General features: G+C 35.0%; 49 protein-coding genes (1 of these 49 only partly in view). 29 read left to right on the forward strand and 20 right to left on the reverse strand.

The features are described 5' to 3' along the window. Positions 1-1,182, reverse strand: partial view of an NAD(P)/FAD-dependent oxidoreductase gene (locus tag QXK50_01415; protein ID MEM2007823.1) — the 5' portion only. Its footprint begins 858 nt before the window's first position; the window shows 1,182 of its 2,040 coding nt (coding positions 1-1,182); it begins with the start codon at positions 1,180-1,182; its stop codon lies beyond the left edge, outside the window. Between the two features lie 24 nt (positions 1,183-1,206). Further along, the gene (locus QXK50_01420; GenBank protein MEM2007824.1) at positions 1,207-1,578 is read right to left on the reverse strand and encodes a hypothetical protein; all 372 of its coding nucleotides are present in this window, start codon (positions 1,576-1,578) and stop codon (positions 1,207-1,209) included. A 518-nt stretch (positions 1,579-2,096) separates the two neighbouring features. On the opposite strand from QXK50_01420, the gene QXK50_01425 reads away from it, so the two are divergent. From QXK50_01425 to QXK50_01445, 5 genes are all read left to right on the forward strand, one after another. Then, positions 2,097-2,615 carry a small multi-drug export protein gene (locus QXK50_01425; GenBank protein ID MEM2007825.1) on the forward strand — a complete coding sequence of 173 codons (519 nt, stop codon included), beginning with the start codon at positions 2,097-2,099 and terminating at the stop codon, positions 2,613-2,615. Between the two features lie 342 nt (positions 2,616-2,957). Beyond that, positions 2,958-5,096: a ferrous iron transport protein B gene (feoB, locus tag QXK50_01430; GenBank protein ID MEM2007826.1), complete on the forward strand. Its 2,139-nt coding sequence runs from the start codon at positions 2,958-2,960 to the stop codon at positions 5,094-5,096. A gap of 562 nt (positions 5,097-5,658) precedes the next feature. Beyond that, positions 5,659-5,835, forward strand: coding sequence for a hypothetical protein (locus QXK50_01435; GenBank protein ID MEM2007827.1), 177 nt, complete (start codon positions 5,659-5,661; stop codon positions 5,833-5,835). A 71-nt stretch (positions 5,836-5,906) separates the two neighbouring features. Beyond that, the gene (locus QXK50_01440) at positions 5,907-6,041 is read left to right on the forward strand and encodes a hypothetical protein (GenBank protein MEM2007828.1); all 135 of its coding nucleotides are present in this window, start codon (positions 5,907-5,909) and stop codon (positions 6,039-6,041) included. A 437-nt stretch (positions 6,042-6,478) separates the two neighbouring features. After that, positions 6,479-7,255: an alpha/beta hydrolase gene (locus QXK50_01445; GenBank protein MEM2007829.1), complete on the forward strand. Its 777-nt coding sequence runs from the start codon at positions 6,479-6,481 to the stop codon at positions 7,253-7,255. 393 nt (positions 7,256-7,648) lie between these two features. Here QXK50_01445 and QXK50_01450 read toward each other — a convergent pair whose 3' ends face one another. Beyond that, positions 7,649-7,885 (reverse strand): hypothetical protein, encoded by a 237-nt coding sequence (locus tag QXK50_01450; protein MEM2007830.1) that lies wholly within the window; start codon positions 7,883-7,885, stop codon positions 7,649-7,651. 415 nt (positions 7,886-8,300) lie between these two features. Here QXK50_01450 and QXK50_01455 point away from each other — a divergent pair, with 415 nt between their 5' ends. Further along, positions 8,301-8,759 (forward strand): hypothetical protein, encoded by a 459-nt coding sequence (locus QXK50_01455; protein MEM2007831.1) that lies wholly within the window; start codon positions 8,301-8,303, stop codon positions 8,757-8,759. 26 nt (positions 8,760-8,785) lie between these two features. Continuing rightward, positions 8,786-9,007, forward strand: coding sequence for a hypothetical protein (locus tag QXK50_01460; GenBank protein MEM2007832.1), 222 nt, complete (start codon positions 8,786-8,788; stop codon positions 9,005-9,007). 64 nt (positions 9,008-9,071) lie between these two features. On the opposite strand, the gene QXK50_01465 is transcribed toward QXK50_01460, so the two are convergent. After that, entirely contained in the window at positions 9,072-10,544 is a 1,473-nt protein-coding gene (locus QXK50_01465) for a hypothetical protein (protein ID MEM2007833.1), read from the reverse strand. A gap of 209 nt (positions 10,545-10,753) precedes the next feature. Here QXK50_01465 and QXK50_01470 point away from each other — a divergent pair, with 209 nt between their 5' ends. Beyond that, positions 10,754-11,248 carry a hypothetical protein gene (locus QXK50_01470; protein ID MEM2007834.1) on the forward strand — a complete coding sequence of 165 codons (495 nt, stop codon included), beginning with the start codon at positions 10,754-10,756 and terminating at the stop codon, positions 11,246-11,248. A gap of 574 nt (positions 11,249-11,822) precedes the next feature. Here QXK50_01470 and QXK50_01475 read toward each other — a convergent pair. Then, entirely contained in the window at positions 11,823-11,972 is a 150-nt protein-coding gene (locus QXK50_01475; GenBank protein MEM2007835.1) for a hypothetical protein, read from the reverse strand. A 140-nt stretch (positions 11,973-12,112) separates the two neighbouring features. Beyond that, positions 12,113-14,041 carry a molybdopterin-dependent oxidoreductase gene (locus tag QXK50_01480; GenBank protein ID MEM2007836.1) on the reverse strand — a complete coding sequence of 643 codons (1,929 nt, stop codon included), beginning with the start codon at positions 14,039-14,041 and terminating at the stop codon, positions 12,113-12,115. A gap of 308 nt (positions 14,042-14,349) precedes the next feature. Here QXK50_01480 and QXK50_01485 point away from each other — a divergent pair, with 308 nt between their 5' ends. Then, on the forward strand, positions 14,350-15,546 hold the full coding sequence (locus QXK50_01485) for a radical SAM protein (protein ID MEM2007837.1): 1,197 nt from the start codon (positions 14,350-14,352) through the stop codon (positions 15,544-15,546). Between the two features lie 54 nt (positions 15,547-15,600). Here QXK50_01485 and QXK50_01490 read toward each other — a convergent pair whose 3' ends face one another. Continuing rightward, positions 15,601-16,782 (reverse strand): hypothetical protein, encoded by a 1,182-nt coding sequence (locus QXK50_01490; protein MEM2007838.1) that lies wholly within the window; start codon positions 16,780-16,782, stop codon positions 15,601-15,603. Between the two features lie 716 nt (positions 16,783-17,498). Here QXK50_01490 and alaXM point away from each other — a divergent pair. The 6 genes from alaXM to QXK50_01520 all read left to right on the forward strand — a co-directional run bounded on the left by alaXM (position 17,499) and on the right by QXK50_01520 (position 22,435). Beyond that, the gene (gene alaXM / locus QXK50_01495; protein ID MEM2007839.1) at positions 17,499-18,221 is read left to right on the forward strand and encodes an alanyl-tRNA editing protein AlaXM; all 723 of its coding nucleotides are present in this window, start codon (positions 17,499-17,501) and stop codon (positions 18,219-18,221) included. Between the two features lie 366 nt (positions 18,222-18,587). Continuing rightward, positions 18,588-19,748: a M20 family metallo-hydrolase gene (locus QXK50_01500; GenBank protein MEM2007840.1), complete on the forward strand. Its 1,161-nt coding sequence runs from the start codon at positions 18,588-18,590 to the stop codon at positions 19,746-19,748. A gap of 279 nt (positions 19,749-20,027) precedes the next feature. Continuing rightward, the gene (locus tag QXK50_01505; protein MEM2007841.1) at positions 20,028-21,053 is read left to right on the forward strand and encodes a hypothetical protein; all 1,026 of its coding nucleotides are present in this window, start codon (positions 20,028-20,030) and stop codon (positions 21,051-21,053) included. A 302-nt stretch (positions 21,054-21,355) separates the two neighbouring features. After that, positions 21,356-21,649: a hypothetical protein gene (locus QXK50_01510; protein ID MEM2007842.1), complete on the forward strand. Its 294-nt coding sequence runs from the start codon at positions 21,356-21,358 to the stop codon at positions 21,647-21,649. 16 nt (positions 21,650-21,665) lie between these two features. Beyond that, entirely contained in the window at positions 21,666-22,028 is a 363-nt protein-coding gene (locus QXK50_01515) for a hypothetical protein (protein MEM2007843.1), read from the forward strand. Beyond that, complete coding sequence (locus tag QXK50_01520; protein MEM2007844.1) at positions 22,028-22,435, forward strand: hypothetical protein; 408 nt, start codon at positions 22,028-22,030, stop codon at positions 22,433-22,435. Before QXK50_01515 ends, QXK50_01520 begins: the two co-directional genes overlap by 1 nt. Positions 22,436-22,516: 81 nt before the next feature. On the opposite strand, the gene QXK50_01525 is transcribed toward QXK50_01520, so the two are convergent. Beyond that, positions 22,517-23,797, reverse strand: a complete 1,281-nt coding sequence (locus QXK50_01525) for an SLC13 family permease (protein MEM2007845.1) — start codon at positions 23,795-23,797, stop codon at positions 22,517-22,519. 327 nt (positions 23,798-24,124) lie between these two features. Between QXK50_01525 and QXK50_01530 the strand changes: the two genes are divergently transcribed. Both QXK50_01530 and QXK50_01535 read left to right on the forward strand, forming a co-directional pair. Then, positions 24,125-26,107 carry a glycoside hydrolase family 42 gene (locus QXK50_01530; protein MEM2007846.1) on the forward strand — a complete coding sequence of 661 codons (1,983 nt, stop codon included), beginning with the start codon at positions 24,125-24,127 and terminating at the stop codon, positions 26,105-26,107. Positions 26,108-26,622: 515 nt separating this feature from the next. Further along, positions 26,623-27,183 carry a DUF429 domain-containing protein gene (locus tag QXK50_01535; GenBank protein ID MEM2007847.1) on the forward strand — a complete coding sequence of 187 codons (561 nt, stop codon included), beginning with the start codon at positions 26,623-26,625 and terminating at the stop codon, positions 27,181-27,183. A 78-nt stretch (positions 27,184-27,261) separates the two neighbouring features. Here the strand turns inward: QXK50_01535 and QXK50_01540 are convergent, their stop codons facing one another. From QXK50_01540 to QXK50_01550, 3 genes are all read right to left on the reverse strand, one after another. Continuing rightward, positions 27,262-28,206: a cation diffusion facilitator family transporter gene (locus QXK50_01540; GenBank protein MEM2007848.1), complete on the reverse strand. Its 945-nt coding sequence runs from the start codon at positions 28,204-28,206 to the stop codon at positions 27,262-27,264. 34 nt (positions 28,207-28,240) lie between these two features. Continuing rightward, positions 28,241-29,662 carry an ATP-binding protein gene (locus tag QXK50_01545; protein ID MEM2007849.1) on the reverse strand — a complete coding sequence of 474 codons (1,422 nt, stop codon included), beginning with the start codon at positions 29,660-29,662 and terminating at the stop codon, positions 28,241-28,243. Between the two features lie 1,007 nt (positions 29,663-30,669). Further along, positions 30,670-31,299: a metal-dependent hydrolase gene (locus QXK50_01550; GenBank protein MEM2007850.1), complete on the reverse strand. Its 630-nt coding sequence runs from the start codon at positions 31,297-31,299 to the stop codon at positions 30,670-30,672. 510 nt (positions 31,300-31,809) lie between these two features. Here QXK50_01550 and QXK50_01555 point away from each other — a divergent pair. Continuing rightward, positions 31,810-32,451: a hypothetical protein gene (locus tag QXK50_01555; protein ID MEM2007851.1), complete on the forward strand. Its 642-nt coding sequence runs from the start codon at positions 31,810-31,812 to the stop codon at positions 32,449-32,451. On the opposite strand, the gene QXK50_01560 is transcribed toward QXK50_01555, so the two are convergent. From QXK50_01560 to QXK50_01580, 5 genes are all read right to left on the reverse strand, one after another. Further along, entirely contained in the window at positions 32,412-32,576 is a 165-nt protein-coding gene (locus tag QXK50_01560) for a hypothetical protein (protein MEM2007852.1), read from the reverse strand. The two genes, QXK50_01555 and QXK50_01560, sit on opposite strands and share 40 nt — an antisense overlap. A gap of 142 nt (positions 32,577-32,718) precedes the next feature. After that, complete coding sequence (locus QXK50_01565; GenBank protein ID MEM2007853.1) at positions 32,719-33,516, reverse strand: ABC transporter substrate-binding protein; 798 nt, start codon at positions 33,514-33,516, stop codon at positions 32,719-32,721. A 263-nt stretch (positions 33,517-33,779) separates the two neighbouring features. Beyond that, positions 33,780-35,180: a hypothetical protein gene (locus tag QXK50_01570; protein MEM2007854.1), complete on the reverse strand. Its 1,401-nt coding sequence runs from the start codon at positions 35,178-35,180 to the stop codon at positions 33,780-33,782. 104 nt (positions 35,181-35,284) lie between these two features. Beyond that, positions 35,285-35,890 (reverse strand): class II aldolase/adducin family protein, encoded by a 606-nt coding sequence (locus QXK50_01575; protein MEM2007855.1) that lies wholly within the window; start codon positions 35,888-35,890, stop codon positions 35,285-35,287. 127 nt (positions 35,891-36,017) lie between these two features. Beyond that, positions 36,018-36,821: a hypothetical protein gene (locus tag QXK50_01580; GenBank protein ID MEM2007856.1), complete on the reverse strand. Its 804-nt coding sequence runs from the start codon at positions 36,819-36,821 to the stop codon at positions 36,018-36,020. Positions 36,822-36,977: 156 nt separating this feature from the next. Here QXK50_01580 and QXK50_01585 point away from each other — a divergent pair, with 156 nt between their 5' ends. Beyond that, entirely contained in the window at positions 36,978-37,415 is a 438-nt protein-coding gene (locus tag QXK50_01585; GenBank protein MEM2007857.1) for a hypothetical protein, read from the forward strand. A 483-nt stretch (positions 37,416-37,898) separates the two neighbouring features. Here the strand turns inward: QXK50_01585 and QXK50_01590 are convergent, their stop codons facing one another. Together QXK50_01590 and QXK50_01595 are read right to left on the reverse strand one after the other, a co-directional pair. Then, a complete protein-coding gene (locus QXK50_01590; protein MEM2007858.1) occupies positions 37,899-38,216 on the reverse strand; it encodes a hypothetical protein in 318 nt (105 codons plus the stop codon). Positions 38,217-38,354: 138 nt separating this feature from the next. Further along, on the reverse strand, positions 38,355-39,374 hold the full coding sequence (locus tag QXK50_01595; GenBank protein ID MEM2007859.1) for a hypothetical protein: 1,020 nt from the start codon (positions 39,372-39,374) through the stop codon (positions 38,355-38,357). 311 nt (positions 39,375-39,685) lie between these two features. Between QXK50_01595 and QXK50_01600 the strand changes: the two genes are divergently transcribed. The 8 genes from QXK50_01600 to QXK50_01635 all read left to right on the forward strand — a co-directional run bounded on the left by QXK50_01600 (position 39,686) and on the right by QXK50_01635 (position 45,930). After that, complete coding sequence (locus QXK50_01600) at positions 39,686-40,546, forward strand: TatD family hydrolase (GenBank protein ID MEM2007860.1); 861 nt, start codon at positions 39,686-39,688, stop codon at positions 40,544-40,546. 173 nt (positions 40,547-40,719) lie between these two features. After that, positions 40,720-41,055: a rubredoxin gene (locus tag QXK50_01605; protein MEM2007861.1), complete on the forward strand. Its 336-nt coding sequence runs from the start codon at positions 40,720-40,722 to the stop codon at positions 41,053-41,055. A 2-nt stretch (positions 41,056-41,057) separates the two neighbouring features. Beyond that, positions 41,058-41,609 carry a ferritin-like domain-containing protein gene (locus QXK50_01610; protein ID MEM2007862.1) on the forward strand — a complete coding sequence of 184 codons (552 nt, stop codon included), beginning with the start codon at positions 41,058-41,060 and terminating at the stop codon, positions 41,607-41,609. Between the two features lie 252 nt (positions 41,610-41,861). Then, complete coding sequence (locus QXK50_01615; protein ID MEM2007863.1) at positions 41,862-42,116, forward strand: ferredoxin; 255 nt, start codon at positions 41,862-41,864, stop codon at positions 42,114-42,116. After that, positions 42,117-42,434, forward strand: coding sequence for a hypothetical protein (locus QXK50_01620; GenBank protein ID MEM2007864.1), 318 nt, complete (start codon positions 42,117-42,119; stop codon positions 42,432-42,434). A 10-nt stretch (positions 42,435-42,444) separates the two neighbouring features. Further along, on the forward strand, positions 42,445-44,355 hold the full coding sequence (locus QXK50_01625) for a 2-oxoacid:ferredoxin oxidoreductase subunit alpha (protein ID MEM2007865.1): 1,911 nt from the start codon (positions 42,445-42,447) through the stop codon (positions 44,353-44,355). Next, the gene (locus QXK50_01630) at positions 44,345-45,295 is read left to right on the forward strand and encodes a 2-oxoacid:ferredoxin oxidoreductase subunit beta (protein MEM2007866.1); all 951 of its coding nucleotides are present in this window, start codon (positions 44,345-44,347) and stop codon (positions 45,293-45,295) included. Before QXK50_01625 ends, QXK50_01630 begins: the two co-directional genes overlap by 11 nt. Continuing rightward, entirely contained in the window at positions 45,292-45,930 is a 639-nt protein-coding gene (locus QXK50_01635) for a DUF1122 family protein (protein MEM2007867.1), read from the forward strand. Before QXK50_01630 ends, QXK50_01635 begins: the two co-directional genes overlap by 4 nt. Before the next feature lie 82 nt (positions 45,931-46,012). Here QXK50_01635 and QXK50_01640 read toward each other — a convergent pair whose 3' ends face one another. Together QXK50_01640 and QXK50_01645 are read right to left on the reverse strand one after the other, a co-directional pair. Further along, entirely contained in the window at positions 46,013-46,771 is a 759-nt protein-coding gene (locus tag QXK50_01640) for a metallophosphoesterase family protein (protein ID MEM2007868.1), read from the reverse strand. Between the two features lie 234 nt (positions 46,772-47,005). Then, complete coding sequence (locus tag QXK50_01645; protein ID MEM2007869.1) at positions 47,006-47,176, reverse strand: hypothetical protein; 171 nt, start codon at positions 47,174-47,176, stop codon at positions 47,006-47,008. A gap of 1 nt (position 47,177) precedes the next feature. On the opposite strand from QXK50_01645, the gene QXK50_01650 reads away from it, so the two are divergent. Beyond that, a complete protein-coding gene (locus tag QXK50_01650) occupies positions 47,178-47,489 on the forward strand; it encodes a hypothetical protein (GenBank protein ID MEM2007870.1) in 312 nt (103 codons plus the stop codon). A 346-nt stretch (positions 47,490-47,835) separates the two neighbouring features. Beyond that, the coding region (locus QXK50_01655; protein MEM2007871.1) for a hypothetical protein at positions 47,836-48,072 on the forward strand (237 nt) is incomplete at its 3' end.

Genomic DNA, 48,072 nt, shown 5'->3' on the forward strand with positions numbered 1-48,072 from the left:
TACTAACGAGTTTATCAATGTCTTCAGATCCTCATCTCTGAAATACTCGTCAAGTATCTCTTTAAATGTCTTATTCATCCAGTCATAGAAATGTGGATGATCTTTAGGATAATCTACAAGCTTCTTAACACCGAACACTCTCGCTATAAGTTGTGGTGGTAGTGGTGCTCCATAGATATGTGTATCGCTGTAGCACTCCATATAGGCTTTCTCAGCATCTTCAAAAAATCTCTCTATATTTTTCTTCTCTTCTGGAAAAATCTCTACAAGTTTTCTAGGGAATTGATCTAGAGCTTCAACATCTATCGACATACTTTTGTAGATGTATCTCACACTGTTCTTTACAAACAGTTCATCTTTATCTAAACCAAGTCTATCGAGAAGAATTTTGGTTGGACCTCTATTCCAAAGCCCACTAATATCAGCAACACCTGTATTGAACACAAATTCTCTTCTCTTAAAAGAGGAGCAGTAGCCACCAATCTGGTGATGTTGTTCCAATACAAGAACTCTATAGCCTTTTCTAGCTAGTAGAGCTCCACATGCTAGTCCACCAACACCAGCACCAACAACTATAACATCATACTCATCTTTCCTATTGGGCTCAACCCTCCATTCAAATGATTTATATGGATCAACATATCTCTTCCTAACAATATGTTCAGGTAGTTTGATTGGGAGAACAATAGATACTGCTATCCCTAAACTAATCAATATGTTTGATGAAATAGTGTTGTAAGGATGCTTAAACACGAGGTATAGAGCTGAACTACGCGCAAAAATTAATGTCCATATAAACGTCAATACATTATTAACATATACAAAAACTTTTTCTTTCCAGTAACTCTCTGGCCAATCTACTTTAGATACCTTGAACGTATAGGGAGAGCCTATAGCTATAGAGACTATAGTCATTACAGCTAGAGCTAGATATCCTATAAAACCACTATAGCTAATAAAGAGATCCATACCAAGTGCATATGTAGCTATAGAAGCTGCACCAAAATACATTACTGTGAATACATCCGAGAAATGGATAGTTCTTCTCTGAATCAAGGCACAGACGATAGAGATAATGAAAGAGACGGCAATACTGTAGCTGTACCCTAATCCACTTAAACTCCAGTAGATTATCCATGGTATGAAGAACACCATTATATCGAGATAACCTGAATAACCCAAGATCCTACACCTTATTGTCTGAATCTAGTTTTTGAACTTTAGTAACTTATCTCTAATCCTCATGTACTCAATAAGCTTATCGTCAATGGATAGAGCTCTAAGTAGTTCAGGATCTTCATTTAACGATACAAGATAATCTTCTACACCACTAGCATGAGATAGCGAGCTTCTTAACCTCTTCTCTAACTTGATCAATCCAGTCTTCTCTAACTCTTTAGCAGCATTAACTACGTCATCATAACTAGGTACCTCATTCTTTAACGTAGTATTCATACCCTCTATCTCCATACATATCTCTATCAACCATAGACGTCTATAGAGATAGAGTACCCTGAGAATGTCGCCCATAATCTTTTCTACTCCTTTTTCTGAATCCAAAATAGCAGTTATATCCAATGATATCTACCTCATACACTATACTTACTTAACACAATTATTATTTGTTCATCATGTGCATGTCCTCATTATGAGCTACACACTTTATGTAAGACTTTTTTTGTATAGGTCTTTGCCATAATTCAGTATCCATGGAGAGTAGCTAGAGAACACTAATTAGTGAGCCATGATCAAAACACGTTATGATGAATTCTTTGAACATTAATCAAGATTAGAGAGTATTGTCGTGAAGGTTCTTCTACATTGTATTGGTTAATTAATTTCTAGAGAATTAAATCGAGGCTATGCTAATGTTAAAACCAGAGAATGATGTAGCTCTAATTGTGTAGAGATGACTTATTTATATATGATGTTCAGTTATTTGTGGTACTGTGTAGCTTGTTCGTGTGGAGATGATCTAGCTCTAATTATCTCCAGCTAGTTAGGATTAGTTTATGTCGATTCAATAGGTTTATAAGTGTGTGCTTAACATAGGGCTCTAGATGAATGTGCTACATTTGTTAGGATTGGCGAAGCTTATGGTGTCTATAGATTCATCTACATTAATTCACTACAGCTTGGTATTTATAACATCATTTTTACCTATAGCTGAAGTTAGAGGAGGTATTCCGTTAGCATTATATTACTTTTATAACGATTCCTCTAGATTAGTAGGGGGTATAGCTGTAGCTATTGTAGCTAATCTTCTTATAGCGCCCTTCGTTCTCTATATACTCAGATACATAGATTCATTCATTAGACATTCACGTATTGTTCCAGAAACAGTTAGAAAGATCTATCTATGGATACTCAAGCATTCTGAGAATAGAGGTAGAAAGATTAAGAGATATGATATACCTGCACTTGCAACTTTTGTTGCTATACCTTTTCCAGTTACAGGTGCTTGGACTGGCTCATTGATAGCTTTCCTCATAGGTATGGATAGAAAACGTGCATTAATAGCTATAGAGGTAGGAGTATTAATAGCATCGTTAATAGTGTTATCGATATGTCTGCTAGGTCTAGAGGTACTGAAAAGAATATTCTTTATATCATAGAGACTATGGCATAAAAATACTTCTCTATTGAGTTGTAGAAAGCTAGATACCTATAATCTAAGACAAGTATATCTTAGACTTTGTAGGAACTTTTGAATCTCTATTCAACGGAATAACACATGTACTATAGTTCATACTGAAGGTGTAGAGATTGTTTAAATATGGTTATAGATAGAAAAGCTACATATGGTGATGAGTATTCAGGGTGGTAGTAGTATTTAAGGTTTTGAGTCTAGACTGATTACAGTATTCTTCTCTATATCTTAGGTTTAGATGCATCTAAATTTATTAACTAGTGTTGATTTGGGTTAACAGTGACGCTACAGGATTTGGTGATATTGAGTGTTAAAGCATTGTGGAAAATGTTGTGGAAGAGAGATGTTTGATAGTGAATGCGATATAGTTGTGGCAGTTGTTGGTCAACCTAATGTGGGAAAATCTACGTTATTTAATGTTTTGACAGGAGGTATGGAGAGAGTTGGGAATTTTCCTGGTACAACTGTTGAGATGAATGTAGGTAGAAAGAGGTATAGAGGTAAATCTATATGTTTTGTTGATTTGCCAGGGATATACAGTTTGAAAGCTGTGTCTATTGATGAGAAGATTGCTAGAGACTTTATAGTCTTTGGTTATTGGGATGTGGTTCTAGTTCTAGTTGATTTGACGAGTGGTGTAGAGGGGCTGTATCTAGCTATACAAATTCTCCAGTTAACTAATAGAGCTGTTATTGCTTTAACTAAATGGGATATAGTTGAAAAACATATGTCTATCGATATAGAGAAGATAGGTAGACTTCTTCAAGTGCCTGTAGTACCTATATCAGCATTAAAGAAGATAGGTATTAAGGAACTTCTTGACAGTATAGTGAATGTTGTAGAGCATGGAAAAGAGATGTTGCAGGGATTGCGTATAGATTATGGTTTGTTTGAACAATACCTAAATAGTATAACTGTAAGCATTGCATCTGTTCTTAAGGATGCTAGGATCAATTCTAGAGGTTTAGCTATATTGATAGCTATGGGTAATACAGATATTTGTGATAAGCTTGGCTTAAGCTCTTTATGTTCTACTCTAACAGATGTAGAGAGATCTATTAGCTTAAGTGCTGTAGAATATTTTGCTAATAGAATCTATGAGTATATCAGAGAGAATTTCTCAGACACTATTAACATCACGAGCATTAGATCTCTTGAAGAAGGTACTATCTACAGAGCTATCTATAGAGTCTTTCAGAATCCTTTCCTAGGTTTTGTATCAACATTCATGATACTCTTTTCAGCAATACTTCTAGCCTTTTCTATAAACACAGGCTTCCCTATAACACTGGTTTTCGAGTCAATAGGTATGGAGAATATAGCTGAAATATTAGAGACATACACTATCTCTGGAATAATAGCACAGATTTTTGAGTATCTAAAGAACACAGTATATGTGAATATATCTCCATTTAATCCAGCTATAGCTAATCTGCTTGCTTATGGTGTTATCGAAGGTGTTGGTGTTGTAGTATCGTTTATACCATTGATATTGATAACATTAGTGATTCTGTCTATTATAGAGGATTCTGGGCTAGGGCCACTAATGGCGCTATCTATACATAGTTTCTTCGCTAGATTCGGTTTAAGTGGTAGAGCTATATATCCTCTATTCATTTCACTTGGATGCAATGTACCCGGCGTTATATCGTCTAGAGCAGCACTAGATAACATTGAAAGACTAGAGATCATTGCATCATCATCTTTTATACCATGTCAAGCAAGATTAGTGGTTATGATAGCTATAGTTGGTTATCTCTTTCCAGGAAACCCAGTTCTTCAATCACTAACAGTTATCGGTATATATCTCGGTGGAATCTTTCTATATCTATTCACAGCAAAAGTGTTTAGAAGAGGATTATTTAAGTCATCAACACCTCCAGAACTAGTTCTAGAGATACCTAGAATAATACGTAAACCGAATGCTAAAGTTGTTTGGTGGAATAGTTGGGTACTAACAAAACACTTTATCGTTAGAGCTGGAACAGTTCTTATACTGGTCATCACAATTGTATGGTTCTCAATAAATTACGGTCCTAGAGGATATGTAGAAGATCCAATACATAGTTATGCATTCCATATAGGTAGGTACATAGGGAACGCTATAGCACCTCTCTACAATTTAAACGAAGATGCGAGTTGGAAGATAGGATTCACCATATTGACAGGTTTTATAGCTAAAGAAAACCTACTAGCAACACTAGTTGTTTTAACAGAAGCTGAAGAACATTATATAGCTCTTCAATCACTCAATCTATCGATTCCACAAGGTATAGCATTACTCGTTTTATTCATGTACTATATACCATGTGTAGCAACAGTTAGTGCGATATATAGCGAAAGTAAGAGTCTAAAATTCACTGTACTTGTCACAACATATATCGTCATCACAGCACTAATGTTATCCCTAATAGTATACATGATTGCCAACATCATATTACATTAGCTCTATTATATCATATACATTATATCGCTTTAGAGAAATCATTGGAGGAACTGTTATGGAGAACGTGTATACAACTACACTATACAATTATGAAGCGTTTCCAAGACCAAGGTATCTTGAAATACCTCAGTTATTAATAGAGATTAAACAGTTATGTTGAAGATAAGGATATACTTGCTCCAGCAGTAGCATTGATTTTTGCCAATAGCTTTGCATTAAAAGAACTTACTCTAGATAGAGTGTTCAACTTGAGACATAGACAGTTGTAGAGCATGATTTTATATAGATAGTACTTGAGATAAATAATCTGAAACTCTACTATAGATCAGTTAATAGTGTTGTAAGAGCATTAGAAGAAACTAGCGTTAATCTAGGCGAGAGTAAATCGATAGCACTACCCAAAGAAGAGTGGTTACGGTAAAACAAAATTAGCTAGAACTATAATAAAGCTCGTACTGATAACTGATGGTAAAATGATTTTCGAAGGTGTTGATATATCTAAGCTGAAGAGAGAAGCAATTAATGATACTGTATCTAAGGTATGTAGGGGTTGTTCATCTCTATGGAGCAATACTGCTTCACGATTATTAGATCAATTCTTGAAGAACCTATGAAGATACATAAAGTTGCATCAGATGATAGAAGGAGAATAATAGAGGTAGCGAGAGAGGTAGGATTAACACCTCCAGAAGATTTTCTTAACAAATATCCACATATGTTGAGTTATGGTCAGCTATAAAGAATGACAATTGCTAGAGATCTTGATCTACATCTAATCTAAAGCTTATAGTTGCCGATGGACATGCATCAATGCCTGGTGTTTTGATTAGGATAGAGATTCTAACACTATTCGTAATCTACAAAAAGGATGGATATGTTGTAGCAAGTATTGTCACAATATACATAACCCATGACTTTGCTATAACAAAAATATTTACCAGATAGTATAGCCATAATATCTGCTAATCAAATTGATGAGCTAGATAATTCGAGAGACATCATCACCAATCCACTACATCCATTATACTCACCCCAATAGATGAGTAATCCGACTACGATCATCAAAACAGATTCATATTCAAAAGATGTTGCCCAGGAAGCTCCAATCTACTTAGTCAGCCCATTAGCTGGTTGCAGACCAAGCTATACACATACTCTAGATATATGTAGAATTTATACATGGTCTCTCTACATGTATCCCTTAAGAAGATGAAAAGGTCTAGAACATTATCAGATACTGTTTGATCTATTCCAGAGAGTCTACATATCGATTGTTATTTACTATCTGTCTTTCTCAGTATTTATTTAGTTTGAATTGAGTTTTATGAAAGCTTTTATTTTCAAGTGCTTGCAGTAGCTTTTGAACTATTTAGGTGATATATTTGATTAGGGTAGAGGATGTTGTTATTGATGGTAGAGAGTCTAAGATTCCTCTCAGAATATATATACCTATTGAGAGAAAAACCAAAGGTATTGTTGTATACTATCACTGGGGAGGTTTTGTTTCTGGAGGAATTGGGGAATCAGATGCTGAATGCAGGTTTATCAGTAGTCTCTGTGAATGTACTGTTGTTTCTGTTGGTTACAGACTTGCACCAAGATATAGATTTCCAGCAGCTGTTGTAGATTGTTTTGATGCACTTAAATGGGTTTATGAACATGCTGAAGAACTTGGTGGAGATAGAGACTCTATATGTGTCATGGGTGTTAGTGCTGGGGGCAATCTAGCTGCTATCGTAAGTATACTGGCTAGAGATAGCGGTATAAAGCTGAAGTGTCAAGCTCTAGTACTACCGGTTATAGGCTTCGACATCTATTCAGAATCAGCTAGAATCTATGGAGAGAAGGGGAATCCACTAGATATGGACTCTATAATAGACTTTACAACAAAATATCTAGGAGATCTAAAAGAAGCCTTCAATCCCCTCTTCACACCAATACTATCGAATTTAAGCAATCTACCACCAGCGCTAGTAATAACAGCTGAAAAAGATGCTTTACGAGATCAAGGAGAGATGTATGCAAAACGATTAAGAGACTTCAAGGTACCAGTAATATCGATAAGGCTCAACGGCATTGGGCATATGCTTGATGAAAGATATGGAAAATTTGTGAACATAATAGTTGCAGCATATCTAAAAGAAATGCTCTCTCAGTAGCCAATGTGTAGCACATTGATTATCTGTAGATGTATCTATGTTGTTTAATCAATATGTTCGACCTAATTAACTCAATAGATCTAAGCATCGTTAAACATATTACGTCTCTCCTAATGTATCTTCATTTACGTTAAGTACCTCTATAGCGAACAATGTCTCATTAACATGATCACTATTTCAAAATAATTACCTATTATGCTATAGACCTATCTATATAATCATGGTTATGAAGACCACAGATCTATAGCTAAGAAAAGTATTACATAAAACATGTGAAGAATTGATGAAGCAATTCTACTGAATAGTAAGAATAGTAGGTAGAGAAATACCTAACTTAACGAGAATAGAGGAAATGATACAGTAATTATTCAAAACATACACCAAACTTTATATCTATTGCCATGAATGGTAGGGCCTTATTCTAGATTTTTTTAAGGAGGCTATATAGGGTATTAACGGCGCTATCGCTATTGCTATAGTAAGTAATGCTATACCTAGAACTAATCTCCACAACGAATGGTTATAAGAAACTCTACTCTCTCTGGATCTCTGTGTCTGGACATCAAGATTAGGTGTATACTTTCTAGTTGAAGCATTATTTTCTGAATATGTCTCCTTATCTAGACTCATTCATATCGCCTTAAAAGTTCTTGGAGAATTATTTAAACAGTATTATTATTTAAGTACTGTTTCTTGTCTTGATTACCGCATAATATTTATGGAACCCAGGCTATGGGTATTGCGTATTCATCTACTGAACATGGTGTTACGGATTGAATGTTTATTTCTTCGAGTCGGTAATGTTTCGAAACCGTAGCGATTTACTTCATCAGTTCTTGACAAGTAACCATAGAAGCTGTATGTGATGTCTACCTTCCTCGATATAAAGAATCTGTTATAGTAGGACACCTCAAGCATATCGAAGATAGAGAAAAAATCAAGATTTGAGATTCATCACGTAGAGCAAGTAGCTCTAATTAAGAATGGCACCGAATCACTCGTACGTCAAGAAGAGAATGAATGTAGACGCTACAGAGATGTAACCATGAAGAGCTTGATGATTCTGTTCAGAAAACTTATTGAAAGAGATATAGAAATAAGTGAAAGAGTGTTAGAGCAAAGACCTACACAAATAATTGGAGTTCATGTAATAGACCTTATATATCGTTCCCTGAAGTACTGGTACAGCAACTATATACCGTTAGCTGACAAGGTTAAGCTATCAATTATACGTGGCAAAACTATGCATAGAGATATAGCCAGAATATTGAATGAGATGAACAGATGTACAGATTCAGATGAAAGCAAGTCTATAGAGAGAATAGATATAGAGAAGAAGTTGATGAAACCTTACTTAGTGAACCGAACTGTGTTTATAGTGTTTATAGTTGAAGGGAGAGCTAATGCTATTGTAAGGTATAAAGACTATAGAAAAGAGTCTACTTCTTCACATAAACATCATGAAGATCAGTTGAATGTACTTAAGCATATCTGGTTAAGATAATGTTAGTAGAGAAATAGTTTATGTATATGAAGGAAAAGATAGGAATGCAATTTGACTCAGTACACATAGACCAACGTTTTACTGATGACGAGATAGTGGCTGAACTCAAGAAGCTTCTAGATGTAGCTAAAGGTGAGATAGATCCAAACACAAAATGTTATGCACAATATGATTGGGAGTGTAAATACTGCTACTTTAGATACTTATGTCCCTCTAGTTGTCAAGAACATAAATCACGGAAGCCTTGAACTAGATAATCATATCGTAATCAATATATTTTGTATGGATCAAGCTATACTACGTTAATCATTTTTACTTTTTTCTATAGCGAACTAGAAGTAGTATAGATATCGAAGCTACGAATATCAGTATAGCTGTATATAGAAGGATAGTTTCTTTCGGGATTTCTGTAACTATTTCTGTTCTTGTTATAGATTCTACATATGTGTGGATCTTTGTCTCTGCTATGGTTTCTGTAACTTTTTGTATATGTATTGAAACTGTTGTGAATATTTTCTCAATTGTTTGTGTATGTATCTGTTCCAAGGTTTTGGTAACAGTTGTTGTTGATGTAGATTCGATTGTTACTGTGGTAGTCTTTGTTATTGTTTCTCTTTCTATCTCTTTAACGGTATATGTATAGATGGTTATCCTTGGTTTAACAACTTTCTCAATATCTATAGAGTATATAATCCATCTCTCGTTATCATGAGGACCACAGTAGCCAGCTACATATATGTGTTTACCGTCTGTAGACATTCTACCTATAGGGAACCTAGCTTCTACATGTATTTCTCCACTTAAAATAATCTTGTTCACAGTCTCTAGCTCTTCATCTAGTACATACAGTACATGTCTAGTGAATCCATACGCATATTCGTTACAAACAATATATAGATACCCATTATCAAATAGAGCTTTTCTACATATACCGTAGTATGCTTCCTTAACTCTGTAGCCATATCTATCGAGTTTTACTACACCATAATCTCCAATGACATAGATATAACCAGTATCATCAAAAGCTATACTAAAAACACTACCAGCTATAGGAAGATCTACAACTCTTACAATATTGAGGTCTCTATCTAAGATCTCTACTCTCCACCACATCATATAGTAGCGTTGAACAAAACCACCAACCCATACATAACTTGTGTTTGGGTCTACGGTAATTGCGAAAGGTGTGGCCATACCCTCTAGAGATTGTGATACATACGTGGTTACAACCTCTAGATTCTCTATATCTCTTTTCTCTACATACCATCTATAGCCACCATCTATGAACCCAGCTATGTAGAGATAAGCTCCATCAGAATCTATCGATATAGCCCAATCATTATGTCCAGTAATGTTTTGAGCTATATAGTGAATCAGAGATAGATTTGTATCAAGAACCACTAGAACCCATCTATAGCTATATCCTTCAAGAGCTCTATCGAATCCAACAGCATACAAGTATCTGTCAACAACTATACAATCCATAAGCCAGTCATCTCCAGTAGAGGGATTGAAGCTCCATACATCTACTAAAGAGCCATTGACTCTAAACCTTTTTTCAATCCTAAACCTAGAATCCCCCTCTACAGAATCGTAACCAACAACATATATATAATCACCACTTATACAAACAGCAAACGAAGCATCGTTACCTGAACTAGGATCACTCTCTACAACCCATCTAGTACCCACATAACTAGAATCAGCTACACTAACGCGATATAAAGCTACGTTAAATATGAGAATCAGTATCAAGAACAATACCACTATATATAATCTAGACATAACATATCTACCAGATCTAGAGATTTACGTACCACAAGCTTCACAAAGCTAAAAACTCTATTCGCTACATTGGTCGCTATTGAGTAATTCTCTAGATTTATTTAGTTTATGTAGATGAGGTCTATGAGACATCTCGATGAAGAGGTATAGGTTATTTGGTGCTAGGTATTTATACTGCTACGTTCCTTAGATCAGAGTAGGTAGGAATAATGATGTATACTCCGGTTATAAACATACTTGCAATAGCTATGGGGATTACCTTATGTTTCTGGGGACTTCAACTCACTAGAATAGTTTCATCTATAGCTTTTGCAGTGTTTTTAGGCTATATAGCGTATATCTATGCACATAGCGTTCTACATAATCCTGTACTCTCTTCCGTATTAACGGTATCTGCTGTACTAATTGGTTTTGGGTTAGGTTTCATAATGTTCAGATTCGCTATATCATTGATGTTTAGCTACACAATAGCATCAATAGTTACAAGTAATGTTTACCTGGTTATGGCTTTAACGATTATTCTCACAGCTATAGTATATATATTGAGTAGATACCTACTCTCGCTAATAATCTCTTCAACAGGTTCTATAATCATATACAAGAGCTTGATAGCATTGGGTCTAAGCCAAATACCGGCAATAGTTTTAGCAATTGTCATCGGTATAATAGGTTTAGTGAATCAGCTGAAGAGAGAAAGAATATAAAGTCATATAATTGTAGCTGAAATCAATGCACATCGAACTCTATACATATCATCATCTAGTCTTTATAGTGAGTGAACCTCGAGAAAGAGTCTATGAAACTAACTGAACACTAGATCCAAACATGTATCATATCCTTGTTCTATGCCTATCGATAGAGAAGAGGTATTTCAATGAACTATGATCAAGATCTTTATCAAACTATCAATCATTGATTGGGATACAGATATTTATATGAGGTTCTATGAAATACTGTATGGTGATCTACAATACCAACAGTACTTGTTATCTACTATTCGAGAACAGGTAACACAAAGAAACTTGTTGAAAGTTTTGTTGAAGGTGTTAGAAAAGTTCATGGTGTAGACGTTATAGTAAAGAATGTTGATGAAGCGAAAACAAGTGATTTACTGAGTGCTGATGCCATAGTTTTTGCCAGTCCTTCATACTTTAGGCTTCCTGCATGGCCTATCAAGAAGTATATAGATGAATCTATAGATGTCTATGGAAAACTTGGAGGAAAGATTGGTGGAGCTCTTTGTACAGCAGGTTCAGAGATAGGTGCTGTAAAGTGTGTTCAAGCTTTAAGAGATGCTATAGAAGAGCATGGAATTACCTTTATCGGTGATGGTGTTTGGTGTATAGAGTCTCCAAGCAGAAAAGATATGCAGAAAGCAGCTGAATATGGTGAAGAAATAGCCAAGAAACTAAAGTAGGGTCTAAACAATTACATACATCTCTATAACCTTTAGCCCTAGTCAATACTAATCAACGTAGTATCGATGTCTTCAGCTATAACACTCAATGGCTAATGTATACAGCTACTAAATTTCGATATTATGTTAACTATAATGAACACTATGTAGCTCATACAGCTAGCTTCCTTATTTTAATACATGTTGAATTAAGAGTAGCTCCACCATATCTATCTACACCATCGTCGAGGACAACGTTTATCCTCTTACCATCTATTGTGTATATCTGTCTAGAAGTCCATACAATTCCTCTACTTATTCCCATATCTATATGTATCCTAACTACTGCAGATCCTCTATCATTATAGATTTCAACTAGATCTCCTTCTGATAACCCTAGTTTTTCTGCATCTTCTCGACTGATGTATAGAGGATTCTGGTTGACACCATAAACTTCCTCAAATTGTGTATGTATATAGAGTGGATGTGCAGAAGTTATTAGCACAAATTCTTCTTCACCACATTTATCTCCTTCTGGTGGTGTTGGTAGAGGTGGTAACCCTAGTTTTTCAGCTACTGTGCTATACAGCTCTATCCTTTTTGTCGGTGTCTGATACTCTTCTCTAGGTTTGATCTCTAGTTCTATATAGCCTTTAGCTAGTAGCTTCTCTAGGTTCTTTCTCCCTATAGCTATCTCGAATACTCTGTATGGATCTAGACATACTTCTTGATACTTATCAGGTACAACATGTTTCGCTATTTCACACATAAGCTGGTATTCAGCTATAGATTCTCCTAGAGGCTCTATTGCAGGCTGATTGATATAGACATTATTATGTAGATAGCTGAATACTAGATCAAGTTTCTCATAGAATGTTGGTGCTGGAAGAACTAGATCAGCTATTTTTGCTGTATCACTCCAATGGGTCTCGTGAACAACAACAAAAACATCATCTCTAGAAAGTCCCTCAACAACCTTGGATGCATTGGGTAGTGTAGCTACTGGATTGTGTAGATGTATATACACGAACTTGTATACCCCTCTAGCAAGTTCTTCACCTATCTTCTCCATACTCACGGTATCTACAAACCTATGTCTGATCCCTTCAACAGCATCAATATTAATAGACATTCCTTCAGTATTACTGTAGTAGAATCCTCTATGTATACCTAGTAAAGCTGGTAGAATAGATATGGCTCGAACTATTTCTCCACCCCCATATCTCCTCTGAATACCGTATCCAATAAATATACCAAAAGGTTTATTGTTAACCATGATCTCAGCAATTTCAATTATCTTTTGCTTCGATACACCAGTAACACTTTCTACAACATCTAGACTATATTTCTCTAAATGCATCACAAATTCTTGGTATCCATATGTGTAACTATCGATGAATTCTTTATCTACATACCCTTGATCAATAAGATATTTAGCTAATCCAAGAGCCAGATAACCATCGCTTCCCGGTTTTACCTTCACAAAATAATTACTCTGTCTAGCTGTTTCTGTAGATCTCACATCTAGTGTTACCACGTACCCGCTTCTCTCCATAATCTTGAGGATTTTTCTCCATAGATGAATAGCGCTTATAGCTGGATTAAAACCCCAAACAATAGCCATATTTAGTCTATCTATCTCATCAGGAAACAATCCATATGTTGAACCATATACTAATTTGAGAGCTTTAGAGCCGCTGTAGTTACATATACTGCGATCGGTTTGTGTAACGCCTAGGTAATTCCATAGTCTTCTACTTGCATATCTAGTTAGAATACCTCTATTACCAGCATACTCTAGAAAAAGAACATGTTTAGGACCATACATTTCTAACACATCCATCAATCTAGATACTAGAACATCTATAGCGTCATCCCAATCAATTCTCTTGAAAACCCCTCCATCTATAGAAACAGAGGGATAGAGAACTCTTAATGATGAATAAACTCTCTCAACATCTTTTGCTGCTCTAGGGCATAGAATCCCCTGTGTATATCTATCGTCATCAGCAGCAATCTTAGTGATTCTACCATTCTCGACATATACCTTAAGCCTACATGTATCATAGCAATCCCTAGGGCATGCTACATTAACAACCATATCTTTTTCACCATAAGTTGAAGATATCCATGGTTAAACTATTTATCCTTTCCACAAGCTTTATCTCATAATACACAGAATGGCTATATCAATAGTTCACAACTGATGTATCGCTACATTACAGAAACTACTGTATGAAAAACCAAGAGACAGAATGTAGCTACAGTAAGAAGTTAATACTTTATCGATAGATATGTATGAAACTGAATTACATTAGGAAAGCCATATATAGTCTTCATCTCTCTAACTATCTTTGGTATATATGTTGTGCAAGAACATCATTATAGACCACAGTAGATGTAAAAGATGTGGTTTCTGTACTACAGTTAATGTCTGTTATTAATGTCTGTTATTCTCCTGATAATTGTATTGGATGTCTCTCGTGTCTCTATTCATGTCCATATCAAGCTAGAAGAATCTTCTACAAACATACTGATACAGATTTTGTTAAGATATATGTGGATGGTGTTGAGTACAAGGTTCCAAGGAGTATTACTGTAGCTGAAGCTCTAGAGAGCTACTGTGGATTTAGGTTTGAAAATGCTGGCTCTAGGAAACCTTCAATAAGTTGTAGAACTGGTGGATGTTGGAGTTGTGCTCTAGTTATTGATGGAAATCTCGAGAGAACATGTATAACTCCTGTTAGAAATGGTATGAACATTGAAACCTCTATAGATGGTCTAGAACCTCTCAGAATAGTTCATGGACCTTCTCCACATACTGTTGGAGGCAAAGCTACACCTTGGTGGGAAGTAGATTACGTTAACTATGTTGAAGCTGCTATATGGGTTGCTGGATGTAACCTTAGATGTCCTCAGTGTCAGAACTACTCTACAACATACGATAATGTTTCTCAACCTATGACACCAAAAGAAGCTGCTGTAGCTGTTATTTATTGTCACAAGATCTACAACACTAAAGGTATTGCTATAAGTGGTGGTGAACCGATTATAAATAGGAGATGGCTTGTAGAGTTCTTCAGAGAGGTTAGCAGAAGAGTTGATCCAAAGGTTAGAAGACATCTCGATAGCAATGGAACTGTACTTGTTCCAGACTACATAGATGAACTTGTTGAAGCTGGATGCAATAACATAGGTATTGAGCCGAAGTGTGCAAGAGTTGAAACCTATATGAAGATAACCGGACTTGATGATAGAGATTTAGCTAAAAAGTATTTCGAGACAGTATGGAGAGCTATCGAATATATCTATGAGAGATATAGCGATAAGGTATATCTTGGTGTAGGATTGGTGTATAACAAGGATCTGGTGTCTCTAGATGAAGTTGCTGAAGCTGGAAGAAAGATAGCTTCTATAGATAAGAAGATACAGGTTACGGTACTAGATTATTTTCCGACATTTAGAAGAAGAGATATAAGGAGACCAAGTGTTACCGAAATGCTGAATGTTAAAAAGATTCTAGAGGAACAAGCACTTGAAACAGTTATTGTACAAACTAATGTAGGTCATATAGGACCTAAAGACCATAGGAGAATAGAGCTCTAACCACATTACATGTATTCTATGTAGTGTGTTTTGCTATAAGAATAACAGATATTGTTATTTCTCTTCATATGATTTTATAAGCGGTAGTGTTAAGAAAGCTAGAACAGATAACTTAAAGACTAGTTCAGGTGCATCAAGAGTATCCGCAATAACTCCACCGATATTTACAGCTATAGCTGGTGCAATACTTTGAATTAAGAATATGGTTGAACTATGTTGAATCCTTTGACTTGCATCAACATCGCGTATTATGTGACTGAATAGAGACATCCATATACCTATGCCTCCTGCACTTGCAATAAATGTTCTTATGATCTGAAGTTCTAGAGTTTTTAGATATGGAAAAACTATATTTGATATAGCTGAAATCGCTATACTTATTCTAGCTAATGTGAGTGAGGGTATTTTCTTTAGCGTCTCGCTCCACACAATAGGCATAACAAGACTCGCTATAAATCCTGTTCCATTAATTATAGTTATCCACATCTCATCTCCATTGAGTTTGTAGATAATATATGGTGCTACTAGTGATGTAGAGAAGTTTATCGATATATAGAGTATAACTATAGCTATATAGAGGATAAGTGGAGATTTCCTCTCAAAAAATCTTCTTTGCAACCTTATTTGATTGTGTATGGTAAGTTCTTTTAACATTAGTATCAATGGAATATCGGCTAAAAATAACATAGATATTATGAGAAATAGTTTCCCATACATTAAAACATCTACATTCTCTAGAAATAGCATTCCAGCAATTAACGTACCTATCAAGGAACCTACAGTACTTAATGAAGTGTCTAGAGCTATATACCTGGGCTTCCAACTATCATGAATATTATCAGCTACGTAATCAGTCCACGCGATACCTGCTAAACAACTAATTGCGTAACCTATTGATAATAGTATAGAGAACAGGTATAGAAGCTCTAAACCACTAAAAATATTTACATATATTATTAGAGAGGATAGTACGTAGAGTACTCGAGACAAGAGAATAGATATTTTGAAGAACTTAACTCTACATCTTCTAATAAAATCTTGCCTCGCTATGGCAATTACATAGGTAATCGATGATAATGCTAAAGGCATAGCAAAAGATATAGATACATGGATATAACTCTCTGTTAATCTAGAAGCAAAAGCTGATCTATAGCTCCATAAACCACCAAACCATATACCCCACAGAATGGCATCTGTCAGCAGAATGGCTATAACAAATGGTTGTGTAATCTCCATACACATCATCCAATCAATTATATGTATTTATAATTCTTCTAGGTTCATTAACAATAGCTATAGAATTAGTAACACCTGAGGTTAAAATCTAGCATGAACCAGATTACATATGTTAATCATATGTCGATAGCCTTAATCATTTACTTGATGAAGGAAGATAAGATCTCTACTCATTAGTATTGCTACATAGGTTATTTCATCAATCTATTGAATTGAACCACACAACTAGAGATTCCAGAGCAAAGCTTTTGAATTTTGTTAATTAAAAGAGTTTACCATTTTATATTGTAGTCAAAAATATATCTTCATAATCTAAGGTGATGAAACTATCAATAAAGATTATGGACATGATATCGATTATGATGAGACTTCAAGATACATAGTGTTTAGACAATCTTTAGCAACTCTAGCTCCCTATATAAGCTATTATAGCATTTTATCCCACCTTCTGGTGTAATGCAAGAACATTTCTGGATAACTATATATCGTCAATAGCTATCATCACATAGATTCCGTAGATCGATACCTAAGCAACATATATTCTTGAACATCTCTAGAGTGTGTATACAAATCTGAGATAGCTGATTAGTATCTATAGATGAATTAATCTACAGAATAGATAGAGAACATGATTACAGAGATATATTTATTCTACAGTTTATATTGTAGCTATGCATTACATAGCTCTGAGGCATCGAGATACCTTAGGTGATGTTATGGTTACCGAACTACTTTACCAAAAAGATAGCTACATAAAAGAATTTACAGCAATAGTGCAGAAAGTTGTAGATAATGCTTTAGTTCTTGATAGAACTGCATTTAATCCTCGTAGTGGTGGTCTTGAACATGATACAGGGATTCTGATTAAGAATGGTACTACATATAGAGTAGTTAAGGTGTTGATAGATAAAGAGAGTGGAGATGTTCTTCACTATCTAGAGACTCCAAGCCACGGCATAGAGGTGGGAGATAGAGTTACAGGTGTAATAGATTGGGAGAGAAGATATAAGATAATGAGGATGCATACAGCTGCACATATCCTCTCTGCAATAATGTATAGAGACTATGGTGCATTAATAACTGGAGGAAATATAGATCCTGAAAAAGCATACGATGACTATAGTCTTGAAGAATTCAAACCAGAGATATTCCGTGAAGCCATAGATAAAGCTAATCAGATAGCTAGGAATGGACTTGAGGTTAAGATCTACTGGCTGAAGAGAGAAGAAGCTCTAAAAATACCTGGTATAGTTAAACTTGCCTCAAGAATGCCTCCAGATGTAGAGATACTGAGAATAGTTGAGATACCTGGTGTAGATATACAAGCAGATGGAGGACCTCATGTAAGGAACACAAACGAGATAGGAGAGATAATATTCCTAAGGGCTGAAAATAAGGGTAGAAACAAGAAGAGATTATACTATACAGTAAAGCCATAGATAGTACAAGATTATTGAGCTAAACTACATGAAGTTACAATGACTTTTAATTTCTCATGAATAGAGAATCTATACATCCATAACGAATGAATATTTTGTATGAGATCTATAGCTTGAAGAAATAAGTGTGGTAGCTTGTTGTTCACTTAGTTAAGGTTATTTTGATACTTTGTTTGTTACAAAATCTAATTGAAGTGTTGATGATGTTAAGGCTTTTACTTATAGATATAAAGGATTATAGTTGTGGGTAGGGGTAATAAGATGAATATAAATGAGTGATATATTTATCAAGATCTCTAGACATAGGATTTAAACTAAGAAAGCCTATATAATGTTGAGATCTTGTGGTGTTTAGTGGGTGATGGATTGTACGAACATATTTTCAATAGAATTGAGGAATTAAGAGATTATGCTGTAAGGATGCTTATGGATGTAATAGAGAGACAAGGTGTGAATCCTGAATATGGTGGTGAAGGTGAGTATGATAAAGCGATGTATATACTTGAAACAGTAAGGAGCTGGGGTCTTAATGATGTGAAGATAATCTATTCTCAGGATCCTAGAGCCAAGAATGGTGTTAGACCAAACGTACTTGTGTTTATAAGAGGTGAATCTGATGAAAAGTTCTGGATTGTTTCACACCTAGATGTTGTTCCCCCAGGTGATGTTTCTGCATGGACTGTAACTAAGCCTTTTGAGCCTAGGGTTGTTGAGGGAAAGGTGTATGGGAGAGGTGCTGAAGATAATGGACAGGCAATAGTTTCTTCACTTATAGCCGCTAAATCGCTACTAGATTGTGGAATCAAACCTAGAAGAACAATTGTTTTAGCTTTTGTAAGTGATGAAGAAGCTGGATCTAGACACGGTATGGAGCTACTTGTGAATAATTATCCAGAGCTTTTCAGTAGAAAAGATGTTGCATTAGTACCAGATTTCGGTAAAAGCGATGGGGGGTTCATAGAGATTGCTGAAAAGAGTATCCTCTGGCTTAAGGTGAGGTTTATAGGTGTTCAAGTTCATGCTAGTATCCCTAACAAGGGTTTTAATCCTCATAGAATTGCGATAGAGTATCTACATATGGTGAACATTATGGTAAACACCAGGTTCAGCAGTATGGATAGTCTCTTTGATCCTCCTCATACAACATGTGAACCAACTATGGTTAGAAACACAGCAGGTTCACCAAATATTGTCCCCAGAGAACACGAAGTTGTGATAGACTGTAGAATTCTACCTGAATACAGCGTTGATATGGTTTTGAATAGCTTTATAGAGATTGCGGAATACATGAAGAAGATATTCTACAGGGAAATAGAGGGTAAACATTATCCAGAGATAGAAATAGAGGTAGTGAATAGATTAGATGCCCCTCCACCAACACCTAGAGACTCACCTATAGTAACAACACTTATACACGCATTAAGGAGACTAAGGAATATATCCTGTTATAGGTGGTATAGGTGGAGGAACACTTGCAGCATACTTCAGGAGATTAGGCATACCTGCTGTTGTTTGGGCAACACATGACAATACTGCGCATATGCCTAATGAGTATAGCAGAATACACAATATAGTTGAGGATGCAAAGATCATGGCATACCTAATGATGAGCCTATAGATAGGTTCCTAAACCACAATAACATCTAAATCATTTAGGAAGATCTATTTCTTAGACTTCATTATATGAGCTGATACAACTTTATTTACAATCAGTATTATCTAACAGTTGCTTCAGTTGTTAAGCAATATGCTTATAAGGTATGATTAAAGACAACAATAGATTACCATAGTATTCAGAGGAAGTAATTGGGTGAGATTAAAACGGATATACTTAATAAAAGCAAGCTTGTATCTGATCTAGCTACACTATTATCTTTCGTGAAAAACGGTCTTTTTTCAACTGTTAAAGGGTTTAAATTAGCATTAGTGGTAATGGTGCTTGTTTTTGCTATACGTGCTATTGTTGGCGGAAATCTAATACCTAACGCTATAGCTAATATAGTTAATGCTGTAAAGAATAATGATTATAGTGCGTGGAGCAAGCTTTGGATAGGTATAGAGATATTTGTTATTGCAGGTATTCTCTATATAGCTACGGAGTTTATGTTGTATAGGTATTTTCTTAAGCTTGCTGAAGGTATTGTTGAGCTTAAGAAGATAGTGTTGGAGCGTATAATCTATAGAAAATATGGAGATAATCCAGAGGATCTTGTGGGTAAGATTAGTAGTGATATAGATTTTGTTGTATGGAATGTTAATGCAGTATTAACAACATTTATACCGAATCTTTTCACAGGAATTTCTTCAGCATTTACAGTACTCAACTTCGATAAATCTATAGGTATTGTAGCTATAATCACTCTTCTACCGTATATAGCTTTAGCAGAATACTATAGCAGAAAAGTCGAGCCCATTCGATTAGAAGAAAGAAGAAGCTATAGCTTGAGCATTACAGCAATAAGAGATGCTGTTTATGGGATTCAGAATGGAAACAGAATAACCAATATATTATCGTCTTGGAGAAAAGCCATGGGAAGCGTTATGTGGTACGATAGACTGTTCTGGGGATTAGGATTAATAGTGCAGCCTCTCTCAATATCTCTAATAGCTTATCTATCTGTAGCAAGTATTTTTCGAGAAGCTATAGATGCTGGAACAATAGCAGGAATATTATCAGCATCTCTAGGAGCTCATAGCGCTATGATAAATGCTGTATGGGCGTTATGTATAGAAAGTCAAACAGTTGCAGCAATCAAAAGAATATCAAGCTATCTTATAGATATAGATGACAAGAAGCATACAACTCTGATAATAACTCGATACAGAACCTAAGATATGTTTATGATCGATATAGATGTTATTTAAACGTTATGAATCTCTCTATACAAAACATATCTTGTTGATGAACATTTTTAGTATAGAGCTAAGATGTTTTAATTCGTGATAGAGATACTTGATAACATCTTGTTTTTATACTGTTCTCTATAAGTATCGATAAAAGTATGGAACTTGCCATCTATTTAGTATACAATATGCTCTTAGATGTTCATATAGTGATTGTTTGTTTATTGGATATTGATAGCACGAGATGTAGATATATAAACTTCTGGAAACATAGATAAGGTGGTGGTATTTTGAATCCCCGTATAGTACCTCTTGTACTTATAGCTGTTGGTGTTACTATTGTTGTGATTGGTGTTGTATATGCATTTATAGCATACAATAGCTATAGCAATATTTTGCCGCGTGCCTCTACCTTAGAGCAATCCATTACTTATACAGTCTATGAGCTACTCAATTTGGTTATAAAGCTATCTTTTCTAGGTTTAGGTATCTGGGGAGGTAGTATAGTTCTTAAACATGGTGTGCAAAGCTTTATTCAGCTTGCAAGAAGAGAGGAAGACGGTAAGAAGGGAGAAGAGAAATAGGTGTCTAATTATTTTCGTGATAAAGCTAGCTATAGGTATTTCGATAACGATGCTTATTCTAGCTCTAGTAGAACCTCTAGTGATATTTTTCGTAGAATCCTTAGGTAATCTTGAATTGCTTAAGATAAGTCTGAGGGAGGTCTCTATGATCAATTCAACTCATTCATCTGCTACCATCGTCATACAGTATAGTGGAAAAATCATGTTGAAAAACTTTAGGATATCTATTGCTGGAGAAGAACTTGAAATTGATGAAGTTGTTTCTGGAGAATATAGAAAAGAGGTTATACTACCTACAACAATTCTTGAAAAATCTAGATGTTGCGATATAGAGTTCATGATAGCGGGAATATATAGAATGAAGCAGGTGGTTAGGTAGTGAGTATAAAGAGGATTGTGAAAGATACTGCTTTAGGAGTAGTGAAAGGAGCTATAATGGTTATAATCTTTGTTTATATTGTGCCCTACATTATTAGTGTAGCAGTAGGTCTACCTATAGAAACACCGTCACCAATAATTTATACTGTGTTTCTGGCTCTCTTCATGGGTATAGGGATAGCTGAACGTTATGTTATTTACCCAATTAAACTACCGATAAGATTCCTGAATATGATGCTGGGTATAGCAATCCTATTCTCGATATTAGGTTCTGGATACGTTGTCCAAGCTATACCATTGGATAGCATGTCTATAACCGTAGAAATAGATTTCAGTATACTTCTATACACAATTACTGTAGGTCTGGTATTGATATCAATTGTTTTGATACCTAGAGATGAAGATTAGATGTATAAATCATTTACGTAATCTAGACATCGAAATATTGTTTAAAATATTTACTTCAACATTTAGGGAATGCTTCTACAATTAGTTGATTAAGAATATGAAGGGTAAATATATACATGTATTCATTAGTGTTATTAGTGTTCCTATCTTCATGAACTCTGTAAATGTTATTGATTTTCCTTTCCTTTCTTCTACAACTTCTAACATAATTATGTTTGATGCTGCTCCAAGTATTGTTAGATTACCCGCTATTGTTGTGGCCATAGCTAACGTTATCCAGACATCTGTATCTGTACCTGTGTATCCAAGACTCTTCATGTATGATATAAATAGTTTTGTGAATGGTACATTGCTTAAGAATTGACTAAATAGTAGTGAGGCTATGGTTATCCTGAGTATTCCGCTAAGTCCCTCTATTTTTGTTGGTAAGATAAATGCTAGAACTGGATTCAGTATTCCGCTTCTCCATATACCTTCCATAGTTATGAACATAGCTATAAAGAACACTATAGTACCCCAACTAACTTTCTGAAGTATTTTCCTAGGATGTTTGGAAAACATATACGCTATACTAGCGATTATGAATGGTATAAACCCTCTTCTCGATATATGTGGAAATCCATATGTCTCGAGAACATCGTTTAATATGAAGAGAGCTATAGTCATTACAAAACATGTTGTACCTAGGATAGCCTCCTTCTTATCTTTTATTAATTCTCCCGGTACAAACCCTAAACCTGTTTTCTTGTTCTTGATCTTATAGATTTTGATCAAGACTATGGGTGTTACGATAAGATTGATTAACGTTGGTATTGTAAGCTTTTTTAGAAACCATATGAATGGTGAAGGCATACCTGATAAAGAGGATATCAACATATTTTGGGGATTTCCTACAGGCGTCATAACGGAGCCTATAGTTATAGAGAAAGCTGTAAGTAGCAATATGATCTTTATATCTATGCCAATAGCTCTAGAAATAGATATAGCTATAGGTACACCCATCAGAGTTAGAGCATCGTTAACTGTATATGCTGAAAGAACTCCATAGATAAAGCTTAAAGCAAGAAGAATACTGTATCGAGTTCCGAATCTCACTATAAACCATGCAGCAATAGAGTCTAGAACACCAGAATAATCTAGAATAGCAACAATACTAAACATACCGATCAAGAAAAGAATAACATCGATACTAATCATAGAGCCCATATCATCAACAGGAACAAGACCTGTAGCCAGAACCATAAACATAGAAAAAGCCATTATGCTCCATACAGGTAATCTGGGCTTTCTACTCCTAATTACCAACATACCAACTAGATATACTATCACTAATAAACCTACAAAACTCTTGAAATCCAACATAATGATATGCCCAGTACTTTATCAAGGGCTTCAAGAATCAACCTAAATAGTTATGTAAGGTGGTCTACATAAAAACTAAGATAGTTGGATGTTATCATTCCGTATTTATAACCACAATAACGTACCCGAATATTTTAAAGATGATGTTCTGTAAATTTGTGATAACTAATCTCAATTGATCCATATTTTTAGGAACAAGTTCTATAGCTCAGTAGATTTAATGATGTTGCTATCCAGTAATGTTCTCTATAATTTTCGAACCATCATTCAAACCATCAATATATATATGTGTAGCTTGTCTCTAAGTCTATGGATTAGGTGAAGATTTTGAGAACATATAGATGTGGTTCATACATATGTACAGATAATGGGTTTAGATTTCTGCTAGGAGTTAATTACTGGCCTAGGAAACTCAATATAAGGATGTGGAGAGATTGGGATGAAGATGCTGTAAAAGAAGATGTAAATATTATGAAGAGACTTGGTGTAAGAGTTGTTAGAATATTCCTAAAAGATGAAGATTTTGCTGATGAAGATGGCAATCTTGTTGGTTCTTCTCTCGAGAAACTCAATAGATTTCTCGATATACTTGAGGAAAACGGTATTCAAGCATTTGTAACATTTATTGTTGGTCATATGAGTGGTAAGAATTGGAGAATTCCGTGGACATCTTTCGAGGATCTCTATACATCTAGATCCATTGAGAAGACAATAAGGTTTATAGAAGCTGTTGTGATGAAGATTAGAGATCATAAAGCTGTAGCTGGATGGATACTGAGTAACGAGCTTAGTCTTGTCAATAAGGCTAGGAATAGAGAAGAAGCATTAGCAACACTTAGAGCTTTTTCATACACCATAAAGAATATAGATAAAGATCATGTACTATCTTCAGGAGATGTTCCTGATAGCTATATGCAGGAAACACACAATGTGAAGAAACTGGTGGACTATGTTGGTCCTCATCTCTATCTCTACGATAATGACCCTATTAGGCATAGCCATCTCTATGCAGCATTAATAGAGCTTTTCTCGAATGGTTCAACACATCCAGTAATACTTGAAGAATTTGGTTTTAGCACCCATCAGTTTTCAGAAGATACACAGGCTAAATTCATATACGAGATACTCTATACATCGCTTATCCATGGAGCTTCTGGAGCATTTGTATGGTGCTTCTCGGATTTCGTTAACGAGACAGATCCTCCATATGAATGGAGACCTCTTGAACTTGGTTTTGGGCTTGTAAAAAGTGATGGATCTGAAAAGAAAGCTGCTGAAATGTTTAAGAGATTTGCAGAAGAGGTTGAGAAACTCGAGTCTCTTGGTATTAATTCGGTATTTAGGAGGACTGTAGATGTGTATCTAGTAGCTCCCTTCTACCTATGGAGAGACTACGAGTTTATATGGTATAGAGATGCTCTTGGGTTCTTCAACATAGTTAAACCACTTGTTTCAGCCTACGTAATGCTTACAGCTTCAGGATTATCTACGAGTGTTGTATATGAACTTGATGTAGATATTGTTCTAGAGAAGGCGAAACTACTACTATTACCATCAACTATAGCAGCACTTGCATCCACATGGAGGAAACTGTATAGCTATGTCGAGAGAGGTGGACATCTATATGCATCATTTGTGAGAGGCTTGAGCTACATTATGGCTCTACACGACTCTCCTACACATTTATGGCAAGAGTTATTTGGTGTTGAGAATATGCTTGAAGCAGGATCTATTGGGAGAAAGATACATAATATGCTGGTTCTAGAGTTTGTGAAAGACTTTGGATCTATAAAGAAAGGAGATAAGCTGTCTCTAGAGGTATCTACACCTATATATGTATTCAAGGCTAGACCTATAGATGCAGAAGTTGTAGCTTATGATCATTATGGAGAACCTATAGTATTTGAGGCTAGGAGAGGCAGAGGAAGAACATATCTATCGCTTATACCCATAGAGGCTCTACTAGCCAATACCGAGGAAATCAACTGGGCTTCAAATATACACAAATTCTATGAATCTCTAGGTCTTGAAGCTAACATATCTAGACTGTATATAGCTAGAGACCCAAGAATAGAGATACAAATATTTAGTACTAGCTTAATAGATGTCGATAAAGATATCCTCGTAGCTATAAACCATAGCTATAGAGATATCGAAACATCAATACTATCTACATATGGATTAAAACATGTTGAAAAAATAGGTGGAAATGCATCTCTAAAGAACTTTAATGATAAAGAAATAGAAGTTCTATTCTATGGCAAATCTGTTTTAACACTACTTACCACAAGAAATAAATCCAGACAGTAATACAGATAAAGTATCAGCATCCTTAGAGAGGGATTTGGGTTTGATGTGGTTTGATATCAACCCTTGGCTTCATCAACCTTGGGGCATCTTTCATCAGTGCTTATGTCATTGGTCTCCACCCGTTCAAGGTAACCCCTACCTACAGCTCACCTTCATCTAGTTCATTGCTGTGAGGAAACCATCACATCTTGGCTTTGAATGCTCCACCCACTTGAGTCTTTACCGTGCACCTGCATCGTGGATAAGTTCAACCCACAGTAAAACAACCATCATCAATCATTATAAACCTATATAAAACCCGAAACAATTGCGTAAGACAGGTATTCTAGACATAATCTATAATAATCTTGTCAAAATCTTTATCCATACTACTACATTCTACTGTATTTTATAGGTTATATATCTACTCCTTAACTCTAACTAAAGCAATGTAGCTAGAGTTGTCTCAAGATTGTTTAAAACCTATATCAAAGTTATTGTATTAGAAGAGATTTTATTTTGATTAGGTACAGATTATGGTTGTAGGAGGACTTGATCTAGCTGCTTATGAATATAGATGTAGTGGTTTTGCTGTTATAGATGAAGATAGCAATAGTGTTGAAGAGCTAGTCTGTATCTATAGAGATAGCGAAATTATTGAAAATATCGATAGATTCTCTATAGATGTTCTAGCTATTGATGCACCCATAGCCAAGGTTCCTAGGTTTAGAGAAGTTGATAGAGAGGCTATTAGGAGAGGGTTTAGGGTTATGCCACCTACGTTTAGACACATGAAGATACTGACTGTTAGAGCTTGGAGACTCTATCAATTCTTAAGCAGTATTGGTGTAACAGTTATAGAAACACATCCTAGAAGTGCTTTAAAGAATTCTGGTCTCAGTACTGTTGATGAAGTGTGTAGAAAACTTAATGTATCTATGGATAGATATATTGATAGATTGAAGCACAAAGATCTAAGAGATGCACTTATATCAGCACTAGTGGCTTTGTGCTATAGGAAGAAGTTCTGTATAGAGATGATAGAAGCTGTAGATGGAGTGATATACGTTATTTCATCTCTACAAACAACTCTATAGGTATTCTACATATTGTGTATTTTGCATCCAATAGCTTTGGCAATCTTTCTTCTACTGATGCTTTATCGATTGATTTATTTATGTAGATATGGGTTCTACGTGTACTGTTGCCTCCCAGCCTAGTTCATCTCTAATAGATTTCTCTATTTCGCTAGCAATCTCATGTGCTTTCTTTAGAGGTGTTTCTGGATTTAGCTTTATGTGTAGCGTTACTTCTACATGATTTCCGTATCTGTGGATATGTATATGATGAACATCTTTTATTTCATTCGATAATCTGTAAACAATGTTCTTAATGATTTCTTCTTCATGTTTTGTAACTCCTTTTCCTAAAAGCTCGCTACTGTTCTCTAAAACAAGTTTTGTAGATACATAGATGAGTAGAGCTGACACAGCTAGACCTAGAGCTCCATCAAGCCACCAAAAATCTTTTCCAAAGGTTATAGCTATAGCTAGAATAGCTGTAGCTATAGCATCGCTTCTATGATGCCATGCATCAGCAACTAGTGTAGTTGAGTTATATCTTGATCCTAGGCTCTCAGACCATCTAGCTAGAACTTCTTTAATTAATGTCGAGATAGCAAGTACTAGTACTAGGACCCAGTTGAATAAGAATCCTTCTCTCGATAGGATCTTGTTTATGCTTTTCTGGAGAAACTCTATCCCAACCATAACAAGCATAACGCTTATAACTATTGTTGCTACTGTTTCAGCTCTTCCATGACCAAATGGATGTTCTTCATCAGCTGGTCTATAGCTTATCCAGAAACCTAGAATAACTATTACAGATGTTAATGAATCTGATAGTGTGTGAAAAGCATCAGCTACAACAGCTATAGAATTGTATAGTGTTCCATAGATATACTTGATCACGAACAAAACTGTGTTTACAGCTATAGATACACTACCTTCTATATATCCAATCCTTCTTCTAGTGATAGTATTAATCAAGCAGAGCATTATTATCTCGTATCTAGTATTTTCTAGAGGATCTTTAACTATCCAAGAATTTAGATGCTTCAAAACTATAACTAGAGAAACATTTACAACTGCAGGTCTATACTCTGTTTTGTTGTGTGTTAATGTATGTATTGAGTTTCAGTAACTTCTTCTTGATGGTGTGTAGCATGTTCAGCATATCTATAGCTATATAGTGATGTTCTCTACACATAGGTCTGCATTTCTCTATCTCTCTAGCTATAACTATGTATATGTTTCTTGGTTTCTGTAGTCCTGTTAAACTAGCTTTTGCTTCAAGATCTCTAGCTATAGATAGGGCTTCTCTAAAATCTATTCTACTCCACTTAATCTCTATAAATACCGATGTATCTCTCCCTCTAGCAACAGTATCTATTTCTTCGCTTTTGTACCACCATCTACCTACTTCACCTACATCTATATCTAGTTCTTTAAGGAATATATAGACTATCTCCCTCCTAAACACACTTTCGATTATTTTAGATACATATATATCGTATGTATTCTTTACATCTTCAAGAACCTCATCTACATAGCCTAACTCTAGTCTAGTTATATTTGGTCTAACATATCTGAACCAAAAGCTGAAGTATGGATCCACTATCTCTATATGTACTTCTCCACCTCTTCTACCTAAAGGCTTTATTCTTTCAACTATATCTAGATGCTCTAAAACATCTAGATATCTAGAGATAGATTTTGATGTAACACCAGCTAAACTAGCTATTTCACCAGGTTTTGTGTATCCATTAGCTATAGCAGAAAGTATGGCTATATATGTTGAAGGTTCTCTAACTTCTTGTCTAAAGAAGTTTAGAGCTTCATCAAATAAATATGAACCTCTATAGAGGATTTTTTCAGAAATATTGCTAAAAGCATCTCTAGATTCATCAATTAGAGCTAGATAGGCAGGTGTACCACCGAAAGCGCTATATATATAGATTGATTCTAGAGGGTTATAGTTTGGATAGAAGTTCCATGCATCTATAAAACCCATGGGCTTGAGCTTTAGAGAAACAGTTCTTCTACCAAAGAGAGGAGAGCTATAGCCAAGTAATTTCTTTTCAAAAAACGATACAGAAGATCCGCACAAAACTATAGCTATATCTAGATCCTTATTATTGTCACAGAATCTCTGTAGTCTTGAAATAGATTCAGGATCAGAATCAACTATGTACTGAAATTCGTCGAAAACTATAATAAATCCTTTACCAACTTCTTTTACCATGAAGTCAAGGAAATCATCTATATTATCGAAAACACCAACTGGTTTACCGATCCATATAGATAGAGCTTTAGCTAGCTCTCTATAGAGAATATGTTTAGATGCTTCAATAGCAACAAAATAGAAACAATTCCTACTATTACAGAAATATCTAAGGAGATGTGTTTTACCAATCCTCCTCCTACCGTATACAGCTATAAGTTTAAGACCATCGCCAGAAACAGCCCTCTCAATAATCTGAAGCTCATGTAATCTATCCACAAATACATGCCTCATCTAGAGACACCGCCTCTAGATACGGACAACTAGAAGCGGTACACAAATATAAACATTAGTGTCTAAAAAGATTAATCTTTATATGCTCTAGAAATCTTGAACACCATAGGTATTCTTTATATGCTTCTAGACCATTGCTAGAAGTAGACATCAATCTTATAGCTACTTACGATGTATTATCAAAGAAGTATCTAACATAATTCTATGCTATCAATATTTTTAACTATGGTCTTACAAAATGCTTTTACTTTAAGTAATACTGTTTATATCATAGCCTAGCACTATTTTTTGGATTTTATGTAGGTTTGTATTGTTTGATGTTATTCCTCTACTATGATTAGTGTGTAGACTTGTTTTCTGTATAGCTGTTCTATTTTTCTTTGTTTCTCGCTAATGTGTAGAGAGCATAGTCTTCTCTCCTATTTATAACGCTACATCTAATTATCTCGATTCTAGCCATATACATCCATCTATATAGATACTGGTAGAGAGTTTGTTGAGACTCTTAAGATGAAGGTTCTTCTCGAGAGTATTAATGACCATGTACTTTGGTTAAGTTTCTGAAGCTTTATCGTGATGCTCTTCAACTAGAAACAAGTTGTGAATCTTAAACAAAATATCATTAATATTCTATACCAGATGCTCTGCTCAGAACTTAATTCAGAGCACACAATATTAATAAGTATATATCTATGCTAAAGCTATCGTTAGAACTAGTAAACAGAATAGTGGAAAGAAATCAGTTCTAAAGAGATTAACACCTAGAATAGATACAATTATAAGCTTGATCTAGAGAATAGAACACTTACCTTGAAGTTACATAATGGTAAAGTGGTTATATTAAAACTATTAACATCTATTGATAGGATAGAGAAGTTTAGGGGTTGGAGTAACTACGAGATAGCTGTAAAGATTATCTAGAATAAAGTCTATATATCAGTAGGAAAATAGTTAAATCAATAAGTTTGTGGAGAGCTTAATAGTAATAGCTGTATTTAGTGCTCCTACTATGTTCGTTGATCTTGATATATCTGGAGTACCTTCTCACGATTTGAGTTGTTTGTATTATTTGAATCAGAGATTTTGCTATATTTGAATCCTCTAGATCTATTTTTAATCACCTTAGCCATAAAATCTGATAGCTCTAGAGTTAGTGTAGCTAGAGCTAGGATTATGCCTAGATCTGTTGCTAGAGGACCTTCAACTCTGTCTCTAGGCACGAAATCGGATGGCGATATGCTTATCTTTGTTATTGTGTAGATAGCAATAGCTTCATCTCTAGCTATAGAACCTTGTACCAATATCTTTAGATGATAGGATTCAGAAACCAAAGGCCATAGAACTGATGTGGGAGCTGTAAACAAATCTATAGCTATGTGTAGTAAATAAACTAGTGCAGCAGCACCTAGGTGCAGAATGTACTTACGGTATCTCTTAGACAAGACAAGCAAAAGAGTTAAACAAGATACCGCTATACCAAGCACTACAATACTATGTGTAAACCATCTATGGATCCTGAAAACAATATCTATATCTGGTAACAAAGCTACTAAAGCTATCAACAGAGAAGTCTTTAGATTGAATATTCTTCTAAGAAGCAGAAAACTCGCAACATAATGTGTCAAAACGTCAGCCATAGATCTATAACCTTCAAATCACTATTACATAGCTATATTCAAATACTGCTAAACTAAATAAATCACCTTTAGCTAATTAGAAACATTTAAAAGAGTATATAGCCGATTATATCAAAAGAATAGCGAAAAGAAAACATCTATAGATTTCCAAACAAGTTCATTAACAAATAGAGAGAACAACTATATTGCGATTCTAGTAAATAGCATGGATGGTCTCTATGGCTAGAACAATTATATGGTATAGGCATCGATTTACAGAAATATTTAGTGATTATATGTAGTTCTAGAAAAGGCTCTAGATCTAAGGCAGAGGTATTGATAGAGAGGTAAAACACATTTATTATTTGGTCTATTGTTTTAATCAATTCTAGTTGATATGAGATTATAGTCGTTGATATGATCACGTAGCTGTAAATAGATATCTCTAGTTGACTATATCTATCGTTATACATAATATGTCCTGTAGATGTTGTATATGTAGCTTAATTAGAAAGTTGTATGGTGTAAGTTGTGGATAAGGTCTTAGTCTCAAGGATTATGGTATTCGTTTTAGTGTCCTATACTGCTGCATATGCTCTAGATTATTTAGCTATAAGGTTTAGCATCCCTATCTCTTTGTGGGTATTTATTAGGATGTGGAGCATAGCCTTATCATCGTTATTATGCCTCTGTGTATTCGAGATGAATATTGTTGAGAGTCTCAAACACTATCTATCGTTTTCTAAGAATGTAGTCAAATACTATCTTCTAGCACCACTTATAATCTATGGAGCTCTTCTACTGTATATAGCTACCGCCTTACCTCTGGGATTATTCAATTTCGATGAATATGTAGCTTCTATAGCTAATCAGATCCATAGTGTAGCTCCATCTCTAGTTGAAGAACAGGTTACTATGCTAGCTCTACTTAATGCTTATCTCAGCATAATTGTTGCATACCCTATAGCCATAACTGTGAATATGCTGGTTGCTTTAGGTGAAGAAATCAGTTGGAGAGGATACCTCTATACTCTACTAGGATCTAGACCTAATCTAGTGAACACTATAGTCATAGGCACCCCATGGAGATTACGGCATGCATCAGTAACAATTCTCTTAGGCTGGAACTATTACTACAATAGGTATCTAGGTATCATCTTATTCACAATATGAACAATAGCTCTAACCCATCCACTTCTAGTAATCGCCTCTAAAACCAATAGCGTTATACCTACTTCAGCTATGCATGGAGCTGTAAATGCTTTATGGCCAATAGTAACTTCAAATATCCTCGACATGATAGAAAGCTCTTGCTCAGTTTAGGGATTCTAGGTATCTTGGTATAGATTTTGGTGAGACTAGTGATACACAGCATAGCAACAGTTAAATAAAGAGTAGAGCTTCAGAATCAAAATAGATCTAGACACCGATATAAACCCTCTATATATCTATACTAGATCTATAGAATGATATTATTTGTAATATCTTTGGAATAGTATTGATTATAAATGAGGGACCTGGATGAGCAAGATTATGATCTAGAGATTCGATAACGAGAAATATACTGCTTGTTTTAAATGCTGAAGTATTTTTTAAAGGTTTTCTAATACTTATATACTTATCAAGGTTCATATCCATGAATTCAGGCTCTATATTTACTAGAACTATTTGTGGATCTAGAGAAACAATTTCTTCATCTCTTGGATGAAAGAATTTGGCTACCTTGTTAAAGAATATATTAATACCTCCAGCAACTCTTACACCATCATCAATATATGTAAGACATCCAGATGTAGTAAAAGTTTTATCTGGCCATAGGAACTCTACATACACTCTAGGTCTCTCGTCAATACTCCTTTTCCTGATACTCATTACCATCTCTACTAGTTTATCTGCAAGTTCTTTTCCTTCCCAATACCTATTGGTTAGACTCGCAATAAACTCTACATTAGAGATAATGTCTAAGAGATTTGTTGGTAGAGGTAGTAGATGTGCATTGATGTTTCTGTTTCTCAGCTTATGGAATATCTCATCATGTACATGTGATTGAAGGAACACTATATCGGGATTAATCTTCTTAAGCAACTCTATATCTACATCAAGATATGTTCCTACGATAGGCTTGTTCTTGTCTTCGAGATACATTCTACACCAAGGCGTGATACCCACGATATTATCCTCTAGCCCAAGAATTGAAAGTGTTTCAGATACCGCTGGTGAAAGACTTACTATCCTCATGGAATAACACCTCTATATTGACTTGTGAGTATTATGTATTAAAGTGTGTAATAGATTTTTAAGATAGAGAAACACTGTCTATATCTTGTTACATATATTTGTCCTAGATATAGCTAGAGATCTCCATCATAGTTCTACAGAACAAATAACTTGTGATCATAATTTAGAGTATATCAAAGGATACAAAGAATTTGAAGAATCTAGACTAGGACATAGAATTTGTGGTATAAAAAATTATGGTGCTTTGAACAAAATCCTTACATTCATACTACAATAGTCTTTATACCTAGGATTTTTGCTGCCTTTACTATAGGATCAACATAATCTCCATATATCATGCTGGCATGATGTACAAATCCTTCTTCTACTAAGGATCTATAGATTTTATCTAGATCTGCTACCTCTATCCATATCCAGCTACCTCTGAATTCTGTTTCTTCTTCAATTGTTTTCCCTGATGTTACAAAGAGTTTGAATTCTCCATCATATTCAACGAGTCTCGATATTGTTACAGTACCTGGTTTAAGTCTACCTTCTAGTGTTCCGTAAGCTCTCTCTATACCTACATCTCTATACATTATACTATGATACATTAGCTTACCAGTAGCACAGAATAATGCTGGTGGCGCGTTTCCGCAGTGCCATGCAAGAAATACATTGGGTTTAGTTGGATGTCTGATTGTCCAGTCTATGAAGAACGGTGGTGATGTTCCTAGAGAAGCTGCATACTGTATAATCATGCTCAGTACCCCGTATATATCGACTTCACATGCAGACATTACACCACTTTGTGTAAGTCTTCCAAGGATATTACATGGAGATACTCCATAGTATTTCTGTATCTCTGTCCAACATCTGAAGCCTAAACCAGACAACTTCTTTTCTTTAACTATTCTACGTAATACTGCCTCAAGTTTAGCCATCTTCAGAACAACTTCTCTAGATATCTGAGAAACCTCAACTTGTTTCTCTATCTCATTAGCTATCTCGATAACAACAGGATCTTCGTCACCTAATTTACGAGCTTCTTCAACAATCTCTAGTAGCGTTACATGAACTACTCTCTGTTTGAATTTTTCAGCCATCTTAGATTCAGTAAATGTAACAGTCTCAAATCTCTCTGGTCTAGGCCCTATAAGCCCTACTTTTGCTCCAATAAAAGATCTATAGATAGCTACAACACGTATAAAGGAGTCAAATTCTCTAGCAAATTCATTATCCTCAGGAAACACTATACCTCCAAATAAGAACGGTATCTTTCTCCTATATAGTGCTGAAGCTAGAGAAAGTGTTCCACAGAAAGAATCAGATCTTCTAAATCCTCCCGGTAGTGTTGATGGTTCTTTTGTAGCGAATATCAGTATAGGATACCCCCTGAATTCTTCTGCTACCCTGGCACCTGCAAGTTCATCACCAAAAGTTAGTGTCACCATCACAAGTCCATCAACATCTCTCTCCTTAAACAACTTTATAACTGCTTCAGCATCATCGTCATCTGTGACTAGACCCATTTTACTGTGTTTTTCTGTAGGATAAATCAACTCTATATAGCTACCAAATCTTTCCTCGATAACCTTTATGAATCTGTTCTTAAGCTCTTGAGCCCATACCTCATCGAAAGGATACCTATGTAGAGGAACAAGGCCCAACCTAATCTTCTTCATCACATCACCCAATACATAAACCATATACCAGGATTCGGTATAAAAATCGTAGAGTCTAGATTTGAAGATATTAAAGAAATGATGGTTAAACTCTCTACATCAATCTATCTAGCTATATCTAGTAACCGTTTCACTATAGTTCTAGCTGCAATAACTTCTGCTAATTCGGCAAGCTCTAGAGCTATACCTAGATTTTCTGAAACAGTTACAACACCATGTCCCTGGAGATAAATTATCTCACAACCATTCTTTACACTATCTGTCACAGCTTTAGCTAATTCTTCTGATCTAGGCACATATTCATCTACAAAACATATCTTTGGTTTAAGGATATGCTTAATCTCTGTATCAAGAAACAGTCTATCTCTATCCTTCGATGTAAGTAGTGGAGCGTATACACCATGTATATGGACAATAGCTCCACACTTTTCACAAGATCTATATATCTCTAAATGCATCATTATCTCTGTTGTAGGTCTACCTCCTCTAACTATATTTCCAAACAAATCTACTTCAACCAGGTCTTCAGGATTCAACTCATACTTTAACCTAACCCTTGGAACAAAAGACGAAGGAGTTGTAAGTATAGTGTCCTCAATTCTTACACTAATGTTGCCTGTCAATGGTGTTATCAAACCCTTTAGATACATAAACTTTAGTGCTTCACAAATCTGTCTAGCTAAAGTATATCTCACTTCATCATACTCCATACAAATTCACCTCAATACCACCTTCGGTCTAGAGGAAAACCCGAATTAAAGTAGTTTATGTAGGTTCAAAGCATATCCAATTAGCAATGTCTAGATACATCTATAGGTACAACAAATAAAGATGTGTCTAGTAGCTACGTTTATCTAAACTAATGAACCTTATATTGAGAGACTTATTTCTGCAACTAGCTATAGCTATAGAGCTTTCTCTAGGTGCGTAATACCTCTTTATCCAGCAACCTAAGCCAATGGCTCTGTAGCTCCTATCTAGATAAGATACATGGCTATGGCCTACGACAATCCACGATCTATTGTCTAGATCAAGTATTTTGCGACCGATAACACCTGTGAAAAGCTTCTTAAACATTTTTCTACCGACTTTATCGAGTAGATACGACAAAACGCCATTTCTTGAGATATAGTCTCCATGTGTTACGTATATAGATTCGCTACATTCCTCAAAATCTATTCTGAGCATATGGACTGTATAGATGAACTCTACATTTCTATCAAGAAATCTAAATCTAATACCACCTTTCTTCTGGCTATAGAGGGCAAGATCGTGAGCAGAATTCGAAGGGACATAAAGAACAACAGTATTTCTCAAATCCATTATATTTGTTACAACTCTAGCGAATTTCTCTAAATAATTAATATCTATGTACAGTCTTTTATTAACTAGGTCACCTACAACAATTAGGAAATCTATACTCAGTTTCTCCACAGTTTTCCCTATAATCCTAATCCAATCAATATCAAGACTATCTGCACCTATATGAACATCAGATACAAGAGCAATCTTGCTACCCTTCTTAACAACAAATTTCTCGATGTCTGGAGACCAGTACCTAGATATCCAGGGAAAGTTATATAGTATAAAACAGAATAGAACTGATGTTAACATTACTAAGGTTATATGTATCAATACCAAGTTTTACCTCAACCTCTTTAGTCTTCGCATATGTATAGGCTTAGGATAAGCTAATAAAGTTACAGCAAATATTCTTGTTATCTAGAACTAAAAGAGATTAAATCTATGTTGTAGGATTGTATTTAATACAATATAATATGGCTATGGTGGATAGCGTTGTGTGAATATACTAAGATGTTCAACTACTTTAAATATGGTTTAAAACACATACCTCTATTGCTATCGTTATCTGTATTCTATATATATGGATTTATGTGGACGATTAAAACTAGAGAAATGAAAAGTATGGAAGATTTACTCAAACTATTCTATTACGATTTTCTGAGACTCAAGAAAGAAGATGTGGAAATAGTCAAGTTAACAGATAGAGAACTTGTAACTATATCAAGAAACCCATGCCCTATACTGAAGTTAGCACAAATACTTAACATAGATACTAGATATACATGCAAACTTGTATCTGAAACCGTATGTAAATACGTTCTTAAGAAGATAAATCCAGACCTAGTGTTTGAAAGAGACTATAACTATATAAGACCATACAAAGATGGGTGCCTAGAAAGAATATACATAAATCAAACCCATAGTATCTAATTAATATAAAGTTTAATATTCTACTAACTACATAATCTAGTACTATCGTGTAAAGTAAAGTAATGATATTGATCTCTAGAACAATCTCTAGTTGAAGTAATTTCAAAGCACTATATCTATACATAAGAAAATTAGCATGTTCTCAACATCATGCACTATCATAGTAATCTAGAAACGTTACAAAGATCACTAATCACTAACTATGTGCTTTATACTGATGTCTCTATAAGATCTCACCAACTTCGGTTATAACCACTATGGAAAATCACTATATCTAGAATTGAGGTGTTGGAGATCTTAAATCTGGTTCTTGAATCATAGAGATAACATTTATAGCTGAATCAGAAAGAACTGGAGTTGATGATTAATAGATTAAAGTAAAGAATATAATATGATTAAATTTTCTATGAAAATACTAATTTCTGTTGTGATGACATCGTCAAAATGAGATTTATTTTAACAAACTTCTTTGTTATAAATCTATTACTTCTTTAGAAATTTCTTTAGTATTCTAATTACGTTTATTGTTTCGATCCAGTAGGGTATTATTAAAACTATTAGTAATATTATAAGGTGTAGAGGCGGTTTAGTCAGTACTGTGAATACTATTGATATTGTTGTTGCATATATTGCATAAATGAATATCCTTGGAACTATATAACCTTTAAAAACTATGTACATCCCTAATTGTGGTGGTAGATCTTTAGCTACATATTCATTAGAAAATGTTCTCTCAACTAAACCAATCCTCTCTAACCTACTTAATACCCTTTGGGCTTTTCCAGGACTACTATAGTTCATTAACCGCTGGAATCCTCTAACAGTTAGAGGTTTACCATAACCTCTAATCTTTAGATAGGCTTCAAGATCTTCTCTAGATATTATCTTCTACCACCTTTCAAAATCTATCATCAAGATGTATATTTAGGTAAAAAATGTTTAAGTTTTGGATAGATACCCCCAAGAGATGTATATAGCTAAAGCTACTATAATCCCTATGGATATCGCTATCCCTACTGCTACTCCATCTAGCTGCTGAACTTGAGTTATCTGAGTTTCTGTTTGTTTAGTTACTGAAGGTGTTACCTGAGTTATAGAGATAGATGTTATAGATGGAGGTGGCTGTGGAGATGATGTAGTTATAGAGATAGATGTTATAGATGGAGGTGGCTGTGGAGTAATTACTGAAGGTGTTATCTCAGTTATAGTTTCTGTTTGTTTTTCTATAATTAATGTTGGTTCTAATGCTTTTATTTCATCGATAACTTCTCTTGGTAATTTATAAGAACAACTATATCCCTTCAATAACACACCTTTTACAAGTCCTCTATTAACAAGCTCTGCATAAGGTAGCCATTTATCTAGTTCTTCGTTATATAACAATCTATTGTTCCATCCGGCAGTAAAATAGTTGCTTGTTATGCCATCCATTATAGCGTATATATCTTTGATATCTAGACCCATTAGGATGCCTTCATCAGTTAACCTTTTGATTAATTCTAGAAATGCTAGATTTATGATAGACTTTACTGGACATTCTCCTACATTAGTTGTGGAGTTCAATAAACATTGCTCTAGAGATTCCAATCTTATTGCAATAACATCTCTTACTGGTTCTTCCTCATTGTACCCTTCTATGCATGGTGCATTTCTACATAGCTTCTCTAGATAAACAGTAACACCAAATTCTAGATCTCTATCTATAGATGTTCTATATATGTATTTGAATACATAGATCCTACCTTCATCAACAACGATAGGTTTGTATTTCTCTATCAACATAGTTAGATTATAATCTATGCCATTTTTATTAAATATGACTTCTATAGCATTAACATCTGCTGGATTGAAACATGCGTTAAGAGATATAGTTAGAGTCACAACAATAACTATAGCAATACCTACCAACGTTTTTGCTATAATTTCTATAACCTTGTCACCGATATTATTCATCAACATATTTCACACCTGACACATAATTCGCTTACAGGATACTTAGTACCTACCTAGAATGACGTGACTGTCATACAGATTATGACACTATAACTCTGATATACAACTTCTATCACATATAGAGATAATCTGTATAAATCTTCTAACATAAAATTCTATAGAAACATAGCTAGTACTATATAGTAAAGAATTATAGCAAATATTTTCTAAAAGATATTGTTATCGCTAAATAGACTTAGATATCTATGTTTTTATTTTCTGCTATAGCTTAATACTCTCTACTCGTTAAAGACAGTTAGTATATGAAGGTGATCAATGTGGGTAAACTGGTTTTCGCTGATGGTCATATGCATAGCAATCCTGTTAAAGGTTTAGGTATAGCTGGTATTGGTAGAAAGTTTTTAGATAACGGTGGCTGGTTTATTGTATTGGTGTCTCTACCGCCTCATCATCTTGATCTCGAAAACAGTTTCGATGGATATGTAAAGTCTTTTGATGTTTTTATTAGTGAATGTAGGAAAGCTAGAGAACTTAAGTTGAAGACCGTATGTTTATTGGGTATACATCCAGCAGCAATAGAGGATGAAGTATCTAGAGATCCTAAACGTAGTGTTAAGGTTCTAGACAAGGCGATAATGGTTGTGAACTATATTGCTAAACTTGTGAAAGAGGGTTTGGTGAATGGTTTTGGTGAAATAGGTAGACCTCACTATAGAGCTATACCAGAGGCGTTTATTGTAAACAATATGGTTACTAGATATACATTTGAATTAGCTAGAGATCTAGATGCTATTGTTCATCTACATCTTGAACAAGGTGGAGAATTGACAGCTCTAGATATAGAGAATCTTGTGAAAAGCATTGGAATAGATAGAGCCAAGATTGTTCTTCACCATCTAGATGTAGCAACAGCAAAAGCTTCACAAAAAAGAGATCTCGTTTTTACTGTACCAGGCAAATACCCTGTACTTAGAGAAGTTTTTACTTCAATAAAACCCTTCTATATGGTTGAAAGTGATTTCATAGACGATCCCAAGAGGCCAGGAGTATCGTCATATCCATGGGATATTGTAGAGAACCAGAAGAAGCTATTAACTGAAGGTGTGATTGATGAAGAGTACCTCTATAAATTGAATATAGATACTGTTGTAAAAATCTATAGAGTTGAACCACCCTAGACCTAGAACCTCTATGACTCTCTGGATTAAAGTTAAAGGTCTCTGAAGCTCTATCGATAACAGTCACACGGAAAGATGTATTCTGGATCAGGTTAGAACTATCACATTATTCATATAGGCAACCTTTATATAACAAAAAGCCAGATCTACTAGAGCTAGGTGGGGTATTAGTTATGCCGTTTTGGAAATGTCAGGTATGTAATTTCATATTTGAAGGACCTCAACCACCAGATAAATGTCCAAAGTGTGGAGCTCCTAAAGAACAGTTTAAACAGCTGAGTGAAAATGAGGCTGAACTAGTTGTCAGATCTAGAAGATCTAATTACTTACACATGAAGGCTATTACACTATTGAGAGAGCTTCTATCAGTAGCTGAAGAGATTATTCAAGATAATCTAGATCCACCATGTGTTAAGATAGCTAATGAAGAGAAAGAATTTGCACTAACAACTATCCAGAAGATTATGGCTGAACTCGAGACCCATATGAAGAAAGGTAAATGGGGATAGATATGAGTGAGCCAAAGAAATATAGATATCTACCCGAAAAGTTTCCAACTAGAGAAGAGGTTAAGGGAATAGATTTAGACAAACTCGTTAACATGTTACTTTCAGCATTTGCTGACGAAATACTGGCTTGGTATCAGTACTACGTAAGTGGATATGCTGTCAGAGGCCATATTTCTACAGAAATAGAGGATGTATTCAAGAAAATAGCAGATGATGAGTTAAATGATCACGCAAAACTATTAGCAGATAGACTACAGGATTTTGATGTAGATCCACCAGACTTTAGAGATCTTTGGCATCTATCGAAATGTAGACAAACAGAACTTCCTGAAGATCCACATGATACAGATGGATTCATAATTGCCAGCATATTGGCTGAAAGATGTGCTCTAGCTCACTATAGAGAGATATTCAACTATGTGTTTGGAAAAGATCCAGTAACAGAAGAAATCATAGAAGATATAATAAAGGATGAAGCTGAGCATGAAACAATATTCAGGAACCTGTTATCGAAAGAAGGACTAAAAAGACTTGAGGAATTAGATAAGAAGTGAAATATATTTTAACTCTATTTCTATCCTAATACATTTTCTACATCAATTTTTCTAAATACAGCAAGAACAGTATATAGAGTTAGTTTTCCCTATGTTTCTAACTGGATACTCTAAAAACTTCCAGTAGTAATAGTCAATGTATCTTAATCAAAATATTGCAAAGTAGGTTAGAATCTATAGAATGATTAAACGAATTTAACTATTTGTTATAACATGAAAATTTATATTTTAGTTTCAAAGTATATTGTTCTGGTGTCTGTTTTGGCTAGATATAGGGTTATAGTTGATAGAGTAGCATGTATATCTTGTGGAGCAGCTCCAGCTGCTTGTCCTGAGATCTATGAACTTGGCTCTGACAACTATAAGACTAGAATTGTTGAAAAGTATAGTGTTAGAACTGATGAGAATGTATCTATTGGGGAAATTCCTGAAGAGCTTTACGAGTGTGCTAAAGCAGGTGCTGATGTCTGTCCAGTTAATGCTATAAAGATTGAGAGGATTGATTAAATGTGTACGGAGAGTAGTGATGTGTGTGGAAGGTGTATATTCTTTAAACCACATATATATTTCCCTTATGTGGGTTACTGTGTAGTTAAGCAGAATGCAGTTTCGTTTGAGGTACAAGGTTTTTGTGAATCGTTTAGACCTTCCTCTATTGATGAACTAAGAACTATTCTTAGAGAAAAAGGTTGGCTATATTGTGTAAACTGTAGGAAGATTATATACGATGAAAACGAGCTAAAGGAGCATGTAGAGAAACACTTTATCTCTCCAGATGTCACACTCGATGAGTCTATAGCTGAAGAAGCTTACATAGGGGATTAGGAGACTTTGTATGGCTAGAGAAGATGTTGGTATCATTTTAGGAGGTCCTCAAGGTGCTGGAGTAGAGACTTCAATGATGGTGCTTACGAGAGCTTTAGCTCGTCGAGGTTTTGGTGTTATAGCTGATAGAGAGTATTTTTCGAATATAACCGGTAGACATAGCTATATACATATGCTAGTATCTTCTAGAGCTATTCCTAGATCTCTAAGGTATCCTGTGGAAATTATTGCCTCTATGGATGCTGAAACACTATTTACGCATATAGATGATGTTGCTAATGGAGGATACATAGTGTATGATAGTGGAGTAGCATCGAAAAGACTTGAAGAGATTGTTAGTATGGAGGATATCACAAGGGTTAGGGTTCTCGAGAAACTTAAGAAGAATGGTGTAGCATCTACTGTAGCTTCTGTATTGAAGTTTCTGGAGAGAGATAGAGATGTTAAAGCCATTGGATTGAATTTTGCTGATCTTCTACGTAGACTAATGAATAGATACAGAATTGAGGTTAGTTCGCTATCTAGATATGTAAGTGGTATTATAGTTTCAGCTGTAGCAGTTCTTCTAGGACTCGATGTAGAAGCCATCAAATATTCTCTTTCTATTCAGTTCAGTAGTAGAAGAAACATTGTTGAACAAAACCTAGAACTCTTTAAATATGTTGAAGAAAGTCTACAGAGTTATCGAAACTCTATAGCTCTTGAGAAACCTAAGCATAACTTTAGAAAATTAATGATTGTCACAGGTAATGATGTAGTGGCTATGGGTAAGATCGTTGGTGGTCTGAGGTATCAGAGCTACTATCCAATAACACCTGCAGCTGATGAGAGCTTTGCTATAGAGAAATACGAACATCTTAGAGCAGAGAAAGATATAGGATCTATAGTTGTTATACAAACAGAAGATGAGATCTCTGCTATCTGTTCAGCTATAGGAGCTTCTCTAGCTGGAGCTAGAAGCGCAACAGTTACAAGTGGACCTGGTTTCGATCTAATGGTTGAGGGAATATCTTGGGCAGGTGCAAACGAGGTCCCTATAGTGGTAACATACTATCAGAGAGGAGGACCGAGTACAGGTCAACCTACAAGAGGTAGTCAGAGCGATCTGTTTAATGCTATTTTTGCTGGTCATGGAGAATTCGCTAGAGTTGTTATTACTTCTGGTGATCATGTAGAAGCGTTCTACGATTCTATAGAGGCATTCAATATAGCTGAACGTTTCCAAGTACCTGTTATACATCTTCTAGATAAGTTTTTAGCTAATTCAATTAGAACTATACCTCCTCCAGATCTAGATAGTGTTAAAATAGTACGTGGATCTATATCGAGTGGAGGTAAAGAGTACAAGAGGTTTGATCTAGGTTACATAGTATCTCCGAGAGCTTTCATAGGCGTAGATGACACTGTTATGTGGTATTCTGGTGATGAACATGATGAATATGGGCATATAGTTGAAGATCCCGAAAATAGAGTATCTATGTATTCGAAGAGAATAAAGAAGCTGGATCTTATAGCTAGTGAGGTTTCTAGAGATATGAAGCTTCAGGTGTATGGAGATAGAGATCTAGACTATATAATTATTGGGTGGGGTTCTGTAAAAGGTGTAGTACTAGATGCATTAGAGCTTCTTTATAGGAAAGGATTTAGAGGTTGTTATATAAACGTTAAACTTTTGTGGCCATTTCCAAGTAGAGAGGTTGTTGAGGTATTGAGTAAGACTGATAGAGACAGGATTATAGCTATAGAACATAGCTATAACGTACAGATAGCTGATCTAGTAGCTCTTTCAACAAGCATCAAAATCGAGAAGAAGATAGCTAAATTCACAGGTAGACCTATAACGCTAAACGAACTTGTAGATGCACTTCAAAAATTACTAACATCAGAGACTACGCATGTGGTGCTTACATATGGAGCGTAGATCCTATAGAACAGATCTCTGGATTGATTGGTGTCCTGGTTGTGGAAACTTCGGTATACTGACAGCTGTTGTAAGGGTTTTTGAAGAGCTTGGTCTAGATCCATCAAAAACAGTAATTGTTTCTGGAATTGGGTGCTCAAGTAAGATACCTCACTTTATTAATGTGAACGGTGTACATACACTTCATGGCAGAGCGATACCTTTTGCAATGGGAATAAAGTTAGCGAATCCAGAACTCATAGTAATTGTTCATGGTGGTGATGGAGATCTTCTAGGGATTGGAGCCGGACATTTTGTTGCACTAGGTAGAAGAAATATCGATGTAACTGTTATTCTACACAATAACGGTGTATATGGATTAACGAAGGGACAAGCATCACCAACACTACCACTAAATGCTAAAACAAAAGCTCTTGTGAAACCAAATATACAACAGGCATTGAACCCTATAGCATTAGCTCTTTCATCTGGATACACATTTGTTGCAAGAGGCTATGCATTCGATGGAGAGCATCTGAAAAACATAGTGAAGAAGGCGATACTCCATAAGGGAGCAGCTTTCATAGATGTTCTACAGCCTTGTGTAACATTTAACGATATCTTTACAGCTGAATACTATAGAAAGAGGATATACAGATTAGAAGATAATAGCTCTTGGAATCCTATTGTCGAGAAACCTGAGGATAGAACTATAAAGCTATTGAAAGCTATTGAGAAGAGCTTTGAGTGGGGTGATAGAATACCTATAGGTGTATTCTATCAAGATACTACAGTATCAACATTTGAAGAAAGAATATTACAAAGGATAAAGATATATCTAGAGATGAGTCCAGCAAAATCAAGTATAGCTGAAGATGGTGGTAGATCTGTAATTGATGGTAAGAGGTTTGAGGAAATCTTCAGAGATTATATAGTAGATGTCGAAGGTACTCAGCAGTGATATGTAGAGAAGCTTTCAGAGATCTAGAGGATGTAGAGATCGAGTTTTCGGTAAAGAGTGGTAGATTTTTAGAGGAAAAGAACATAACAATCTACATAACTTATAGAGGTACAAAAAGGAGGTTACTGGTTATGAAGATGTTCACAGGTAGACCTCCACACTATAGAAAGTGGATAGAGGTATTCATGATAAATAGAGAACTCATATTCAACGACAAGATATTTAAATTCATTGACAGCATCTACGAAGATAATCTAGTAAAGTGTTTATCGAATATTCTCCAAGGTGGTGAAAGGCTATTCATAGAGTATATATATGATTATGAGACTAGAAAAGCTCTTGAAATAGGTGTTCCACCACCATTAACTAGACTTGGCTATATCCTTTTCAAAAATGGATTCACATGGTTTAAAGACTGGTACTTTCCAGAAGGGTTTATGGAAGGTAATCCAAAATTACAGGCAGAGAAGCCTATAGATGAGAATATTAGAAGGAAACACATAGATGAAATATGTAGAGAAGTTAGAGAAAACATAGATAGGATTAAAGCTCTTAGAAATCTAGGGGAATATACATGGATTATGGACAACGTTCTAAAAAGAGCTGAATACATACTTAAACTATGTAAGTACTAGAATTATTATACTGATATAGATTTCTTTGGAATTGATGTATGATGTAGATATAGGTAGTAGTTATCTCTATGGGTTCAGTCTATTATCTCTTTAGGAGATCTATTCTTCCTGTTTTGAGTATTGCTTTAAGATATTCACTATATCCACTTTCTAGATTGAGTTCTTCTAGTTTCTTAACCACTCTCTCTATATCATATTCTATTCTACCTATTTCGAATATATTCGTCTCTGTATCGTATATTGCGTAAGAAGCTCTATAGTCACCATCTCTAGGTTGTCCACAGCTTCCTGGATTCACAATTCTTACACTATCTACCTTAATATCCATGGGTATATGCGTATGTCCAACAAAAACATAGTCTACCTCAATAGGCTTTGGCTTTATTGCTACTACAGATGATGTTAGTGAAAGCTTTATCTCATTAATTGAGAGATTCGGCTTGATGTAGCCATAAAGAGGGTTTCTTGGACTTCCATGAACAATGTAGTGTTTTTTACCATCGATAACTTTTTCTATTGTTTTTGGTAGAGTTCTAAGCCACTCTATCTGTTCTCTTGACAATAGCTTTAGAGATATGTTCTTCCTTGTGTATTCGCTAAGGTTGTGAAGAACTGGATCACATTTACAATCAGTATTGAAAGCAACAGCGTAATCATGATTCCCCATAACTATGGCATCAGGTTTCAAATCCTTAACAATGTCTATCACAATATGTGGTTCAGGTCCATAGTCAACGAAATCCCCTAAAAACCATACAGCATCCCATTTATCTACAGACTCAAGAACACTTCTAAGAGCTTCTGCATTTCCATGAATATCAGAAACTATGAGTATTCTCATAGCCTTAATCCCACTAGTATCGCCTAGTTTTAACCTAAAATACTTAACTATAGTGAAGCATTGTTTTTAATACTAAATACATTAATATTCTTGCTATATCAAGCTTTCACATACTGTAATACATAGCTATAACGATTAGTAATAATTAATGAAGATTCTCCATATTGTCTTATTTCCCCGATTTGTCTCATGTATTGATAAATGATCTGCAAAATCTTCATAAACAAATGTTAATTATCCATGTTCATTAAGATAAAAATAGATCAAAATCTTAATAACGCTATAGTTTAATTCTATGAGTACCTCAACAACTATATAGATTTCACTATCTATTGATAAAACTATTGCTTCTGAAAATAGTCTAATATCTAGATTGTATGTTAAGTGTAGCGCTCTAGAAGGCATTGTGGGTGGACTAGTCGTAGGTGCATCGTATTTTCTTGGGCTTCTACTTCAAGGAATAGAAACAATTCATACATTTCCGTCTGTTAGTGCCTTTATCACAAGTCTCGACATAGTGTATGTTCATGTATATACAACGTTTATCAAGAAAAGATACAGCTTAATACTCTTCGTATCCCTTGTTTTTACAATTGTAAGACTTTACATGATTATAAATCCTGTTAATGACTTAGGGCTTGGCGAAATGTTCTTTCTAGGATCTATTGCTTGGACTACAGAGATAATTCTTGTATCTAAAAGACAAGGGTTAAAATAAGATATGTTCAGTTTAAACTCCTGCAATAAATTTTGATTACATACCAACAAAATTAGGGTATCACCTCTATAACAAATATTTGATAGTTAAATTGAATAACAAGATTAAGTTAAGTTATATTATTAAATTTACAAAATCAAGCTTGCATCTCTTCTACTTACTATGTATTTATATATAGATATCGTAGAGTATAACGTAGAATATAATGAATAAGTCTATAATTAAAACATTTGATATTCTTAAATCGTAACGTTAAGTTTTATATCTTCCATATATTTGTAATTTTACTAGTGGAGAAGAAAACAGAAAAACATGGTATAAACAAATTAGGCCAAGGTGTAGAAATATGTTAAGTATTGAAGAAAAGGAGAAGATTCTGAGAACTCTAGAAATTGATAAAGAGTTCCGATATGCTGTTATGGGTTTGATTGGATACAAAGAAGTTTTAGAAGGGATTATGGCGCTAAACGAGAGGGTGATTAAGCTTGAAGAGAGATTTGCTGAACTCTCTGAAAGAGTTGCAAAATTAGAAGAAAGGTTTGCTAGATTGGAGGAGAGGGTGATTAAGCTTGAAGAGAGATTT

Source organism: Ignisphaera sp., from assembly GCA_038831005.1.
GTDB lineage: Archaea > Thermoproteota > Thermoprotei_A > Sulfolobales > Ignisphaeraceae > Ignisphaera.

Excerpts from the sequence above, each read along its gene's own strand:
- QXK50_01565 (MEM2007853.1), bottom strand. The coding sequence starts at position 33,516 with ATGAGGATAGTAAGTCTTTCACCAGCGGTATCTGAAACACTTTCAATT.
- QXK50_01535 (MEM2007847.1), top strand. The coding sequence starts at position 26,623 with ATGGTTGTAGGAGGACTTGATCTAGCTGCTTATGAATATAGATGTAGT.
- QXK50_01435 (MEM2007827.1), top strand. The coding sequence starts at position 5,659 with ATGGAGCAATACTGCTTCACGATTATTAGATCAATTCTTGAAGAACCT.
- QXK50_01470 (MEM2007834.1), top strand. The coding sequence starts at position 10,754 with ATGATGTATACTCCGGTTATAAACATACTTGCAATAGCTATGGGGATT.
- QXK50_01620 (MEM2007864.1), top strand. The coding sequence starts at position 42,117 with ATGTGTACGGAGAGTAGTGATGTGTGTGGAAGGTGTATATTCTTTAAA.
- QXK50_01525 (MEM2007845.1), bottom strand. The coding sequence starts at position 23,797 with ATGTTGGATTTCAAGAGTTTTGTAGGTTTATTAGTGATAGTATATCTA.
- QXK50_01625 (MEM2007865.1), top strand. The coding sequence starts at position 42,445 with ATGGCTAGAGAAGATGTTGGTATCATTTTAGGAGGTCCTCAAGGTGCT.
- QXK50_01570 (MEM2007854.1), bottom strand. The coding sequence starts at position 35,180 with ATGAAGAAGATTAGGTTGGGCCTTGTTCCTCTACATAGGTATCCTTTC.
- QXK50_01425 (MEM2007825.1), top strand. The coding sequence starts at position 2,097 with ATGGTGTCTATAGATTCATCTACATTAATTCACTACAGCTTGGTATTT.
- QXK50_01450 (MEM2007830.1), bottom strand. The coding sequence starts at position 7,885 with ATGAGTCTAGATAAGGAGACATATTCAGAAAATAATGCTTCAACTAGA.
- QXK50_01640 (MEM2007868.1), bottom strand. The coding sequence starts at position 46,771 with ATGAGAATACTCATAGTTTCTGATATTCATGGAAATGCAGAAGCTCTT.
- QXK50_01605 (MEM2007861.1), top strand. The coding sequence starts at position 40,720 with ATGCCGTTTTGGAAATGTCAGGTATGTAATTTCATATTTGAAGGACCT.
- QXK50_01595 (MEM2007859.1), bottom strand. The coding sequence starts at position 39,374 with ATGTTGATGAATAATATCGGTGACAAGGTTATAGAAATTATAGCAAAA.
- QXK50_01490 (MEM2007838.1), bottom strand. The coding sequence starts at position 16,782 with ATGGAGATTACACAACCATTTGTTATAGCCATTCTGCTGACAGATGCC.
- QXK50_01465 (MEM2007833.1), bottom strand. The coding sequence starts at position 10,544 with ATGTCTAGATTATATATAGTGGTATTGTTCTTGATACTGATTCTCATA.
- QXK50_01645 (MEM2007869.1), bottom strand. The coding sequence starts at position 47,176 with ATGCCTTCTAGAGCGCTACACTTAACATACAATCTAGATATTAGACTA.
- QXK50_01460 (MEM2007832.1), top strand. The coding sequence starts at position 8,786 with ATGAAGGAAAAGATAGGAATGCAATTTGACTCAGTACACATAGACCAA.
- QXK50_01610 (MEM2007862.1), top strand. The coding sequence starts at position 41,058 with ATGAGTGAGCCAAAGAAATATAGATATCTACCCGAAAAGTTTCCAACT.
- QXK50_01630 (MEM2007866.1), top strand. The coding sequence starts at position 44,345 with ATGGAGCGTAGATCCTATAGAACAGATCTCTGGATTGATTGGTGTCCT.
- QXK50_01550 (MEM2007850.1), bottom strand. The coding sequence starts at position 31,299 with ATGGCTGACGTTTTGACACATTATGTTGCGAGTTTTCTGCTTCTTAGA.
- QXK50_01455 (MEM2007831.1), top strand. The coding sequence starts at position 8,301 with ATGAAGAGCTTGATGATTCTGTTCAGAAAACTTATTGAAAGAGATATA.
- alaXM (MEM2007839.1), top strand. The coding sequence starts at position 17,499 with ATGGTTACCGAACTACTTTACCAAAAAGATAGCTACATAAAAGAATTT.
- QXK50_01545 (MEM2007849.1), bottom strand. The coding sequence starts at position 29,662 with ATGAGGCATGTATTTGTGGATAGATTACATGAGCTTCAGATTATTGAG.
- QXK50_01590 (MEM2007858.1), bottom strand. The coding sequence starts at position 38,216 with ATGAACTATAGTAGTCCTGGAAAAGCCCAAAGGGTATTAAGTAGGTTA.
- QXK50_01560 (MEM2007852.1), bottom strand. The coding sequence starts at position 32,576 with ATGTCGAGGATATTTGAAGTTACTATTGGCCATAAAGCATTTACAGCT.
- QXK50_01575 (MEM2007855.1), bottom strand. The coding sequence starts at position 35,890 with ATGGAGTATGATGAAGTGAGATATACTTTAGCTAGACAGATTTGTGAA.
- QXK50_01440 (MEM2007828.1), top strand. The coding sequence starts at position 5,907 with ATGCCTGGTGTTTTGATTAGGATAGAGATTCTAACACTATTCGTAATC.
- QXK50_01480 (MEM2007836.1), bottom strand. The coding sequence starts at position 14,041 with ATGGTTGTTAATGTAGCATGCCCTAGGGATTGCTATGATACATGTAGG.